The sequence below is a fragment of the Leisingera sp. CC-HEC096 genome (genome assembly GCF_059429235.1).
The window spans coordinates 172,535-228,546 of the sequence record NZ_JCAIJS010000003.1 but is presented as its reverse complement, the minus strand read 5'-3'; the positions used below and the strand labels follow the sequence as shown (position 1 = coordinate 228,546).

52 protein-coding genes (2 of these 52 running past the window's edge) are annotated in these 56,012 nt (G+C 65.4%); 35 read left to right on the top strand and 17 right to left on the bottom strand.

Features of this window, described 5'->3' with window-relative positions; all coding sequences use genetic code 11:
• Together AC5STI_RS19635 and AC5STI_RS19630 are read left to right on the top strand one after the other, a co-directional pair.
• On the top strand, positions 1–220 hold the 3' portion of the coding sequence (locus AC5STI_RS19635) for a universal stress protein (RefSeq protein ID WP_495447947.1). 611 nt of this gene lie to the left of the window's left edge; only the last 220 of its 831 coding nucleotides appear in the window; its start codon lies off the left edge, out of view; the stop codon is at positions 218–220.
• 24 nt (positions 221–244) lie between these two features.
• Positions 245–1,627: an MBL fold metallo-hydrolase RNA specificity domain-containing protein gene (locus tag AC5STI_RS19630; protein WP_495447946.1), complete on the top strand. Its 1,383-nt coding sequence runs from the start codon at positions 245–247 to the stop codon at positions 1,625–1,627.
• A gap of 97 nt (positions 1,628–1,724) precedes the next feature.
• Here AC5STI_RS19630 and AC5STI_RS19625 read toward each other — a convergent pair whose 3' ends face one another.
• The 4 genes from AC5STI_RS19625 to AC5STI_RS19610 all read right to left on the bottom strand — a co-directional run bounded on the left by AC5STI_RS19625 (position 1,725) and on the right by AC5STI_RS19610 (position 5,872).
• Positions 1,725–2,498 (bottom strand): IclR family transcriptional regulator, encoded by a 774-nt coding sequence (locus tag AC5STI_RS19625; RefSeq protein ID WP_495447945.1) that lies wholly within the window; start codon positions 2,496–2,498, stop codon positions 1,725–1,727.
• A gap of 13 nt (positions 2,499–2,511) precedes the next feature.
• Entirely contained in the window at positions 2,512–3,870 is a 1,359-nt protein-coding gene (locus AC5STI_RS19620) for a TRAP transporter large permease (RefSeq protein WP_475046265.1), read from the bottom strand.
• Entirely contained in the window at positions 3,870–4,538 is a 669-nt protein-coding gene (locus tag AC5STI_RS19615; protein ID WP_495447944.1) for a TRAP transporter small permease, read from the bottom strand. The genes AC5STI_RS19620 and AC5STI_RS19615 overlap by 1 nt, the downstream gene beginning before the upstream one ends.
• A 101-nt stretch (positions 4,539–4,639) precedes the next feature.
• Positions 4,640–5,872: a TRAP transporter substrate-binding protein gene (locus tag AC5STI_RS19610; RefSeq protein WP_475046268.1), complete on the bottom strand. Its 1,233-nt coding sequence runs from the start codon at positions 5,870–5,872 to the stop codon at positions 4,640–4,642.
• Positions 5,873–5,976: 104 nt separating this feature from the next.
• On the opposite strand from AC5STI_RS19610, the gene AC5STI_RS19605 reads away from it, so the two are divergent.
• The 5 genes from AC5STI_RS19605 (at position 5,977) to AC5STI_RS19585 (ending at position 10,800) form a co-directional block, all read left to right on the top strand.
• A complete protein-coding gene (locus AC5STI_RS19605; RefSeq protein ID WP_495447943.1) occupies positions 5,977–7,572 on the top strand; it encodes a GMC family oxidoreductase in 1,596 nt (531 codons plus the stop codon).
• Positions 7,573–7,861: 289 nt separating this feature from the next.
• Entirely contained in the window at positions 7,862–8,155 is a 294-nt protein-coding gene (locus AC5STI_RS19600) for a ribbon-helix-helix domain-containing protein (RefSeq protein WP_495447968.1), read from the top strand.
• Positions 8,156–8,263: 108 nt separating this feature from the next.
• A complete protein-coding gene (locus tag AC5STI_RS19595) occupies positions 8,264–8,659 on the top strand; it encodes a VOC family protein (protein ID WP_495447942.1) in 396 nt (131 codons plus the stop codon).
• A gap of 22 nt (positions 8,660–8,681) precedes the next feature.
• The gene (locus tag AC5STI_RS19590; protein WP_495447941.1) at positions 8,682–9,206 is read left to right on the top strand and encodes a twin-arginine translocation signal domain-containing protein; all 525 of its coding nucleotides are present in this window, start codon (positions 8,682–8,684) and stop codon (positions 9,204–9,206) included.
• 22 nt (positions 9,207–9,228) lie between these two features.
• A complete protein-coding gene (locus AC5STI_RS19585) occupies positions 9,229–10,800 on the top strand; it encodes a GMC family oxidoreductase (protein ID WP_495447940.1) in 1,572 nt (523 codons plus the stop codon).
• Between the two features lie 69 nt (positions 10,801–10,869).
• On the opposite strand, the gene AC5STI_RS19580 is transcribed toward AC5STI_RS19585, so the two are convergent.
• A complete protein-coding gene (locus tag AC5STI_RS19580) occupies positions 10,870–11,499 on the bottom strand; it encodes a hypothetical protein (RefSeq protein ID WP_495447939.1) in 630 nt (209 codons plus the stop codon).
• Positions 11,500–11,858: 359 nt separating this feature from the next.
• Here AC5STI_RS19580 and AC5STI_RS19575 point away from each other — a divergent pair, with 359 nt between their 5' ends.
• From AC5STI_RS19575 to AC5STI_RS19565, 3 genes are read left to right on the top strand one after another with little or no spacing between them, the layout of a single operon-like run.
• Positions 11,859–12,794 (top strand): HlyD family secretion protein, encoded by a 936-nt coding sequence (locus AC5STI_RS19575; protein ID WP_495447938.1) that lies wholly within the window; start codon positions 11,859–11,861, stop codon positions 12,792–12,794.
• Entirely contained in the window at positions 12,791–15,487 is a 2,697-nt protein-coding gene (gene rbbA, locus AC5STI_RS19570; protein ID WP_495447937.1) for a ribosome-associated ATPase/putative transporter RbbA, read from the top strand. The genes AC5STI_RS19575 and rbbA overlap by 4 nt, the downstream gene beginning before the upstream one ends.
• Complete coding sequence (locus AC5STI_RS19565) at positions 15,488–16,612, top strand: ABC transporter permease (RefSeq protein WP_495447936.1); 1,125 nt, start codon at positions 15,488–15,490, stop codon at positions 16,610–16,612.
• On the opposite strand, the gene AC5STI_RS19560 is transcribed toward AC5STI_RS19565, so the two are convergent.
• From AC5STI_RS19560 to AC5STI_RS19535, 6 genes are all read right to left on the bottom strand, one after another.
• On the bottom strand, positions 16,609–17,016 hold the full coding sequence (locus AC5STI_RS19560; protein ID WP_475046284.1) for a universal stress protein: 408 nt from the start codon (positions 17,014–17,016) through the stop codon (positions 16,609–16,611). The genes AC5STI_RS19565 and AC5STI_RS19560 overlap by 4 nt on opposite strands.
• 111 nt (positions 17,017–17,127) lie before the next feature.
• Positions 17,128–18,654: a bifunctional aminoglycoside phosphotransferase/ATP-binding protein gene (locus tag AC5STI_RS19555; protein ID WP_495447935.1), complete on the bottom strand. Its 1,527-nt coding sequence runs from the start codon at positions 18,652–18,654 to the stop codon at positions 17,128–17,130.
• Between the two features lie 99 nt (positions 18,655–18,753).
• Positions 18,754–19,599, bottom strand: coding sequence for a universal stress protein (locus tag AC5STI_RS19550; protein ID WP_495447934.1), 846 nt, complete (start codon positions 19,597–19,599; stop codon positions 18,754–18,756).
• A gap of 126 nt (positions 19,600–19,725) precedes the next feature.
• On the bottom strand, positions 19,726–22,347 hold the full coding sequence (locus tag AC5STI_RS19545) for a cation-translocating P-type ATPase (RefSeq protein WP_495447933.1): 2,622 nt from the start codon (positions 22,345–22,347) through the stop codon (positions 19,726–19,728).
• A gap of 142 nt (positions 22,348–22,489) precedes the next feature.
• Positions 22,490–23,800, bottom strand: coding sequence for a type II toxin-antitoxin system HipA family toxin (locus AC5STI_RS19540; RefSeq protein WP_495447932.1), 1,311 nt, complete (start codon positions 23,798–23,800; stop codon positions 22,490–22,492).
• Entirely contained in the window at positions 23,800–24,051 is a 252-nt protein-coding gene (locus AC5STI_RS19535) for a helix-turn-helix domain-containing protein (protein WP_475046291.1), read from the bottom strand. Before AC5STI_RS19535 ends, AC5STI_RS19540 begins: the two co-directional genes overlap by 1 nt.
• Positions 24,052–24,253: 202 nt before the next feature.
• On the opposite strand from AC5STI_RS19535, the gene AC5STI_RS19530 reads away from it, so the two are divergent.
• Positions 24,254–25,915 carry a mechanosensitive ion channel family protein gene (locus tag AC5STI_RS19530; RefSeq protein WP_495447931.1) on the top strand — a complete coding sequence of 554 codons (1,662 nt, stop codon included), beginning with the start codon at positions 24,254–24,256 and terminating at the stop codon, positions 25,913–25,915.
• Here AC5STI_RS19530 and AC5STI_RS19525 read toward each other — a convergent pair.
• A complete protein-coding gene (locus AC5STI_RS19525) occupies positions 25,912–27,363 on the bottom strand; it encodes a UdgX family uracil-DNA binding protein (protein ID WP_495447930.1) in 1,452 nt (483 codons plus the stop codon). The two genes, AC5STI_RS19530 and AC5STI_RS19525, sit on opposite strands and share 4 nt — an antisense overlap.
• Positions 27,363–28,598 carry a putative DNA modification/repair radical SAM protein gene (locus AC5STI_RS19520; RefSeq protein ID WP_495447929.1) on the bottom strand — a complete coding sequence of 412 codons (1,236 nt, stop codon included), beginning with the start codon at positions 28,596–28,598 and terminating at the stop codon, positions 27,363–27,365. The genes AC5STI_RS19525 and AC5STI_RS19520 overlap by 1 nt, the downstream gene beginning before the upstream one ends.
• Before the next feature lie 102 nt (positions 28,599–28,700).
• On the opposite strand from AC5STI_RS19520, the gene AC5STI_RS19515 reads away from it, so the two are divergent.
• The 15 genes from AC5STI_RS19515 to AC5STI_RS19445 all read left to right on the top strand — a co-directional run bounded on the left by AC5STI_RS19515 (position 28,701) and on the right by AC5STI_RS19445 (position 42,788).
• Complete coding sequence (locus AC5STI_RS19515) at positions 28,701–29,486, top strand: hypothetical protein (protein WP_495447928.1); 786 nt, start codon at positions 28,701–28,703, stop codon at positions 29,484–29,486.
• Positions 29,487–29,534: 48 nt separating this feature from the next.
• A complete protein-coding gene (locus tag AC5STI_RS19510) occupies positions 29,535–30,266 on the top strand; it encodes a ZIP family metal transporter (RefSeq protein ID WP_495447927.1) in 732 nt (243 codons plus the stop codon).
• 134 nt (positions 30,267–30,400) lie between these two features.
• Positions 30,401–30,562 (top strand): hypothetical protein, encoded by a 162-nt coding sequence (locus AC5STI_RS19505; RefSeq protein WP_495447926.1) that lies wholly within the window; start codon positions 30,401–30,403, stop codon positions 30,560–30,562.
• Between the two features lie 272 nt (positions 30,563–30,834).
• Entirely contained in the window at positions 30,835–32,046 is a 1,212-nt protein-coding gene (repA, locus tag AC5STI_RS19500; RefSeq protein WP_495447925.1) for a plasmid partitioning protein RepA, read from the top strand.
• Positions 32,043–33,059, top strand: coding sequence for a plasmid partitioning protein RepB (gene repB, locus AC5STI_RS19495; RefSeq protein ID WP_475046302.1), 1,017 nt, complete (start codon positions 32,043–32,045; stop codon positions 33,057–33,059). The genes repA and repB overlap by 4 nt, the downstream gene beginning before the upstream one ends.
• A gap of 181 nt (positions 33,060–33,240) precedes the next feature.
• Entirely contained in the window at positions 33,241–34,485 is a 1,245-nt protein-coding gene (gene repC, locus AC5STI_RS19490; RefSeq protein ID WP_495447924.1) for a plasmid replication protein RepC, read from the top strand.
• 122 nt (positions 34,486–34,607) lie between these two features.
• Entirely contained in the window at positions 34,608–35,528 is a 921-nt protein-coding gene (locus tag AC5STI_RS19485; protein WP_495447923.1) for a DnaJ C-terminal domain-containing protein, read from the top strand.
• Positions 35,529–35,532: 4 nt separating this feature from the next.
• Positions 35,533–35,832 (top strand): chaperone modulator CbpM, encoded by a 300-nt coding sequence (locus AC5STI_RS19480; RefSeq protein WP_475046308.1) that lies wholly within the window; start codon positions 35,533–35,535, stop codon positions 35,830–35,832.
• 3 nt (positions 35,833–35,835) lie between these two features.
• Positions 35,836–36,558: a DUF5765 domain-containing protein gene (locus AC5STI_RS19475; RefSeq protein ID WP_495447922.1), complete on the top strand. Its 723-nt coding sequence runs from the start codon at positions 35,836–35,838 to the stop codon at positions 36,556–36,558.
• Between the two features lie 70 nt (positions 36,559–36,628).
• Positions 36,629–37,609, top strand: a complete 981-nt coding sequence (locus tag AC5STI_RS19470; RefSeq protein WP_495447921.1) for a zinc-dependent alcohol dehydrogenase family protein — start codon at positions 36,629–36,631, stop codon at positions 37,607–37,609.
• A gap of 22 nt (positions 37,610–37,631) precedes the next feature.
• Positions 37,632–40,067 (top strand): Lon protease family protein, encoded by a 2,436-nt coding sequence (locus AC5STI_RS19465; RefSeq protein WP_495447920.1) that lies wholly within the window; start codon positions 37,632–37,634, stop codon positions 40,065–40,067.
• Entirely contained in the window at positions 40,057–40,797 is a 741-nt protein-coding gene (locus AC5STI_RS19460; RefSeq protein WP_495447919.1) for a hypothetical protein, read from the top strand. The genes AC5STI_RS19465 and AC5STI_RS19460 overlap by 11 nt, the downstream gene beginning before the upstream one ends.
• Before the next feature lie 98 nt (positions 40,798–40,895).
• Positions 40,896–41,405: a hydrolase gene (locus AC5STI_RS19455; protein ID WP_495447918.1), complete on the top strand. Its 510-nt coding sequence runs from the start codon at positions 40,896–40,898 to the stop codon at positions 41,403–41,405.
• Positions 41,406–41,429: 24 nt separating this feature from the next.
• Positions 41,430–41,801: a hypothetical protein gene (locus AC5STI_RS19450; RefSeq protein ID WP_495447917.1), complete on the top strand. Its 372-nt coding sequence runs from the start codon at positions 41,430–41,432 to the stop codon at positions 41,799–41,801.
• Between the two features lie 39 nt (positions 41,802–41,840).
• Positions 41,841–42,788, top strand: a complete 948-nt coding sequence (locus AC5STI_RS19445; RefSeq protein WP_495447916.1) for a 1-phosphofructokinase family hexose kinase — start codon at positions 41,841–41,843, stop codon at positions 42,786–42,788.
• Here AC5STI_RS19445 and ppsA read toward each other — a convergent pair.
• On the bottom strand, positions 42,785–45,166 hold the full coding sequence (gene ppsA, locus AC5STI_RS19440; protein WP_495447915.1) for a phosphoenolpyruvate synthase: 2,382 nt from the start codon (positions 45,164–45,166) through the stop codon (positions 42,785–42,787). The two genes, AC5STI_RS19445 and ppsA, sit on opposite strands and share 4 nt — an antisense overlap.
• A 138-nt stretch (positions 45,167–45,304) precedes the next feature.
• Between ppsA and AC5STI_RS19435 the strand changes: the two genes are divergently transcribed.
• From AC5STI_RS19435 to AC5STI_RS19425, 3 genes are read left to right on the top strand one after another with little or no spacing between them, the layout of a single operon-like run.
• Positions 45,305–45,670, top strand: coding sequence for a GerW family sporulation protein (locus AC5STI_RS19435; protein WP_259969855.1), 366 nt, complete (start codon positions 45,305–45,307; stop codon positions 45,668–45,670).
• A 2-nt stretch (positions 45,671–45,672) separates the two neighbouring features.
• A complete protein-coding gene (locus tag AC5STI_RS19430) occupies positions 45,673–46,212 on the top strand; it encodes a DUF2953 domain-containing protein (protein ID WP_495447914.1) in 540 nt (179 codons plus the stop codon).
• Positions 46,209–46,469, top strand: coding sequence for a hypothetical protein (locus tag AC5STI_RS19425; protein WP_495447913.1), 261 nt, complete (start codon positions 46,209–46,211; stop codon positions 46,467–46,469). The genes AC5STI_RS19430 and AC5STI_RS19425 overlap by 4 nt, the downstream gene beginning before the upstream one ends.
• A 15-nt stretch (positions 46,470–46,484) precedes the next feature.
• Here the strand turns inward: AC5STI_RS19425 and AC5STI_RS19420 are convergent, their stop codons facing one another.
• Complete coding sequence (locus tag AC5STI_RS19420) at positions 46,485–46,874, bottom strand: c-type cytochrome (RefSeq protein WP_495447912.1); 390 nt, start codon at positions 46,872–46,874, stop codon at positions 46,485–46,487.
• A gap of 143 nt (positions 46,875–47,017) precedes the next feature.
• Positions 47,018–48,637: a Na/Pi cotransporter family protein gene (locus AC5STI_RS19415; protein ID WP_495447911.1), complete on the bottom strand. Its 1,620-nt coding sequence runs from the start codon at positions 48,635–48,637 to the stop codon at positions 47,018–47,020.
• 115 nt (positions 48,638–48,752) lie between these two features.
• Here AC5STI_RS19415 and acsA point away from each other — a divergent pair, with 115 nt between their 5' ends.
• The 5 genes from acsA (at position 48,753) to AC5STI_RS19390 (ending at position 54,484) form a co-directional block, all read left to right on the top strand.
• Entirely contained in the window at positions 48,753–50,486 is a 1,734-nt protein-coding gene (acsA, locus tag AC5STI_RS19410; RefSeq protein WP_495447910.1) for an acetate--CoA ligase, read from the top strand.
• Entirely contained in the window at positions 50,483–52,480 is a 1,998-nt protein-coding gene (gene pdhA / locus AC5STI_RS19405) for a pyruvate dehydrogenase (acetyl-transferring) E1 component subunit alpha (RefSeq protein WP_495447909.1), read from the top strand. Before acsA ends, pdhA begins: the two co-directional genes overlap by 4 nt.
• Before the next feature lies 1 nt (position 52,481).
• Positions 52,482–53,642, top strand: coding sequence for a dihydrolipoamide acetyltransferase family protein (locus AC5STI_RS19400; RefSeq protein ID WP_495447908.1), 1,161 nt, complete (start codon positions 52,482–52,484; stop codon positions 53,640–53,642).
• Positions 53,639–53,890 (top strand): acyl carrier protein, encoded by a 252-nt coding sequence (locus AC5STI_RS19395; protein ID WP_495447907.1) that lies wholly within the window; start codon positions 53,639–53,641, stop codon positions 53,888–53,890. Before AC5STI_RS19400 ends, AC5STI_RS19395 begins: the two co-directional genes overlap by 4 nt.
• 147 nt (positions 53,891–54,037) lie before the next feature.
• Positions 54,038–54,484, top strand: coding sequence for a hypothetical protein (locus tag AC5STI_RS19390; RefSeq protein ID WP_475046339.1), 447 nt, complete (start codon positions 54,038–54,040; stop codon positions 54,482–54,484).
• Between the two features lie 51 nt (positions 54,485–54,535).
• On the opposite strand, the gene AC5STI_RS19385 is transcribed toward AC5STI_RS19390, so the two are convergent.
• Complete coding sequence (locus tag AC5STI_RS19385) at positions 54,536–55,378, bottom strand: universal stress protein (protein WP_495447906.1); 843 nt, start codon at positions 55,376–55,378, stop codon at positions 54,536–54,538.
• 377 nt (positions 55,379–55,755) lie between these two features.
• Here AC5STI_RS19385 and AC5STI_RS19380 point away from each other — a divergent pair, with 377 nt between their 5' ends.
• On the top strand, positions 55,756–56,012 hold the 5' portion of the coding sequence (locus AC5STI_RS19380; protein ID WP_490398921.1) for a CBS domain-containing protein. 160 nt of this gene lie beyond the right edge of the window; 257 of the gene's 417 nt are visible here — the first part of the coding sequence; its start codon is at positions 55,756–55,758; its stop codon lies beyond the right edge, outside the window.

The window sequence follows — 56,012 nt, the reverse complement described above, 5'->3', positions numbered from 1 at the left end:
GGCGGCCTTTGACCGGCACGGGCATCCGGTGACGCTGATTGACCGCGAGCGGACCACTCCGGACACCGGCTCCATGCTGCTCAAGGTGGCGGTGGAATGCGGCGCCGACATGCTGGCCGCCGGCGCCTTCGGGCATTCCTGGGCATATGACTTCGTGATCGGCGCCGCCACGCGCGAACTGCTGGCGCATGCCAAACTGCCGGTTCTGTATTCCAGATAAGCCCCGGCGAGACAGGAGAGTGCCATGCCGCCGCCAAGCAGTGCCAGGCTGCGTTTCCTAGGGGCCACCGGAACCGTCACCGGCTCCCGCTACCTGATCGAGGCCGGAAAGCACCGTGTGCTGGTCGATTGCGGGCTTTACCAAGGCTACAAGCAGCTCAGGCGGCGCAACCGCAAGCCGTTCCCGGTCCGCCCCGGATCCATCACCGCCATTCTGCTGACACATGCCCACCTGGATCATTCCGGCTACCTTCCGGCTCTGATCCGGTCGGGCTGCCGGGCACCGGTCTATTGCACCCCGCCGACCCGCGACCTTTGCGGCCTGCTGCTGCCGGACAGCGGCCGCCTGCAGCAGGAGGAGGCCCAGCACGCGCGGCGCAAGGGCTATTCCCGGCATAAGCGGCCCCGCCCGCTTTACACCGAACAGGATGCCCGCGCCGCCCTGCGCCGGTTCAAGACGCACCCCTTTGGTGTGCCTCTGGACCTTGGCGGCGGCCTGATCGCCGAATTCATCCGCGCGGGCCATCTGCTGGGGGCCGCGCAGATCCGCATCACCATCAACGGCAAAACTGTGCATTTCAGTGGCGACCTCGGCCAGGACCGGGACCCGCTGATGCCGCCGCCGGCCCCCTTTCCCGGCGCCGATGTGCTGGTCTGCGAGTCGACCTATGGCGACCGCCTGCACCCGCCCGTCTCTCCCGAAGATGAGCTGGCAGGCATTCTGGCCCCGTTCCTCAAGCAGAAAGGCATCGTGCTGATCCCCGCCTTCGCGGTCGGGCGCGCCCAAGGCATCACATATCACCTGTCGCGCCTGATGGCCTCCGGCCGCATCCCGCGGGTTCCGGTGTTCCTCGACAGCCCGATGGCGTCAGATGCCACCGATATTTATACCCGCCACTGCGCCGAGCACCGCATCCCCCAGAAGGACTGCGCCGCCGTCTTTCAGCTTCCGGTCCGGACCAATTCGGTGGCCGAGTCCAGAGAGCTGAACACCCTGGAGGGGCCGATGGTCATCCTGTCGGCCAGCGGCATGATCACCGGCGGACGAATCCTTCACCACGTGGTGAACTTCGGCGGCAGCCTGCGCACCATGATCGTGCTTTCGGGTTTTCAGGCAGGCGGCACCCGCGGCGCGTCACTGGCGGCGGGCGAGCGGCGCCTGCGCATCTTCGGGCAGGACCGCGTCATCCGGGCAAGAGTCGCCCAGCTTGAAACTTTATCGGGCCACGCGGACGCTGATGAGCTGGTCCGCTGGATGGCGTCCGGTCCCGCGCCTGCCATGACTTACCTCACGCACGGTGAACCGGAAGCCGCGGAAACACTCCGGCGGCGCATTTCCCACGAACTGGGCCGCCCGTCCCGGGTGCCCGAACACTTGGAAGCCATCCGCATCGACAACCCGTCGTAACCCAGGCGCAGGGGCCTGGCAGCCTCCCCCGGCAAGCGGAAATCAATGGCCATGCGCCTGGCACCGGCCGGGTAACCGGGCTCAGCGCCAACGTGATCTACGCCAAATTTCCCAGCTCACTTGCCCCCTTCTGCAAGCATGGGAGGAAATCCTTAAGTTCCTCCAGGCTGCGGCGCTGCACCGGAGCGTGGACCGAAAGCGTCGCAAGCAGCCGGTCGCGGGCGTCACGCACGGGGACCGCGACAGCAACCATGCCGTCAATGAACTCTTCGTTATCCGTAGAATAGCCACGTGCGGCAATAGCACCCAATTCGGTGCTGAGCGCGTCCGGATCGGTGCAGGTCTTGCCGGTCACTGCTTCCAATGGGCGGGCGCGCAGAACGGCCTGCAGCGTGCTCTGCTTCAAGGTCGAGAGGTACATCTTGCCGCTGGCGGTGCAATGGAAGGGCACCTGGGTGCCGATCGGCAGCTGAATACGCAACGGCCATTTGGTCTCCACCCGGTCCAGATAGGTCATCCCCTCGCGGTCGGGGGTGGCAAGGTTGCAGGTTTCGCCCAACTGCTCGGCAACGCTCTTGAGGATGCTCAGCCGGGCGGTACGGAGGTGTTCAGACGAAATGGTGTTGAGTGCGAGCTTCCGCAGGCGGGGGCCGGGCCCATAGGCCCGCCCGTCCAGATCGCGCTGCAAAAAGCCTTCCGCCTCCGCCGTCTGCATCAGCCTGTGAACGGTAGGCTTGGGCAGGCCCATGGCCTCGATCATCTCGGCTGGCTTGACCGCGACGCCCCGGCGGGAGACCTCCTCCAGCAGCACCAAAAGGCGCAGGTTGGTGGGGATCTGCCCCTCATTCTTGTCCAGCGTATCCGCTGCCATCGACGCCTCACCGCTACTTGTTGGGCAGCAGCATCAGGGCGAATTCAGGAACCAGCGAGACCAGTACCCAAACGCCGATCAGCGCTGCAAGGTAAGGGACCGTATAGCGAAGCAGGCGGAAATACGGAACACCGGTCACACCCGATGCGACATAGAGGTTCAGCCCGTAAGGCGGGGTGATAAAGCCGATGGAGGCGCCGACCAGGAAGATCACCGAGAAATGGATCGGGTCGACCCCGACCGAGGCTGCGATGGGGGCCAGGATCGGCGCCAGGATGATGGTCACCGGCAGGCTTTCCAGAACCATGCCCGAGAAGAACACGATCACCATCGAGGTGAACAGCACCGCGTGGTAGCCGCCCATGGAGGTAACGAAGCCGCCGATCACCTGCTGCGCGCCCAACAGAGACAGGATCTGCTGCATCACAACGGAGATCGCGATGAGCGGCGCCAGAATACCGGTGATCTGGGCCGAACGCACCACGATGCCCGGGATTTGCGGGATGGTGAAGCCTTCGACCACCAGCATCTCGGCATAGGATTTCTCCTCCCACGTCTTGCCGCTGCGGGCCCCTGTGATCCTGGTCACGGCCCAGGACAATACACCTGCGATAACACAGAAACCGACGGTAACGCCTGCCGCCTCGGTGGGTGAGAACTTACCGGTGTAGATGCCCCACAAAACCAGCCCGATAGCAAAGAAGCCGAGCCAGGCGCCAAAAGCGGTTTTCAGAACCCGGTTCAGCTGCAAGGGGATAAGGAAGCCCCAGCCATTGCGGCGGCAGATAATCCAGCAGGCCAGCTGCATCCCGATGACCATCATCGCGCCGGGCAGAATGCCCGCCACGAACAGGTCAGAGATCGGCAGGTTCATCAGGAAGCCGTAGACGATGAAGATGATCGACGGCGGGATGATGATGCCGACGGTGCCGCCCGCGGCGGCAGTGGCGGCCGAGAACCTCTCATCATAGCCGCCTTTGACCATCTCCGGATGCAGCATCGAGCCTATGGTGGCGGTGGTCGCGGAATTGGAGCCTGAAATGGCGGCGAACAGCCCGCAGGCGCCGAGCGAGGCCATCGCCAGCCCGCCGCGCATCCAGCCAAGACAGGCATAGGCAAAATCGCTGAGGCGCCGGGCAATGCCCGACTGGTTGATCAGGTCGCCGGTCAGGATGAACAGCGGCATGGCCAAAAGCGCAAAGCCCTTGTTGAACACGTTCAAAAGCTCGGCGCCCATGTTGTCGAGCGTCAGACCCAGCACGAAGGAGCAGCCGATCACCCAATACCCGATGACCAGCAGCACCGGCACGCCGAGCATGAACAAAAAAGTGACCCCAAGCGAGATCAGCGTGACCCAGGTCCCGTCCGTCATCACACGTCTCCTCCGATCACGGCCTGTTTGATCAGCGGCGCGCCGCTGCGGTAGTTGCGGATGTCGTCGGACAGGTTTTCAAACACCCGGGCGATCATCAGGACAAACGCCAGGGGCGCGGTGATCAGGAACCACCACTGAAGCACACTGTCCGTGCCCAGAACGATCTGGAAGTTAGAGGCCGACAGGGCGGTCAGACGTGTGGTTGTGACGAAAACGATCACCGCAAAACCGAACCACAGCACCGCATCCAGGGTAAGGCAGCCCATTTGCGCCCAACGGGGCATGATGGTGCGGAATTCGGAAAAGCTGAGATGCGTCCGCAGCCGCACGTTGAAGGCGGCGCCGAACCAGGCCATGATCATGAACAGCAGTGGCGGGATGGTCGTGGACCATGGCTGCTGGTTCTTGAACACGAAGCGGTCGATCACCCCCCAGAAGATGATGAAGGCAATCGCCAGGTAGCTCCACACCATGATGGAGCGCTCCAAGTGACGGTCCAGCAGCGGTACCAGCCGATAGAGCAGCATCACCAAGAGGCCGCCAAGCGCGGCGGCTGCGGTGCCCAGCACCCAGGCGGCATTGCTTTCCAAAGCATTGCGGATTTCCCAGCTGTCCTGGGACGCGAAGGCGCTGAAAATGGCGCCGATGTCCGACCAAAGCTGCATCTGTTCCTCCCCTCATTCCCCCTTTGATCCTGCCGGATCATTCCGGGCAAACAAGGCCGGCGCGGTTTGGCGCCGGCCCGCTGCTCGAAATCCGGGCCTGTTCAGCCCTTCCACCAGCGGCGCGGTTCCACGTTCTCGGGCTTCATGTCTTTGTCGACTTCGCGCGCGATGTTGTAGATTTCCTGATAGGTGTCGATGCCGCCGGCCCATTTGTTCAGGCGGTCGCGCCACTGTTCCCACAGCTGCGGCTGGAACTCCGGTGAACACATTTCCTCTGCCATGCGGATTTCGCTGTCCGGCAGGAAGGCAGGGCGCACGCCGTGTTCTGCAAAAACCGTTCCCGGCAGCTGCGGATCGCTGAACCCGACGGTCTTGACCAGCGCAGCCTCGTTTGCGGCCTGCACATGGGCCTGCGCCCAATACGCACTCTCCATCACCGCGTCCTGCAGGTAGCCTTCAAGCCCGTCAAAGACCTTGGCCGACATCGAGGTATGCTCGGTGCCGCAGAAGAACTTGAGGTCAACCGACTGCGAGACCACCGGCGCCATGTTGGCATAGGCCACGGCGGAGGCCCATGTCTCTGCACCGTCGATCAAGCCCTGCTTCAGCCCGTCGAGGGTTTCCTCCCAGGCCACAGGCACCGGGTTCAGGTTCAGGGCGTTCATGGCGATCCGGCCCAGCTGGGTGCCGGTGACGCGGTTCTTGGTGCCGAACAGCTGTTCCAGCTTAGTCACTGTCGGCTGGTCCTTGTATTTCAGGCCCAGCTGGATGCCCCGCAGCTCGCAATGGCTGAACAGGAATTTCAGCCCGTGCCGCTTTTCCAGCGGATCTCGCAGGATTTCCTGGCTTTTGGGGTGATAGAGGAAATGATACTGCGACGCGCGCCCCGGGAACATGAAAGCATAGTCCAGCACGTTCAGGTAAGGGGCGCCACCAGCCGAGTTCTGGGTCGAAGCCGCGTAGATATCGACAATGCCCTGCTGGGTTTTCTCCACACAGCTCAGCTGGCCGCAAATCTGGTTGTCGCCGATAAACTCGATGCGGATCTCGCCGTCAGTGCGGGCTTCAAGATCTCGGGCAAACTCCAGCGCCCCTGCCCGTTCGATCAGCAGGTTGCGCGCGTTAAAGCCCGAGGCACCGAACTTCAGCGTGTGCTTGGCGGGCTTGGCATAGCGCTTTTCATAAGTCGATTCCGCCGCCGAAGCGAGATTCGCCAGGCTCATCGCACCGCCAAAGCCCCCCGCAGCCAGCAGGGTCGAACTCATCCCGTAAGTCCCTGCAACACGGAACAGATCCCGCCGCGAAATCCGGCTCAATTTGTTGGTCAGCCCCATAATTTTCCTCCCTAAGATCAATTATTGAGACGTTTCGTATCAAAAAAAGCTAGACCAATTTACGCATCCTGTATAGAAGTTTTTTCATCGAGGGATCGGGAGGGATGGATTTGGACGCGGATTTCATCGTCATCGGCGCAGGGTCGTCCGGCTGTGTTGTTGCAAACCGGCTGAGTGCGGATCCGCGCAACAAAGTGGTGCTGCTGGAGGCCGGCGGACGGGACATAAACCCCTGGATTCACATACCGGTCGGCTACTTCAAGACCATGCACAACCCATCGGTGGACTGGTGCTACAAGACGGAGCCGGATCCGGGTCTCAATGGCCGTTCGATCGACTGGCCGCGGGGCAAAGTTCTGGGCGGGTCATCCTCGCTGAACGGGCTTCTCTATGTGCGCGGCCAAAAGGAGGACTACGACCGCTGGCGCCAGATGGGCAATGAAGGCTGGGGCTGGGAGGATGTGCTGCCGCTGTTCAAGCGCTCCGAGGATCAGGAGCGCGGCGCCGATGAGTTTCACGGCACCGGCGGACCGCTGGCAGTCTCCAACATGCGTATCCAGCGCCCCATTTGCGATGCCTGGGTCGCCGCGGCGCAGGAGGCGGGTTATCCCTTCAACCCGGACTACAATGGCGCCAGGCAGGAGGGCGTCGGCTACTTCCAGCTGACCACCCGCAACGGGCGCCGCTGCAGCGCCGCTGTGGCATTTCTAAAGCCGGCCCGGAGCCGGGCCAACTTGCAGATCATCACCCATGCCCTGGTGGAAAAGATCAATCTCGACCGACGCCAGGTGACGGGCGTCACTTATCTGGACAAGGCAGGCCAGCGGCAGACCATCACCGCGCGCAAGGAAGTCATTCTGTCTGCTGGTGCGATCAACTCGCCGCAAACTCTGATGCTGTCGGGGATCGGCCCGGCAGAACAACTGAAGGCCAATGGAATTGAACCTCTGGTCGATTTGCCAGGCGTGGGCCAGGGCTTGCAGGACCATCTGCAGGCGCGGCTGGTTTACAAATGCAACGAGCCGACGCTGAACGATGAGGTGCGCAGCCTGTTCAATCAGATGCGGATTGCATTGAAATACGCCCTGTTCCGGGCCGGGCCGATGACAATGGCCGCGAGCCTGGCCACCGGCTTCATGAAAACCCGGCCTGATGTGGCCACGCCTGATATTCAGTTCCACGTTCAGCCTTGGTCAGCGGACAGCCCTGGCGAGGGTGTCCACCCTTTCTCAGCCTTCACAATGTCGGTTTGCCAGCTGCGCCCCGAAAGCCGCGGTGAAATCCAGCTGAACGGACCGGACCCGAAAAGCTATCCTAAGATCATACCCAACTACCTATCGGCTGAAACCGATTGCCGGACCATAGTGGACGGTGTGAAAATCGCCCGGCGGATTGCCCGTCACAGCCCCTTGTCCTCCAAAATAGCCGAAGAGTTCCGGCCTCAATCCAGCCTGGAGATGGACGACTATGACGGCACGCTGGACTGGGCGCGCAGCAATTCCGTTTCGATCTACCATCCGACAGGAACCTGCAAAATGGGCCAGGGCGCGGATGCGGTGGTGGACGCCGGTTTGCAGGTGCACGGCGTGCGGGGGCTGCGGGTAGCCGATTGCTCAATCATGCCGGAAATCGTTTCGGGCAATACCAACGCGCCTGCCATCATGATCGGGGAAAAAGCCAGTGATTTGATAACCCGGTAGGCTTCCGGCCAGCCTGGAGACCGTGAGGTGCAGACCCGTTTCACCTTGGTTGCGCCGATGTTCCGAAAAGAACGCACAGGCACCGGCCGCGTTGTGCCAGTTCCCGCGCGCAATCGAAAACACGGTCATTCAATCACTCGGATTTACCCACGGGATTCGGGCTTGCCGCCTGGTGCCGGCCGCGAGGATCGACAAAAAACCGCCATTCTTATACGAATTACGGGTGAGCGGTGCCACGGCCCCTGTTTTTCCCGTCAGGTTTCGCACAGCTCGCAAGGGAGGAATGACCATGTGCCAAGTCTTCGCCGGACAAGATCCTGAGCGCTACGCAACCCGCACACGCCGCTTGCGGCTGAACGGCCAAAGCACCAGCATCAGGCTGGAAAATGCGTTCTGGGATATTCTCGACGAGATCGCCGCGAGAGATGGCGTTTCGACCCCGGTGTTCATCTCCACCCTGCATGCCGAGGTGCTGGAACAGCGCGGAGAACCGAAAAACTTCACGTCGCTGCTGCGCTGCGCGTGTCTGAAGTTCATTGAAATGTCCACGGACCGGCACACCCTGCCGATGGCCGCAGAATGACGCGCTGATTTCGACACAGGAATAAATGCGCTGGTAGTATGCGTATACTACCCTGGATGAATGCCTGGCTCCTAGTCTTTTCCCAGAACTTAGAAATGGGGAAAGAAATTGGCGAAGGCAATTCACTCGATGATCCGTGTCCTTGATGAGGCGCGGTCGCTTGCGTTCTACGAAACCGCATTTGGCCTGACGGTTGCAGACAGGCTCGACTTTCCGGGCTTCACCCTGGTTTATCTCAGCAACGCAGAAAGCAGTTTCGAACTGGAGCTGACGATAAACAAGGACCAGACCGAGCCCTATGAACTAGGCAACGGATACGGCCACTTGGCGGTTTCAGTCAGCGATCTTGAAGCTGAACATGCACGCTTCGAGGCGGAAGGCCTCAATCCAAGAAAACTCGTTGAATTCGCGCCCGGCGGGGAGGTCGTGGCGCGCTTTTTCTTCGTTGCCGATCCTGACGGGTACCAAATCGAAGTGCTCCAGCGCGGCGGCAGATACCAGTAATTCAAGAAAGGGAGGAACGTTCATGTCCGAAACTGCTAGCCCGAGAGAGCTGTCCCGGCGGCAGCTGCTCAAGCGAGCCACGGCCGCCAGCGCCACGCTGGTTGTGGGGTCAGGGTTTCTGGCCGCCAGCGATGCTGCCTGGGCGGTGGAAACCGTGTCACTGAAACCGGAAAGCATGGCAGCCTTGGTGCAGATGGCGCGGGATATCTATCCGCACGACAAAGTGGGCGACCAATTCTATGCAACAGCGGTCAAAGGCTATGACAACGCTGAAATGGCAGCGGAAGTCGAGGCAGGGATTGCCAGGCTGAATGACGCCGCCCGGGCGGCAGGGCACGACAGCTATCTGGCCATCGGATGGGAGCGCGACCGCGCCGCCATTCTCCGCAGCATCGAAGAAGACAGCTTCTTCCAGAAGATCCGCGGCGGGCTGGTGACCGGGCTTTATAACCAGAAAGCGGTTTGGCCGATCTTCGGATACGAAGGGGCGTCCTTCGAACATGGCGGCTACATCGACCGCGGCTTCAACGACATCAACTGGCTGTGAGCCATAGAGGAGGACTGAAACTATGGCAGCACCTTTTGATCTGAATGACGATAACGTGGTCGTCATAATCGGCACCGGCGCAGGCGGCGGCGTTCTTGCAAATGAGCTGGCCCGGAAAGGCGTAAGCGTCGTAGCCCTGGAGGCCGGCGGCCGCCACCTGCCGGAAGATTTCATAAACGACGAATGGGAAAGCTTCGGCCAGCTGGCCTGGCTGGACCCGCGCACAACCAGCGGCGACTGGCGTGTTTCAAAGGACTTTTCCGGGCTGCCGGCCTGGATCGTGAAATCCGTCGGCGGCACCACCCAGCACTGGGCCGGGGCCAGCCTGCGGTTTCAGGAGCACGAGTGGAAAGCGCGCACGACCTATGGCGAAGTTGAAGGCGCGACACTGCTGGACTGGCCGATTGATGCGGCGGAAATGGACCCGTGGTACACCAAGGCGGAAGACAAGCTGGGCGTGACCCGCACCGGCGACAGGCCGGGTCTGCCTGGCAACAACAATTACCGCGTCTTCGAAAAGGGCGCCCAAGCGCTGGGGTACAAGAACGTTCACACCGGCCGCATGGCGATCACTTCCGATGAAAACCGCGACAAGACGATGTGCCAGCAAACCGGCTTCTGCTTTCAGGGCTGCAAGTGGGGCGCCAAATGGTCGGCGGGCTATGTGGACATTCCCGAAGGCGAGGCAACCGGCAATCTGGAGGTACGGCCGCAGTCGCACGTCGCCCGCGTTCTGCACAATGAGGCAGGCAAGGCCACCGGTGTCGAGTACTTTGACGCGGAAGGCAATCTGCATCTTCAGAAGGCAAGAATTGTCAGTGTAGCAGGCAACTCCTTCGAGAGCCCGCGGCTTCTGCTGAACTCGGCGTCCAGCATGTTCCCCGATGGGCTTGCCAACTCCTCCGGCCAGGTGGGGCGCAACTATATGCGGCACATGACCGGATCGGTTTACGGGGTGTTCGACAAGCCTGTCAAAATGTGGCGCGGCACCACCATGGCCGGCATCATCCAGGACGAAGCGCGGCACGACCCTTCCCGCGGGTTTGTTGGCGGGTATGAACTGGAAACACTGAGCCTCGGCCTGCCTTTTATGGCTGCATTCCTCAATCCCGGCGCCTGGGGGCGGGAATTCACCTCAGCACTGGACATGTACGAAAACATGGCCGGCATGTGGATCGTGGGCGAAGACATGCCCCAGGCTACTAACCGCGTGACGTTGAACACTGATGTCAAGGACCAGTGGGGACTGCCGGTTGCGAACGTCCACTTCGACGACCATCCCAACGATGTCGCTATGCGCAACCATGCCTATAAGCAGGGCCAGGCAGTTTATGAGGCGGTCGGTGCCACACGCACGTTCCCGACACCGCCCTATCCTTCGACCCACAACCTCGGCACCAACCGTATGTCGGAAAAGCCGGAAGACGGCGTTGTGAACAAGTGGGGGCAAACCCACGACATCGCAAACCTCTTCATCTCGGACGGATCGCAATTCACCACCGGAGCGGCAGAGAACCCGACCCTGACAATTGTCGCTCTGGCCATCCGGCAAGCGGACCATATTGCCCGCGAAATGAGCGCTGGCAGCATCTAAATCATGCGGGGCGCTTCTGCGGCAGGGGCGCCCCGCAAGCAAAGCTCAAAAGGCGGCCGCCAAGGCCGTTCAGGTTGATACGGAAACCGGAACGAGTTCCGCGGCAAGCTCCAGCACAAGGCCGCTGACCGCCTCCCGGGCTTGATCCTGCGATTTCTTCCCGCGCAGTTTGCGGGCCAGCGCGGACCCGCGGGCGGAAGCGTCCTGCGCCAGCAGCAGCAATGCAATTTCCCTAAGCTGATGCATGGCCAGATCTGCCGCATCCTGCCCAAACCGGCTTTCAAGCTCTGCCGGTGCTGGGCATTCCGCCAGCAGGTGCTTCAGGGCTGGCCCGTGCTTTGACGCCTCTGCCCGGCCAATGCAGACGTCAGCCATTCCCGCCATTTCGGAGTGAAACGCCTCAATCGGCATGCGCGCCGTCTGCCTGGAATAACCCGCCTGCCGCTCGACATGGATGTCCTGCTGCGATGGATCATAGGCCATCACCAGCCCATCAATTGACACATCCGAAGCAACCGGATGCCCGAAGCGCATACGCAGGCTGAGGGCTTCCGCGAAAAGCACCAGCTGCAATAGGCCCGCCTGCGGCAGATCACAGGAAATGCGCTGGATGCCGCTGCGCCCGGCGTGCTTGTAGTTGAGCGCGAGCCGGGCACCGCCATCCTCCCGCGCCTCCATCGAAAAAATCTTTGCAGGCATGGCGCGCGTTATATGGCAGGCCGCAGGACCTGCAAGCAGCCTCCGGCATGGCCTGACGTGCTGAGCGGGCACGCGCCGAACCGAATGCGGCGTAAAGAAGGGGCGCTCCAGCAAAGCGACCGCCTTTGGCCAGTCCGGCATGTTTCAGATCGCACGGAGTTGCAGTGTTCAGCACAGGCTAAGACAGAAGGCTCCTGCGACCGCCGCTGCCAAATGGCACCATGTTGATTCAGAGCAAGGCATACCGCCGCTGATCCGAATACGCTTGTCAAATGTTGTAAATGACCGGGTGCTTGGCCATGCAAAGGAAGACAGGCGCGGTATTTGCCGCAGCAGCCGTCCTGCTAGTGGCCGCCGCAATGTACTTGTTCGTTTCAGATGGCAGCGGGGACTTGCCGGACGGCTTCGTGCAGGGAAATGGCCGGATCGAGGCCGAGCAGGTGGAGATTGCACCCGCCAGGGCCGGCAGGGTCGCGCAGGTTCTTGCCGCCGAAGGCAGCCTGGCCGCATCAGGCGACGTGCTGGTGGTAATGGACACCGACGAGCTTTCCGCCGCGTATGACCGTGCAAAAGCCGAAGCCGCCTTGGCGCGCCAGACCAAGGCCGAAGCGGAGGCGCTGGTGGTCCAGCGCCAGAGCGAACACCTCCGCGCCGAGCATGAGCTGGAGCGTGCGACCGCCTTGCTGGCCGGGCATAACATCTCCGAGACGGTCTTTGAGGAACGCGATACCGCGCATCAGGTCGCCGAGGCGGTGCTGGGGGCTGCCCGGGCGCGGGTCGCAACGGCAGAGGCCGGGATTGCAGCGGCTGAGGCGGAGGTCCGCCGCATAGCGGCGCAGATCGAAGACAGCACTCTCACCGCACCGATGCCGGGCCGCGTGCTCTACCGGCTGGCGGAGCCGGGCGAAGTCGTCGGCGCAGGCGGGCCGATCCTGACGCTGCTCAGCCTCGAAAACATCTATATGGATGTGTTCCTGCCCGCACGCGAGGCAGGCCTCCTGCCGATCGGCGCCGACGCCCGCATCGTGCTCGACGCCTTGCCGGACTATGCCATCCCCGCAACCGTCACATTTGTTTCTCCCGAGGCCCAGTTCACCCCCAAGCAGGTGGAGACGCTGAGCGAACGGGAGCAGCTGGTCTTCCGTGTCCGCGTCCGCATCCCGCAGGATCTGGTCGAGGCGCGGATCGAACATGTGAAGACCGGCCTGCGCGGTATCGCCGTTATCCGGCTGGACCCGGATAACCCATGGCCCGAAGCACTGGAACGCCGCATCCCGCCTGAGCTGTTCGAATGACGGCCGGGGCTGGCATCCCCGCAATCCGCGTCGCGGAGGTCACGCACCGCTACCGCAAGCATACCGCGCTGGACGCGCTTTCGCTGGATCTGCCTCCGGGCCGGCTCGCCGGATTCATCGGGCCGGACGGGGTCGGCAAGTCGACCCTTCTGGGCCTGATCACCGGTGCCAAGAAGCTGCAGGAAGGCTCGATAGATGTGCTTGGCGGGCCTATCAGCGACCCAGCGCACCGGCGCCGCATATGCTCTGCGATCGCCTTCATGCCGCAGGGCCTCGGCCGCAACCTCTATCCGGAACTGTCCGTGCGCGAAAACCTGGAATTCTTCTCACGGCTCTTCGGGCAGGGGCCGGAGGAACGCGAATCCCGGATCGCGGCGCTGTTGTCCGCAACCGGACTCGCCCCTTTTGAAGACCGGCTGATGGGCAGGCTGTCGGGCGGCATGAAACAGAAGCTGGGACTTTGCTGCGCCCTGATCCATGACCCCAAGCTGCTGGTTCTGGACGAGCCGACCACAGGCGTCGATCCGCTGTCGCGCCGCCAGTTCTGGGCACTGATCAACGCCATCCGCGCGCAAAGCCCTGGCCTCTCCGTGCTGGTCTCCACAGCCTATATGGAAGAGGCCCAGAGCTTTGACTGGATCGTCGCCATGGACGCCGGGCGCGCTCTGTTCCAAGGCCCCCCGGACGAATTGAAAGGCGCGGCCCCTGATCTGGAAACCGCCTACCGGCAGCTGCGGGCAGGCGGCCGTCCGCACCCCGTTCAGGACGAAACACCCGCTCACCGGACCAGCACGGACCCGGTCATCACCGCCCGCGGGCTGACACGCCGCTTTGGCGATTTCGTTGCCGTCGACCGCGTCGACTTCACGATCGGCCGGGGCGAGATCTTCGGCTTTCTGGGCTCCAACGGCTGCGGCAAATCCACAACCATGAAGATGCTGACCGGCCTCTTGCCCATCAGTTCCGGCGCGGCGCAGCTGTTCGGCAAACCGGTGGATGCCCGCAACCGCGCGATGCGCCGCGAGATCGGGTACATGAGCCAGGCGTTCTCGCTCTATGGCGAACTGACCGTTGATCAGAACCTGCAGCTCCATGCCCGCATCTTCGGGATCGCGGACCGGGAAGCCCGGGTCGGCGAACTGATCCAGCGGTTCGGCCTGACGGAGCACAGCAGCACCCTGGCCGCCGCCCTGCCGCTTGGCATCAAGCAGCGGCTGTCGCTGGCGGTTGCCGTGATCCACCGCCCGCGCGTGCTGATCCTGGACGAGCCGACCTCCGGCGTGGACCCGGAGGCGCGCGACATGTTCTGGGCACTGCTGCTCGAACTTTCCCGCGACGAGGGGGTGACGATCTTTGTCTCCACCCACTTCATGGGCGAAGCAGAACGCTGCGACCGGGTCTCCTTCATGCACGCAGGCAAGGTTCTGGCGGAGGGGACGCCAGGGCAATTGATGGCCTCGGAGGCGGCAGGCAGCCTGGAGGAGGCGTTCATTTCCATCCTCAAGGCCGCAGACCCCCCTGCCCCGGTGGCCGCACCGGAAACCGTCACCGGAGCCGGAAGCCGCAGTGCGGGCGGCGGCCTCTCCCGCGCGCTGGCCTATGCGCGGCGTGAAACGGTCGAAGTGCTGCGCGACCGCGTGCGCCTCGCCTTTGCCTTTCTCGGCTCGATCATCCTGATGCTGGTGTTCTGCTTCGGGATCACGCTCGATATTGAGGAACTGGACTTTGCGGCCCTGGATCTGTCGCAGACCCCCGAAAGCCGCGCTTATCTTTCTGAAATTTCCGGATCGAGGTATTTCAGGCCAACCCCGCCGCTGGCCAGCGCAGCCGAAGGCCGCAGCCGGCTGGTCTCGGGCGAGGTCTCGCTGGTCGTAGAACTGCCGCCCGATTTCGGCCGCAAGCTGCGCGCTGGCGAACCGGCCGAGGTTCTGGCGGTTGTGGACGGCGCCATTCCCTTCAAGGGCGAGACGGTTGAGAGCTATGCCGCCGGGCTGCATCAAACCTTTCTAAACGCCCAGGCCGCCGCCAGCGGTGCCCGCGAGGCCGAAACCGCCCGGATAGAGCCCCGGTTCCGCTACAATCAAAGCTTTGAGAGCATCGCCGCCATGGCTCCGGCCATGCCCGCGATCCTGCTGATCATGCTGCCCGCGGTGCTGATGGCGGTCAGCGTCGCGCGGGAAAAGGAGCTGGGATCGGTCACGAATTTCTACGTGACCCCGACGACCCGGCTCGAATTCCTGATCGGTAAGCAAATCCCTTATATCGCTGTCGCCTATGCGAACTTCCTGCTTCTCACCGCGATGATCATCGCGGTCTTCGGGGTCCCGCTCAAGGGCGACCCCGTGCCCTTGGCAATCGGCGCGCTTCTTTATGTGTGGGCCACCACCTCCTACGGTATGCTGATTGCAACGATGACCTCCAGCCAGGTGGCCGCGACCTTTGCAACTACCATTGCGTCGGTGGTGCCGACGATCCAGTTCTCAGGCCTGTTGCAGCCGGTCTCGACGCTGGAAGGCGGCGCTCAGACCATCGGCTCGCTCTGGCCCTCGTCCTATTTTCTGCACCTGAACGTCGGCGCCTTCACCAAGGGCCTGGGCTGGGAGGCGCTGCTGCCGGACATCCTGGCGCTGGCCTGCTTCGGGCCGGTCTTCACGCTGCTGGCCGCGCTCTCGCTCCGGGCGCAGGAGAAGTAAATGCAACGGCTCTCCTGCATATTCTGGCTGGGCCTCAAGGAGATGATGAGCCTGCGCCGCGACTGGGTGATGATGGCGCTCCTGGTCTGGTCCTTCACCCTGTCGCCGGTGATGGAGGCCACTGGCGTTGCAACCTCGGTCAACAATGCCTCCATCGCCTTTGCCGACGAGGACGACTCACCGCTGTCCCGGACGCTGGCCCAAGCCTTCTTTCCTCCGGAATTCCAGCCTGTTGTCCAAATCGAACCGGGAACCGGCGCGGCCCAGATGGATGCCGGGAGGTTCCTGTTCGTGGTCGCCGTTCCGCCCGGGTTCGAAAAGGACGTCCGCGCCGGGCGTGCGCCGGAAATCCAGGTGCTGATCGACGCGACTGCGATGGAACAGGCCGGCATCGGTGTCCATTACATCACCAGCATCCTCAGCACCGAGATCCGCCGCTTTGCCATCGGCGCGGATCTGGCTGAGCCTCAGACCCTCGGCATCATCATCCGCAGCGCCTTCAACCCGAACCGCGACACCGTGCGCTTCGCCGGCATCAACGCGCTGATCGGCCAAATCATGTGGCTGACCACGATCCTCACCGGCGCCGCGATGATCCGCGAACGCGAGCACGGCACGATCGAGCACCTGCTCGCGATGCCGCTGTCACCCTTTGACATTGCGGTGGCTAAGATCTGGGCAAACGCCGCAGTGGTGCTTTTTGCAGCGGCGCTCTCGCTGGCCTTTGTCATGCAGGGCTTCCTCGAGATCAGCATCGCTGGGTCCAAAACACTGTTCCTCGGCGGCACGGCGCTGTTTCTGTTCACCGCAACAGCGCTGGGGGTGTTTCTGGCGACGGTGGCGCGTTCAATGGCCCAGTTTGCGCTGCTGGTAATGCTGACTGTCCTGCCGATGCTGATGCTGTCCGGCGGCGAAACCCCGGTGGAAAGCCAGCCCGGATGGCTGCAGGCCGCCACCGTCATCCTGCCGTCGCGCCATTACATGTCCGCAAGCCAAGCCATCGTCTTCAAGGGCGCAGGCTTTGAAACCGTGTGGCCGGAGTTCCTGTGGATGGCGCTGCTGGGCGCGGTGCTTCTGGCTACCAGCCTCCTGCTGTTCCGGCGGTCAGTGGCGCACGACAGCTAGCGGATCACAACCACGGTGCACTGTGCGTGACGCACCACCCGCGCTGCCGTCGAGCCTAGGAAATAATCCTGCAGCCCGGGCCGGTGCGATGCGATGACGATGCAATCCGCTCCGCGCGCATCGGCATAATCGACAATCGTGCGCCCGGCATGGCCAGTCACCACTTCCGCCTTGACGTTTTTCACCCCGCCAAGGTCCGCCTTGAGCGATGCCAGCATCTCGTCATGGGTATGTTCCAGCAGGCCCTCCGGCAATTGCTGCACCACATAGCCGGGAATGGCTTCTGCGACGGTCAGCGCGGTAATCTTGCCGTCGCTGCCTGCCAGCAGCCGGGCCGCCTCCATTGCAGCGGCAGTGTTGGCGCCGTGGTCCGGTGCGATGGGCACAAGGACATTCTTGTACATCGTGTTCCTCCTCAGTCGTTGCTCAAGGTTACGCGCGCGGCCTTTGGGCTGCATTGATTGAAGTTATCCGCCCCCGCGGCGCGCCTCCCGCCGCACAGCCGCCTGCCCGGTTCAGTCCGGGTTAAGGGCAGCCTGCACCAGCCCGGCAACCTCATCCGCGGTGCCGCTGCAGGCGATCCGTGTCCAATCCGCGGGCGAGACGGTGCGTTTCAGCTGCGCGTGCAGAACATCCGCGTCCGCATCAGAGGCATCATTGGTGCGGGCGGCGATACGCCGTTCCAGCGTGGCTGCATCGCCATGCAGCCAGATCCCGTCGAACGGAACCCCCAGCCGGACAGCCAGCGCCCGGACCTGCTCCCGGTAATCTGCCTCCAGAAAGGTCGCATCGGCGATGACGCTGTGCCCTGCCCGCATGGCCTGCTCCGCCAGGTCCAGCAACCGGGCGTAAACCTTCGCAGTGACTTCCGGGCGATAGCCTTCGGCCGGCAGCCGCTCCAGCGGGCCGGCACCGAACAGCGCCTTGCGCTCGACATCGCTGCGCAGATGAACCGCACCGGGGACCGGTGGCAGCAACGGTGCAATACGCGCCGCAATCGTGGTTTTGCCGGTGCCCGACGGACCGCCGACAGCCACCAGCCGCGGCTGCACCGGTGCCAGGCAGGCCAGCGCCAGATCAAGATAACTCCGGGCCTCCTCAGCGGCAGCATCAGACTCGCGCCCCGCCATGCCCTGCACCGTGACCATCGCCCGGATGGCCGCACGGATGCTCATGAACAGCGGCAGCGCCGCCAGCCCGCCAAAATCCCCGGCTCCCTGCACATAGCTGTTCAAGGCCGCGTTCGCCTGCCTGTCCGCGCCCCGGTGCAGCAGATCCATGAGCAGAAAGCCAAAGTCATAGAAAACGTCGCACGTGCCCAGCCGCTCATCGAATTCAAGCGCGTCGAAGGGCACCGGCCTGCCGTCAAGCAGCACAAGGTTCCTCAGATGCAGATCGCCGTGGCACCTGCGCACGTACCCCGCGGCTGAGCGCTCCGTAAGGCGCGGGGCAATCTGCGCATAGACCTGCTCGGCCTTGTCCAGGAACGCTGCCACCCTGCCGCGGCCGAGCACCGGCTCCATGCCGTCAAACGCCTCCCGCAGCTCGTCAATGATCTCCCTGATCAGGACCGCCCCATCCTCAGCGCGCCGCTCCGCATCCGCGTGATAGGCGGCAACTGCGCTGCCAAGCCGCCCGGCCAGATCATTGGTCAGCCCGCCCGCGGCGGCAATGGCGCTCAATTCCGCCTCCCGCGGGAATCGGCGCATCCGCAAGGCGTATTCGACCGGAACCCCGGCCCCGTCCAGCGCCAGCTCTCCGGACGCTTCGCGGGTCACCGCGATTACCCGGTCATAGATGCCGGGGGCTGCCGGGGCATTCAGGGCGAACTCGCGTTCCAGCACAGCCTTGCGCGAGTCCAGCGACGAGAAATCCAGATAGCTGTAGCGCACCGCCCGCTTGATTTTGAAAGCCAGGCTGCCCGTCAGAAACACATGCGCGGAATGCGTTGTGACGACTTCAACGGGCGCGTCATAACCATAAGCTGACGGGCCGCTCAGAAAGGCCACAACTTCTGCCTGCTGGGATTCATCCGGATGCATCGCCTTACCCCCGTGGCAGATTACCAGCGCAGCCGCCCTGCCGCTTTGAGCAAGGTCAAGCGGCGGCTTTCCAAGCCTGGCAAAGGCGGCGCAGCCGGATCAGTGGGCAAACAGAACCGGCAGCTCCGTCTGTTCGATCATCGTCCGGGTGGTGCCGCCAAACACCGCCTCGCGCAGGCGGGAATGGCCATACGCACCCATCACTACCAAATCCGCCCCGGCCTCGCGGGCGCGGTCCTGGATGGCGGGGCCGACATCCCGCCCGCCGCTGGCGAATTGCGACACCGTCACAGTGCAGCCGTGGTGGCTGAGCCATGCCGCGGCGTCCGTCCCAGGGTCTTCCCCGTCCCGCTCATCGGTCAGATCCGGGTCGAAGCACCCGATCACGACCTCCTGCGCGTGGCGCATCCAGGGCAGCGCCGCATGCGCCGCGCGGGAGGCGGCCAGGCTGCTGTTCCACGCCAGAAAGATGCGGTTGTACTTGGCAAAGGGAGAACTGTTCACGATCACCGGAACCGGCGACTGGAACAACAGACCGTGCAGCGCCTCCCGGAAGACGTCGTCCTTCTCCCGTACAGCCTCGGCGAACTGGGCAATGTCGCACGACATTGCGCGCCGCGCGCACAGCAGCCGGATTTCCGCTCCCGCAGATACCGCATAGTGAACATCGCCGGCACACCCGCTCTGGGCCAGCAGCCCGTTAACTCCGGCGGCCCGGGCTTCTATGGCCGATTTCGACTCCGCGAACCGGTCGACCCAGTCCGCCGGCATCGCCGCCGAGCCAAAGGCGGTTGCGCCGGACATGAAGTAGGGCCGGGCAGGCAAAGTCTCCAGCAGCAGGCAGGCCAGGTAGGCACCCTGATCCCGGGCTGCCTCAGCCGCGGCGGTGACCGCCGCATCGCTGGTGTCTCTGCTGAGCACGAAAAGAGAGGTTCTGCGTTGCATGGCGGGCCTCCGGCAAATGGATCGCGGCAGGCGGGCATGCATACCGCGCCAATGAGTAGATCAGGTCTGCGGGCGGACGCCATGATCCCGATCAATCAGGCGCCCGGTCATTCAGGCCCCAATCATTCACGCCTGAGCGACGGCCCTCCCCCCTAGTCGGCGGCTGGCGAAATAGCGCAGCGTCTTCAGGATCTCGGGCACCAGCAGGATGGGCAGCACCAGCAGGCCGATCAGCATCCAGTGCTCACCGCTCAGCGGAACCGTGTGCAGCAGCACCTGCAGCGGCGGCCAGTACACTGCCGCCACCTGCGCCCCGATGGTCACCGCAAGCGCGGCCAGCAGGAACGGGTTGGTGAAAAAGCCGATCCGCCAGCACGGCAGATGCAGCGAGCGGAAGGCAAAGACGCTGGCCTTCTCGAAAATCACCATCGCGGTAAAGGCCGCGGTGCGGGCCAGATCCTCGTTGCCATCCAGAAGATGCAGAAACAGCCACAGGCTCGCCAGCCCGGTATAAAGCCCCAGCGCCAGAATGGTCAGCAAACCGGCTTTCCCGAGGATCGGCGTGTCCTTCTTGCGCGGCGGGTGCTCCATCTCGTCCGGCTCGCCCTTCTCCAGCCCCAGCGCCACCGCCGTCACCCCGTCGGTGACCAGATTCATCCACAAAATCTGGGTCGCCAGGAAAATCAGCGGCCCGCCGATCAGGATGTTGATCAGCAGGGCGATGACTTCACCGGCATTCGAAGACAGCAGGTAACGCACGAACTTGCGCACATTGCCGAATTGCCGCCGCCCCTCGCCGATGGCCCGCACAATGGTGGCGAAATTGTCGTCCAGCAGCACCAGGTCAGAGGCATCCTTGGCCACATCGGTCCCCCGCACCCCCATCGAGACGCCGATATCCGCCTTCTTGAGCGCCGGCGCGTCATTCACGCCGTCGCCGGTCATCGCCACGATCTGATGCTGCGCCTGCAGCGCCGACACGATCCGCATCTTGTGGGCAGGCCGGGTACGGGCAAACAGCACCTCCCCCTGCAGAAGCTGGCTCAGTTCTTCGTCTTCCAGCGCTTCCAGCTCATCGCCGGTGACCGTCCTGGCGGGCGGCAGGCCCAGCTGGCCGGCGATGGCCTGTGCGGTCAGCGGGCTGTCGCCGGTGATCATGATGACCCGGATTCCGGCAGACCGGGCCGCATCAATCGCAGGCCGCACCTCGGGCCGCGGAGGATCAATCAGCCCGGCCAGGCCCAGGAAGGTCATGTTCTCTTCGGCAATTGTTCCGCCGTCCGCCGCGCCGGCGGCAAGGCCGATCACCCGCAGCCCCTCCCCCGCCATCGCTTCATAAGCTTCGGTGATGCTCGCAGCCTCCCCGGCGCTCAGGCTGCGCGGTCCGTCCTGGGTCATCACCTGGCTGCAAATCCGCAGCACCTGCTCCGGCGCGCCCTTGGTAAAGACCTTTGCCCCGCTGCTGGTCTTCACCAGCACGCTCATCCGCTTGCGCTCGCTGCTGAAGGGGATTTCCGCCGCCACAGCGTCCGGCAGCGGCGGATTCGCCCATCCCTTGTAGCCAAGGGTGACCAGCGCGCCCTCGGTCGGGGCGCCGGTCATCTCCCAGTGATCGCCCTCGCGGTGCAGGCTGGCGTGGGTGCAGGTCAGCCCCGCCGCCAGAACCTCCGCCAAAACAGCATCGTCCCGGGCACCGATGACAGCCCCCTCAAAGGCGATATGCCCGGCCGGGTCATAGCCGGTGCCCGTGACCTGATAGATCCGGTCCAGCGTCCAGACCCGCGTCACCGTCATCTTGTTTTCCGTCAGCGTGCCGGTCTTGTCGGTGCAGATCACCGATGCCGCCCCCAGCGTCTCCACCGCCTGCAAACGGCGGGCCAGCGCCTGCTGGCGCACCATCGCCGCCGCCCCCAGCGCCAGGGTGATGGTGACCACCGCGGGCAGCCCTTCCGGCACCATCGCCACAGACAGCGACAGGCCGGTCATGAACATCTCCGCCGTATCGCGCCCCATGTACAGCCCAAGCGCCAGAATGGCGCTGGCAATGGCCAGCGCGGCAAACCCCAGCTGCCGGGCCAGGCGGCCCAACTGCACCTGGAGGTTGGTTTTCTTCAGGCCAACCGATCCCGTCAGCGAGGCGATTTTGCCGAACGAGGTATGCGCGCCGGTGGCCGTCACCTCCGCCAGCGCCCGCCCCGCGGCTACCACGGTTCCGGCAAAAACCTCCGCGGACTCCTCGCCGGGGGCCTTGTCGATGGGCACGGACTCGCCGGTCAGGGCGCTTTCATCCACCCGCAGCCCGGCAGCTTCCTGCAGGGTCGCATCTGCCGGGATCCGGGCGCCGGCCTCCAGAATGACAAGATCGCCGGGCACCAGTTCCCGCGCCGCGATCATCCGCTCGCGCCCGTCCCGCAGCACCAGCGCCTGCGGCGACAGCATGCTGCGCAGGCTCTCCAGCGCCGTCTCCGCCCGCCATTCCTGCACGAACCCCAGCACGCCATTGAGCGCGATCACCAGCCCGATCGCCAGCGTGTCGGCGTATTCGCCCAAGGTGAAGGCGATGATCCCGGCCACGATCAGGATCACCACCAGGAAATTGCTGAACTGGCGCAGGAACACCCGCAGCGGCCCGGCCCGCTTGGCCCTCGGCAGCTCGTTCCAGCCGTATTCACTGCGGGCGGCCTCTGCCTCCTGCTGTGTCAGCCCGGTCAGTGCCAGACCGCTGCGATGCTGTTCGGTGTCTGCCATGCGTTCCGCCCTCTGGCCCCCGTCAACGGCAGCCGATTTCAGGCCCCGCTGTCAACTGTCCGCGTCAACCGCCGGTTTCACGCTACAGAACCTGCCGCGCCTTTGGCCATGCGGCGTTTGATGCCCGCCCGCCGACGGCCCGTCACAGCGCGCTCAGCAGCCGGGGCAGCCGCTGATCAAATCCGCGTTTCACCGACGCCGCCAAGGCGTCGGGGAACCCCTCCGGCATCTCCGCCAGCGCCGCGGCAAACGCCGCCTCCCCCTGCGCACTGATCTCGTGAAAGGCCTCCGCGATCTGCGCGCGGGAAAATCCGGCCGCCAGCCCGGTTTCGGCAAAATGCCGCCCCATGATGTCGGAAACCCGGTAATGCCGGTTCCTGCCCGCCCGCATCGCCAGCTTCATGTCCTTGGCCTGCAGCTGCCCGGCCTCCAGCGAGGGCTGCACGGTCAGCACGTCATACAGCGGCGTCATCGAGAACCGCCCGCCCGGCATCAGCGCAATGCTGAAGTTCTTGGCATGGCCGTCGGTCGCACCAATCAGCCAGAACAGCACCGCCGCCTTGAAGAAATGCGCCCGGTCGCGCAGCGGCTCGTCGCTGCCCTGCAACAGGCCGCAGATCTCGACGATGCCCGGGCCGCCCTCGTTCTGGTACTTGCGTGCCGGCGGCACCGACAGCGCCTGGCAGCAATCCTCCTGCGGCAGCCGCAGCAGCCGCCCGTCGCGCGCCCGCAGCCGGTCGAAGCGTTCGATCACCAGCGCCCTGGTGCCCGCAAACTCCGCAATCTCCGTCCGCGCCACCGGCAGGCCGAACCCCGCCATCAGCCGCAGGCAGAAATGCTCGTTCTCGATGCTGTCGGTCAGGTCCATGCCATTGGGCAAGGTGCCGATTGCAGGTTTCAGAATATGCGTCGTTGGCGTCGTGCCTGAGGGCTCGACCCATTCACCGCCATCAAACAGCAGCGCGGTCTTCTCCTGCGCGCCCGCCACCGAAATCCTGAAATCCCGCTCCCGCCGGATCCCCAGCGGCGTCCGCCCCAGATCGCTCAGCAGCGCGGCAATCTCCCCGTCGCTCAGCGGCGTGCCCGTCAGAGTGCCTGTGTCCTGCGGCAGCTCGCCTTCAGGCAGGAACTGCAGCGCCCCCACGCAGTCGCGCCCGATCCGCGCCAGCAGGCTGTAGGCATCCAGTCCGTCCGCCCCGACCCGTTCGGCCACCCGGCGGCGGATGGCGTCATCGTCGGGCAGCAGGTTGTCGAACACCGCAATCACCGGCGGCCCCGCATAGCGGTCCGGGCGCAGCGGCAAGGAGCGCGACACCGGCAGCGTGTTCTCCCACGCCAGCCACTCCGGCGCATAGACAAAGGCAAACGCCCCGTCCGGATCGCGAAAGAACTGCCCCGCCTTGCGGCCGTTCATGTAAACATCCAGCGGCGTATAGGTGCGCTTGCGCCCCATCAGAAGATATCCTCCAAGTCGCCCGGTTTCATCTTGCTGCGCGGCACGATGTGGAGTTCCAGGTCAAGCGCCGCCAGCAGGTCAAACACCGTCTCCAGCTTGGCACCGCTGCTGCTGGTCTCGATATTCGACACCGTGCGCTGCCAGACGCCTGCGCGGGCGGCCAGCTCGCCTTGTGTCAGCCCCTGCGCCTTGCGCGCATTGCGCAGCACGGTGCCGATGTCCTGGGTGGTGCGGGCAATCTGATCCATGATGCGGCTCCTTTTCCGGCAAGTATGATCATTGGATCATATTTCGTCAATATACCCTGCGGATCATAAATCAAGAATATGCTGCCAAGATCATAAATAAAACCTATGATCCTTAGATCATAGAACGCGGCAGAGCGCCCCCCTTGCATTCATCCCTCTGCGCCAGCCGGAACAAAACACCGTCCCGCTGCGTTGACGTGCCATGATAAAAACGCTGCTGCGGTTCCTGGTTCCCCTGCTTCTGCTCGCTGCGCCGCTGGCGGCGCAGGACAAGACCGGTTGTGACAGCAGCCGCTGGTATTGCACCTCCGGCCTTAACACCGGCCTGCCGCAGCCCTCCACGCTGATCAGCCGTGAAACGCCCCGCGCCACCATCGAAAGCCTGATTGCCGCCGCCCGCGAAGATGCCTGGGCCGAGGCGGCGCATCTGCTGGACCTGTCCGGCATCCCCGAACCGCAACAGCTGGCCGCCGGAACCGGGCTGGCGCGGCAGCTGGAAACCGTGATCAGCCGCAAGACGGTGATCGACTGGGATATCATCCTCGACCGGCCCGATGCGCTGGACGCGCGCGCCTCCTCCGATCGGGCCATGGCCGGGGAGCCGCGCAAGTCGTTGCTGCTGTGGACGCTGGAGCTGGATCACCGCCCCGTGGCGATACGGCTGAACCGTATCAAACCAGAGGACGGCGCCGCTGTCTGGGTGTTCTCCCGCCAGACCGTCGGCAACATCCCGGACCTGTTCGCCCGCTTCGGGCCAGGCCGGTTTGAAAAGATGCTGCCGGACGCGCTCAAGGAAAACGCCGCCTTCGGCTTCAAGTGGTGGGAGGTTCTCGGCCTGCCGCTGCTGCTTGCGCTTTCGGCTGGCGCCGGCTGGCTGGTGTGGAAGGGCACGGGTTGGGCCGCCCGCAAGGTCTCGCACCAGGTTGTCACTGACACCCTTCTGTCGATCCGCGGTCCCGCCAGTATCGGCAGCGCAACACTGGTGGCCCTGGCGATCGGCTCTTATGCCTTTGTGTTTTCCGGCCAGATCAGCACCATCCTGCCGCCGCTGGCCTGGCTCGGGCTGGCAGGCTCCGGCCTGTGGCTCGCCATCAACAGCGTCGAGGCGGTTCTGGACCGGCTCACCTCCTTTGACGAAACCGACCTGACCCAGCGCCAGGAGGATCACAAGCGAACCATGGCCACCCGGCTGGCAGCGGCCCGCCGCGCATTTGTGGTGGCCGCGGTGCTGATCGGCGGCGGTATTTTCCTGAGCCAAAGCAACATCTTCCAGAACCTCGGCTTTACCATTCTGGGCACTGCCGGGGCGCTGACCCTGATCCTGGGCTTCGCCGCGCGGCGGGTGCTGGGCAACATCATCGCCTCGCTGCAGATCGCGCTGAACCAGTCCGCCAAAATCGGCGACCGGATCGTCTATAACGACTACCTCTGCCACGTGGAGCGGATCAACTTCACCTATGTGCAGCTGCGCGACTGGGACGGCACCCGCCTCATCGTACCGGTGGAGGAATTCATCTCCACCCCGTTTGAGAACTGGACGATGAAAGAGCCGAAGATGCTGCGCATCATCAAGCTCAAATGCGCCCACAACGCCGATGTGGACGCGCTGCGCGAGGCGTTCGACGAGATCGTCAGCAAGCTGGACAAGGAAGAGCTGGGCGATCCCGATGATGCCAAGGTGCGGGTGGCCGGGCAGGATGTGTTCGGCAAGGATGTCTGGTTCGCCCTGCCCTGCGCCGATCCGAACACCTCCTGGGACATCGCCTGTAAAGCGCGCGAGATGATCATTGCGGCTGGCAACCGGATTGCCGAGGAGCGCGATATCGACATCTTCCCCGAGGTCCGCCCGGCCGAGGCCGCCTAAGCCGCCCCCTGCCCCGCCAGCCCGGCCCGTTCCCGCGCCGCCGCCAGGTCGCCGCGCAGCAGCCCGCGCAGGCGGGTCTTGGCCTCAGGATCCGGCGTGCGCAGAATATGCGCCGGGTGCAGCGTCAGCAGCACCGGCACCCCCTGACGGCCACTCTCCACCGTGCCGCGCCGCGCCATCAGCCTGTCGCCACTGCCGGTCAACGCCAGCGCCGCCGTCGCCCCCATCGCCACGATCAGCCGCGGCTGCACCAGTTTAACTTCGGCATCCAGCCACCACTGGCACCGCTGCACCTCACCCGCATCGGGGCGCTGATGCAGGCGGCGGCGGCCCTGGGGGCGGAACTTGAAGTGCTTCACCGCATTAGTGAGATAGACCGCCTCGCGATCCACCCCGGCTTCGGCGGTGACTTCATCCAGCAGCTGCCCGGCAGGGCCAACGAAGGGCCGCCCGGTCAAATCCTCGCGGTCGCCCGGCTGCTCCCCCACCAGCATCAGCGGCGCATCCTGCGGACCCTCGCCCGGCACCGCCTGGGTCGCCGCGCAATGCAGCGGGCAGCGGGTGCAGCCCGCCAGCGCCGCCGCCAGCCCGTCCTGCGGCCCGGCCCAATGTTCGGTGGCGGTCTGCTCTGCCGCGGCTTGGACCCGCGCGGTGCGGGCAGGCGGCAGCGTCGGCGCCGCCTCCGCCATCGCCCGCGCCCGGGCGGGCGCGGTGGCAATCAGCTCCGGTATCGCCGCCGCCTCCGGCATGTTGCGCCAGTATTTCTTCGGCATCTCCGACTGCATCGCCTTCACCTTCAGCCGCGCCGGGTTGAAGATGTTTCGGAAATAGGTGAGCCACAGCCCCTCGCTCGCATCCTCCGGCAGGCCGGGCTTGGGCGCGCCCGGCTCAAAACGCAGCACGCCGCCTTCGAAGATGGCACAGACATCCGGCGTCAGGATGCGCCAGTCCATGTCCCCGAACCGGCGGGCAAAGAACGGCGCCGTGGGTTCGACCGTGCGGTGCTCCGGCTCGAACCAGGCGGCAAAGCTGCGCCGCGCCGCCTCCGGGCTGCCGGTCTCGCGGAACCGGACAAAGGCCTTCATCTTGTGCTGGCAGCGGTGCACCGCTTTCTCCATCCGCCGCAGCTGCGCCAGCTGCGCATCGCCCCGGTCGCTCATCAGCTGCGGCGCGTCCTTCAGCCGCCACAAGAACGCATAAAGCCGGTCAAACCGCGCCGGATCCGAATGCCAGGCGACACTCTCGGCCAGGCTCACGAAACTCCGCGGCACCGCCACAAGACGCGCCGGCGCAGGCGGCGCAGCAGCCGTATCAAACAGCCCCGCCTCCGCTTGCAAACCGCAATGCCAGCGCAGATCCTCCGGCGGCACCCCGGCGCTCAGGTAACCGCGCGCGGCCTCCCGCCAGGCGGCCGCGGTGCCGATGGAGGGCAGGCTCACCACCTGCATCAGAACAGGCTCAGCTGCTCGGGCGGCGGCGCAAAGCGCGCCCGCAGATCCGCGGTGTCCGCCAGCGCCCCCGGCGTCCAGCCAACAGCCGTGATAAAGGGCCGCGCCTTCTTCAGCAGCGCCCCCATCCGCTGCAGGTCTTCATAGCGCAGGGCGCGGTGCCGCCGGGTGCTGAGGATCCGGTTCACCGTCCTCACCCCGAACCCCGGCACCCGCAGCAGCTCCTCGCGGCTGGCCCGGTTCACATCCAGCGGAAACAGCCCCCGGTGCGCCAGCGCCCAGGCCAGCTTCGGGTCGATCTCCAGATCCAGATTGCCGTCCGGCGCCGCACTGGTGATCTCCTCCACACCGAAGCCGTAAAACCGCAGCAGCCAATCCGCCTGATACAGCCGGTGCTCCCGCACCAGCGGCGGGCTGACCAGCGGCAGCCGGGCCGAGGCATCGGGAATCGGCGAAAACGCCGAGTAATAGACCCTGCGCAGCCCGTAACTGCCGTAAAGCCGGGTCGACTGCCCCAGGATCACCGCATCGCTGGAGCCATCGGCCCCCACGATCACCTGCGTCGACTGTCCGGCAGGCGCAAACCGCGGCGGCCGCCTGCCGGTGTGGCTGCGGTCCTTGGCCGCCTCGCCGCGCAGCCGCACATCGGCCATCGCCTTGCGGATCTGCTCCGGCTTCTTCTCCGGCGCGTGCTGCCGCACCGAGGCATCGGTAGGCAGCTCCACATTGATCGACAGCCGGTCCGCCAGCCGCCCGGCCTCGGCAATCAGCTCCCGCGCGGCGTCGGGAATCGTCTTCAGATGGATGTAGCCGCGGAAATTCTCCTCCTCCCGCAGCTTGCGCGCGATCTGCACCATGTCCGACATGGTGGCATCGGGCGAGCGGATGATGCCCGACGACAGAAACAGCCCCTCGATATAGTTGCGCCGGTAGAACTCCACCGTCAGCTTGACCACCTCATCCGGGGTGAACCGCGCCCGCGGCACATTCGACGACACCCGGTTGATGCAATAGGCGCAGTCGTAGATGCAGAAATTGGTCATCAGGATCTTCAGCAGGCTGATGCAGCGCCCGTCCGGCGCATAGGCATGGCAGATCCCCGCGCCGGTGTTCGACCCCAGCCCCTTGCCATCGCGCGAGTCGCGCTTGCTGGACCCGGAGGAGGCGCAGGAGGCGTCGTATTTCGCCGCGTCGCTCAGAATCGCGAGCTTGTCTTGAACACTCATCTTGGACATATGTTCTTATTATGTTCTCATCCCCGGATTGGCAAGACCGCCCCCCCTGCCCTGACCGGAAATCCGCCGGGAACCGGCACGGGGGCAGCCGCGTTATCCTGTATGGGTTTTGCCGTTCTGGGCATATGCGCGCTGCTGGCCGTCTTTGCCGATTTCCTGCTGACGACCGTGGCAATCACCGACCGCAAGCTGCCGTCCCGGCGGGTGTCCCGGGCCGCGTGGCAGGTCTTGCGGCGCATTCTGCCGCACAGTGCCGGCGGGCGCACCGTGATCGGGCCGCTTGTGCTGTCGTCCATTGCCGCATTCTGGATATCCGGCACCGCTTTTGCCTGGCTGCTCATCTTTCAGGGGTCAGAGACGTCGGTCGTGCTCAGCGGCAGCCGCCAGCCGGCCGGGTGGCTGATGGACCTGGGCTTTGTCGGGGAGTCCCTCTCAACGCTTGGCGGCGGCAACAGCAAGCCGGGGTCCCCGGGCTGGGAGCTGGCGACCGTTCTGGTCGGCGTCAATGGCATGATCGTGTTGACCCTGTCGGTCAGCTTTGTTCTCAACACCACCCAGACCGTCACCGCCGGGCGCGCCTTTCTCGCCCATGCCGCAGCCAGCCAGGAATTGGGCAACAGCCCCGCCGATGAGCTGAAACCGCTGGCGGATCTGGTGTCCGCCTTGAACAGCGTCCCCCACGCCCTCTATTTTTCCGCGCCCGATCCGGCCTTCCGCCTCCCCGAAGGGCTTGTCCGGTTCGCCGCCAACTGGCAGGAGAAGCGCGGCGATCTCAACGGCTTGCGCACCATCCTCAGCGGCCTGCCGAATTTCGAGGTGCCCGCCGAAGGGGATGACACTGAATTTCTCGCCCGCCTGCGGGACTGGTCGGCGGGCTTCAAGTTCTAAACCCCTGCCCTGCGGGAACATTTTCCCTGCGGTGCGCATTACCCCTATATGATCGCTGCCAGCTTTGCCTTCGCCGCCCTGTTTGCCGCCATTCACCTGTCCATCGGATGGCTGACTTTTCTCGACCGCACCCCGCGCAGCAGGTGGCTGTCCGCCGCCGGCGGGGTGTCCGTCGCCTATGTGTTCCTCCACATCCTGCCGGAGCTTGCCGCCCACCAGAGTATCTTCTCAGAAGAGCTGGAGCTGTCCCCCTCCAAGGCCGAGGAGGCAGTCTACCTCTCGGCACTCGGCGGGCTGGTTCTGTTCTACGGTCTTGAAAAACTGGTGAAAAGCGCCCGCCGCAGGGATGCCGCTAGCGGCCAGGGGACTGCGCCCGGCAGCGGCGATTTCTGGCTCCATACCGGCTCCTTCGCGCTTTACAACGCGATCACCGGCTATCTGCTCACCAACCGGGAAACCGCGGGCGCCTGGTCCCTTCTGGCCTTCGGCGTGGCCATGTCGCTGCATTTCGTCACCACCGATTTCGGCCTGCGCCAGGACCACAGCCACAAATACGACCGCACCGCCAGATGGATCATCGCCGGCGCGGTGCTGGGCGGCTGGGCGATCGGCGTCAGCGTGCACCTGCCGGAACTGTGGCTCGGCTTCCTGTTTGCCTTCCTGTCCGGCGGGATCATCCTCAACGTCCTCAAGGAGGAGCTGCCGGAGGAGCGCGAAAGCCGCTTCTGGCCCTTCGCCGCCTCGGCACTGGCCTATGCCGCGATCCTGCTGGCCGCATAACCCCGCCGCCGCACGCTCCGCAGGCCGCCGCGGAGGAACCAATCCGGCCGCACGGCGTTGACTCCCCATAGCCCGGATGCCCTGCCAGACCGCCCCGCGGCGGCACGGCGCCCGGCCCGCAACAGGAGAACCCCATGACCAAGCAACAGCCGAAACATGATGTCATCGAAGGTCTGAAGGGCTCGGAGCAGCACCACCCGCTGAAAAACCGCCCCGGCGAAAAGGGCGACCCCGACCACACCGACCCGAAGTCCGGAAAAGCGGACTCCGAAGAAAAGTCCAAAGACGACTCGTGACGCCGCGCCCGCACGCGGCACCTTCTGCCAGGCCACGGGGCACCGTCCTGACCCCGGTTTAAGGCCTGGCGCCCTGCCCCTTCCGCCTGCCAACTATAGAAAACGCTTGCACGAATCCCGTTCTTTGGCCAATAGTCACGGAAAAGAGGCGGCAAACGCCAAATTCCGTGAACACGGCCCGGGCAGAAAACACGGTCACAGACACGACCGGCCCAACGGGTCAGACCGCGGAACACGAGGCAGAGCGGCGCAAACGGCAGGCAAAAGGGCAGATGGATCATACATACACTCCGGAGGATCTCAACGCGGTCATCCGCCAGCACTCCGAATGGATTGCGGCCCAGCTGCACGCACAGCGCGAGAGCCTGTTCCCCCCGAACGCTTCCAAGACCATGCGCAAATTCACCTCGGGCGAGGCCGCGGCCCTGCTCGGGGTCAATGATTCCTACCTGCGCAAGCTGCATCTGGACGGCAAAGGCCCTTCGCCCGAACTGACCGCCGGCAACCGCCGCCAATATTCCGCCGAGGACATCCAGGAGCTGCGCGTGCTGCTGGAGAAAACCGCCCGCAAGCCCGGCGACTACCTGCCCGGCCGCCGCCCCAGCCCGGAGGACGGCGAAGGCTATGCCGATCACATGCAGATCATCGGCGTGATGAACTTCAAGGGCGGCTCCGGCAAGACCACCACCTCCGCCCACCTGGCACAGCGCCTGGCGCTCAAGGGCTACCGGGTGCTGGCCATCGACCTCGACCCGCAGGCGTCGCTGACCGCCCTGCACGGCGTCCAGCCGGAGTTCGACCTCAAGGACGGCGGCACCCTCTATGACGCCATCCGTTACGAGGACCCGGCCCCGATCCAGTCGGTGATCCGCAAGACCTATATCCCGAACCTCGACCTGATCCCCGGCAACCTCGAACTGATGGAGTTCGAGCATGACACCCCCCGCGCCCTGGCCCAGGGCAGCGCCGGGCTGTTTTTCTTCCGGGTCAAAGAGGCTCTGACACAGGTCGATTCCGACTATGACGTGGTGGTCATCGACTGCCCGCCGCAGCTCGGCTTCCTCACCATGTCGGCGCTCTCCGCCGCCACCGGCGTGCTGGTGACGATCCACCCGGAGATGCTCGACGTGATGTCGATGTCGCAATTCCTGCGCATGACCGCCGATCTGATGGACGTGATTGCCCAGTCCGGCGCCGACATGAGCCACGACTGGATGCGCTACCTGCTCACCCGGTACGAGCCGTCGGATGCGCCGCAAAACCGCATCGTTGCCTTCCTGCGCACGATGTACGGCGACAAGGTGCTGAATGCGCCGATGCTGAAATCCACCGCGATTTCGGACGCGGGCCTCACGAAACAGACCCTGTACGAGGTCGAACGCAGCGCCTTCACCCGCTCCACCTATGACCGCGCGGTCGAAAGCCTGAACGCGGTCAACGACGAAATCAGCCAGCTCATTCAGGAAACCTGGGGGCGTTCATGACCAGCAGCAAGAAATCCCGTCTCTCGATGCTCGACAGCCTGGCCGCGGCCGGCGCGCCGGTGGCCTCCCCTGCCCCGGCCTCTTCGATGATGTCCAGCAACCGTGCCCTGCGCTCGGCCCGCGACGCGGTGGATTCCCACCGTGTCTGGGACCTGGAACCGCATCAGATCGAAGACACGCGGATCCATGACCGGCTCGACCCGGAAGACGTCATCGACCTGCGCGACGCAATTGAGGCCAACGGCCAGACCGTGCCGATCCTGGTGCGCCGCCACCCGTCGGAGCCCGACCGCTACCTGCTTGTCTACGGCCGCCGCCGCCTGGAGGCGATCCGCGCCTCCGAGAAGGTCACCAAGGTCCGGGCCCTGGTCGCCAATCTGGATGAAGACGCCGCTGTGCGCGCCCAGATCTCCGAAAACATGGCGCGCCGCGACCTCTCCTTCATCGAAAAGGCGCTGTTTGCGCAGGAGCTGGTCGAGAACGGCTTTGGCAACCAGTCGCAGGTGGCCGAGGTGCTGACAGTCACCAAATCCTCAGTCTCGATGGCCATCGCCATTGCCGAGGCGGTCGGCCCCGATCTGATCCGTGCCATCGGCCCGGCCCAGGGCATCGGCCGCCCCCGCTGGGACGCTCTGGCCAAGGCAATTGCCGACACGGGTGCCGACCGCGAGGCGCTGATCCGCATCGCCGAGCAGGAATACACCAATTTCGCCGTAGAAGCCGCAACCGAAGGCGCAGAGGCCGCGCCCGCCGACCCCTCGCTGCTGGCTTTTGAGGCGGTGTTCAAGGCCGCAGTCCCCTCCCCTGCCCCGCAAGCCAAGCCGGAACGCAAGGCGCGGACGCTCGCGCAGCCGCTCACCGTAGATGGCCGCCGCAGCGCCACCCTGCGCCGCACCGCCAAGGGCGTAAGTCTGGAGCTGCCGGGCGGCGGCTTTGCCGACTGGCTGGAGGCTGAGGCCCAGACACTGATTGAAGAGCTTCACGCGCGCTGGCAGTCGCGCGGCGAAGGTTAAATGATAACAATAACTTAGGAGGCACAGAGCAGGCAAAAAAGAAGGCCCCGCAAAACCGAAGCTCCACGAGACCAACTTGTTTCTAGCACTCTCAAGTTAGTGGCCGGAGCCTATAACCGCAAGTCCAAAGCGATTCGCGGGCCGGTATTTTTTTGTCTTTCGTGATGATGACATGGGATATATGCCCCTCACGCCTTTTGGGCGAACGGTGGATGCTGTCCTGCTGAAACACCAGCAGGCCGCCGCCGAACACTCCCCTATGCAGTCTGACGTCAGCAAATGGGACGCCCTGCGCGAACTGGCAGCCGCCCGCAAGGCGTACGGTCTCAGCGACCGCGACCTCTCGGTGCTGCAGGCGCTGATGTCCTTTCTCCCCGGCAAGACGGTTGCCCCCCGGCCCGGCGTGACGGTTGTGCATCCCTCCAATCGGGCGATCTGCGAGCGGCTGAACGGCATGCCCTGCTCCACCATGCGCCGCCACATGGCCAAGCTGGTCTCCGCCGGCATGCTGATCCGCCGCGACAGCCCCAACGGCAAGCGTTATGTGCGCCGCTACCAGGGTGAGCGGGTGGCCTATGGTTTCGACCTCTCCCCCCTCGCCTTCCGCTTTGCCGAGTTCTCGGATATGGCGGAGGCCGAACGCGCTCAGGAGACCCGCATCAAGCAGCTGCGCGAAACCGTCAGCCTGATGCGCCGCGACCTCCTGAACCTCGCTCTCTGCGGCGCTGCCGATCATCCTGAGCTGACCCTCTGGGACCAGTTCCACGACCTCGCCCAGCTCACCGCGCGCGACCTCCGCCGCAAGCTGGGAGCCGACGATCTGGAAGACCTCAGGACCCGTCTTGCAGCCGCCCTGACCGACACCAAACGCCTTTTAGAGCCTGTCTGCGCAGAAGATTTGGGCACCAGTGACGCCCAAATTGAGCACCACTGTCAGAATTCAAAGAAAGACTCTTTTGAATCTGAACAGACCGCTAACGCAGCGCACGCCCCGGAAACAGAATCAAAAGACGAAACCGGTTATGCTGAGAAACCCGCAGCAGACAGGCCAGTGACTCGTGACATTCCACCCCAAACGCCTGAGGCCACTGCCCCCAGTGGACCAAGCCTCCCTCTCCGCCTGATCCTCGCCGCCTGCGGTGAGATCCGCGGTTACGCCGATGGCACAATCCGGCACTGGAGCGACCTGATGCGTGCTGCTGACACCGTGCGCCCGATGATGGGGATCTCCGCAGCCGTCTGGGAAGAGGCCAAGACTGCAATGGGCGCAGCGGAAGCCGCCACCGTGGTCGCCGCCATGTTGGAAAGGTTCTCCGAAATCCGCTCGCCCAGCGGTTACCTCCGGCATCTCAGCGCCAAAGCCGCGTCGGGTGGCTTCACCAGCACGCCCATGGTCATGGCCCTCACCCGCCAGGCCGCAGCGTAGGAGTTCACAGCTGTGAACTCCCTGCTCTCCCCTGCCCGGTCCGGATGGTATGATCCGGATCAACCCGAGATCCGCTCCGCCGTGGCAAACTGCGGCGGCAAAGATGCGGGGAGAGTGGCAGCATGGAATACCGGGACTACTACGAAATCCTTGGGGTCACTCCGGATGCAAGTTCGGAACAGATCAAGCGAGCCTACCGCCAGCTTGCCAGGAAATACCACCCGGACATCAATGCCACGGCAGAAGCCGAAGAGAATTTCAAAGATGTCAACGAAGCCTACGAAGTGCTGAAAGACCCGGAAGCCCGATCAGCTTACGATCATCTGGGTAAACCCGGGCCCGAAGCTCGAGACGGTTTCCAGCCCCCGCCCGGATGGGAAAGCGGCTTTGAATTCACCGGGGGCAGGCCGCAGGGTGCGGAAGCCTTCAGCGACTTCTTCGAGTCCCTCTTCCGGCGCCAGGGGCAGCCGTTCGACCGGGCCGGTCAAGATCAGCACGCCCGCCTTCAGCTGGACATCGAAGACGCCTACCGCGGGGCAACCCGGGTTCTGACGCTCCGGGTACCGCAGGCGGCGGCGGATGGCACGGTGCATCTGCAGGACCGCAGCATCACCGTTCATGTCCCCAAAGGGATCCTGGAAGGCCAGCACATCCGGCTGCCTGGCCAAGGATCGGTACCCCCGGGCGGAGGCGCCGCGGGCGATCTGTTTCTGGAGGTGAGCTTTGCCCCTCATCCGGTTTACCGGGCTGACGGCAGGGACCTGTATCTGGAACTGCCCGTGACCCCATGGGAAGCGGCATTGGGTGGCAAGGTTATGATGCCTACGCCGGACGGCAAGGTCGCGCTGACCATCCCGGCAAATGCCCGCGGCGGCCAGAAGCTGCGGCTGAAGGGCAAAGGTCTTCCCGGCACGCCGCCCGGGGACATCTATGCCACGCTCAGGATCGTGAACCCCGAGGTGACAACGGAGGAGGCGCGCGCGTTCTTTGAACAGATGGCCCGCGAGGTGCCGTTCAACCCGCGTGCTGGTATCGGAGGATAGACGCATGAAACCCGCAACCGCCAAAACTGCAGTCGTCGTCAGCCTGTCGCTGGATGAGCTGTGCCGGTTTTGCCATGCTGACAGGAACTGGGTCATTGAACTGGTCGAACATGGGGTGCTGGAACCCGAGGGGGCCACGATCCAGAGCTGGCAGTTCCACAGTGTAAGCATTGCCCGCGCCAAGAAGGCGCGGCGGTTGAACCAGGACCTGGGGGTCAATGCCGCCGGGGTGGCGCTGGTGCTGGATCTGCTGGCCGAGCGGGAAGAGATGCTGCGGCGGCTGGCCGCCTTTGACGACCGCTAGCGGATGTGCTGGAGCCTGGAAGCCTCGGCCGCGATGGCGGTCGCCGGGACTGCCGCGGCGGTGGTGTGCTGGCGGCAAGGCCAGCCTTTGGCGGTTTGGGCAGCGCTTGGTTACTTCACGGTTATGGAAGTGTTGCAGCTCGCGGGGTACCTGACCGTCAACGACTGCAGTTCCGCCGCGAACAAGGGCACGACGCTGTTGTCGTATTTGCACATTGCTTTTCAACCCATTGTAATCAATGCGTTTGTGCTGGAACTCGTGCCTGCCGCCGTCAAGCGGCGCTGCCGGTCCTGGGTTTTGGCCCTGAGCTGCGCTGCCACAGGTGTCATGCTGCTGCAGCTGGTGCCGTTGCCTGCCTTGGGCACCTGCGCTGCTGGGGCCCCGATGTGCGCAGAGGTTCTTTGCACCGTGTCCGGGAATTGGCACATCGCTTGGAATGTGCCATATAACGGGCTGCTGGTGCCGCTGGACAACGCGCTGGGGGTACAGTCCGGCTTTCCGGTTTACATGGCGGCCGTGTTCCTGATGCCGCTGGTATATGGGGCCTGGCGCTTTGTGCTGATGCACGCCGCAACCGGGCCGGTGCTGGCCTGGGTGCTGACCAGCAACCCGGATGAAATGCCCGCCGTCTGGTGCCTGTTTTCAATCGTGATCCTGTGCATCGGGCTGAGCCCATGGGTGCGCGGGGCCGTCTCGGCCAGCAGTTGGTGGGGCGTGCGCGTGTGACCGGCGGGTTGATCCTGATCACTGCGCCGGGAACTGGCTTGCGGTATTCTGAAATGCGGGGAGACGCAGAATGCGTGCAATGGTTTTCCATAAGGCAAGTGAGCCGCTGCGGCTGGAGGAGATTGCCCAGCCGGAACCCGGGCCGGGGGAGGTGCTGATCCGGGTAGAAGCCTGCGGTGTGTGCCGGACCGATCTGCATATCTTTGACGGTGATTTAACCGAACCGAAGGTGCCGCTAATCCTGGGGCACGAGATTGTTGGCCGGATCGCGGCCCTGGGTCCGCAGGCCGAGGGGCTGGAGACCGGCCAGCGGGTCGGCGTGCCCTGGCTGGGCGCGACTTGCTGCCACTGCCGCTATTGCCGGGAGGGGCAGGAGAACCTTTGCGATGCGCCGGAGTTCACCGGTTACACCCGCAACGGCGGCTTTGCCGAGGCCTGTGTGGCAGACGCGCGGTATGTGTTTCCGCTGGGCGGCGGCGATCCGGTTGCACAGGCGCCGCTGCTGTGCGCCGGGCTGATCGGCTACCGCAGCTATCGCATGGCGGGCGAGGGCCGTAACATCGGTTTGTACGGATTTGGCGCTGCGGCGCATATTCTGACCCAGCTGGCGGTCTGGCAGGGCCGCAAGGTGTTTGCGCTAACGAAGCCGGGTGATACCGAAGCGCAGGCGTTTGCCCGCAGCTTGGGCGCGGCCTGGGCGGGCGGGTCTGATGAACTGCCTCCGGAACCGCTGGATGCGGCAATACTCTTTGCGCCGGTGGGCAGCCTGGTGCCTGCGGCCCTGAAGGCCGTGCGCAAGGGGGGCAGGGTGGTCTGCGGCGGCATCCACATGAGCGATATCCCCGCCTTTCCCTATGCCGATCTGTGGGGCGAGCGGCACATTCTGTCGGTTGCCAATCTGACCCGGCAGGACGGCGAAGAATTCCTGCCGCTGGCCGCCGAGGCGGGCATCGCCACCGAACACCGCGCCTATGCGCTGGAAGACGCCAACCAGGCGCTGGAAGACATGCGGCAGGGCCGATTGCAGGGCGCCGCGGTTCTGGTGCCCTGATCCCGGAAACAAGGAGAGCGCTATGGCTGTAAATCACGGACCGGACCCATTGACGGCAGCCAGTCTGCGGCCTGTGCTGCCGGACACCGGGCTGCGTTTCAAGCTGACGGATGAGCTGGACGGCGCGGAGGAGTGGCTGGGGCAGGACCGGGCGGTGGATGCGATCCGGATGAGTGCCACGGTCCCCCATGAGGATTTCCATGTCTTTGTTCTGGGCCAGCCCGGCAGCGGCCGCCATGCGATTGCCCAGTCGATCCTGGCCGGGATCGCGAAGGACAGGCCGGTGGCTTGCGACTGGGTCTATGTCAACAACTTCGAACTGCCGCACAAACCGGTGGCGATCCGGCTGCCGGCGGGATCGGCCAGCCGCCTGCGCAGGATGATGGAAACGCTGGTTGATGACCTGGCCAACCAGATCCCGGCGCTGTTTGAGTCGGAGGATTACCAGACCCGGCGGCGGACCATCGAGGAGGATTTCTCGGCGGAGCATGAACGCGAGATGGCGGAGATCTTTGACGATGCCCGCGCCCGGAATGTTGCCATTCTGCGCACGCCGGTGGGGTTCAGTTTTGCCGGGGAGCGTGACGGGAATGTGCTGACGCAGGAGGAGTTCGAGGCGCTCACGGATGAGGAGCGGGAGGAGCTGGAGGCCGCGATCGAGAGCGTCCAGCAGCGGATCTCGGATGTGCTGAAATCCGTGCCCAAGCGCGAGAAGGAGCACCGGCGGCAAGTGGAGCAGCTGAACTATCAGCTGGCCTCGCGCGGGGTGGATGAGGCGATCCGCGATGTGCAGAAGGCGTTTGCCGATGACGCGGCGGTTCAGCGGTATCTGGAGGCGGTGCGCAGCGATCTTGTTGAGAACGCAGAGCTGTTCCTGATGGGCGAAAGCGAGGACTCCGCCGGCCCGTTCCCGGTGGCGACCAGCAAGCGGTTCGAGGAGCCGCAGTTCCAGCGCTACCGGGTCAATGTGATGGTGTCGAACGGCAGCAGCGGCCAAGGCGCGCCGGTGGTCAAGGAAGAGCTGCCGACGATGGCCAATCTGATCGGGCGCATCGAATACGCCTCGGAGATGGGGGCGCTGGTCACCAATTTCACGATGATCAAGCCGGGTGCGCTGCACCGGGCCAACGGCGGCTATCTGGTGCTGGACGTGCGCCAGGTGCTGAGCGAGCCGCTGGCCTGGGATGCGCTGAAGCGCTGTTTGAGGACCGGGGAAATTTCCATCTATTCGCCCGGCGAGCGGCTGAGCATGGTGTCGACGGTCTCGCTGGAGCCGGACCCGGTGCCCTTGAGCGTGCGGGTGGTGCTGATCGGGGAGCGGATGCATTACTATTTGCTGTCCGCCTTGGATCCGGATTTCCTGCAGCTGTTCAAGCTGGAGGCCGATTTCGACGATCACCTGCGGCTGGAGGGCGGCGGATCGGTGGAGGGGTACGCGCATCTGATCGCCCGGCTGGCCAGGCATGCTGGGACCCGGCCGCTGGATCAGCCTGCGGTTGATTCTGTGCTGCGGGAAAGCATGCGCATGACCGGGGATGCAGAGCGGCTGACGCTGAATTTCAGCCGCTTGTCGGACCTGCTGCGGGAGGCGGAGTTCTGGGCCGGCAGCGGCGGCAGCGCGCATATCGGGCCGGAGCATATCGAACGCGCGGTGGCGGAGAAGGAGCGCCGGGCCGGGCGGGTGCGCGAGCTGGGGCTGGAGACGATCCAGCAGGGCACGGTGATGATCGACACGGACGGCGCGCGCGTCGGCCAGATCAACGCGCTGTCGGTGCTGCAGATCGGCGATTACAGTTTCGGCAAGCCGTCGCGGCTGACGGCGCGGACCCGGCCGGGCACCGGCAAGCTGGTGGATATCGAACGCGAGATCGAGCTGGGCGGGCCGATCCATTCCAAGGGGATGCTGATCCTGCAGGGCTATCTGGCGGCCGCGTATGCCACCCGCGCGCCGCTGTCGCTGTGGGCCAGCCTGGTGTTCGAGCAGAGCTATGGCGGGGTGGAGGGCGACAGCGCCTCGGCGGCGGAGCTGATTGCGCTGCTGTCGTCGCTAGCGGAGGTGCCGCTGGATCAGTCCTTTGCGATCACCGGGTCGGTCAACCAGTTCGGTGATATCCAGGCGATTGGCGGGGTGAACCAGAAAATCGAAGGGTTCTTTGACGTGTGTGATGCCCGCGGCCTGACCGGCAGGCAGGGGGTTCTGATCCCGGCCGCCAATGTGCGCAACCTGACGTTGCGTCAGCGCGTCGTTGATGCGGTGGAGGCGGGCCGGTTCCGCATCTTCCCGATGACCTCCGTCACCGACGGGATCGCGGTGCTGACCGGCCTGGAGGCCGGGGAGCGGGGCGCCGACGGGGTGTTTCCGGAAGGCAGCCTGAACCGGCGGGTGGAGGAGCGGCTGCAAGGATTTGCCGACATCCGCAAGTCCTTTGCAAAGGAGGCCAGCGGCAATGCGACATGATGCGGAAAGGGCAGGGGAGGGGGGCCGCGCCAGGGTGATCCTGGGCGCCAGCTGCTATCCGGATGCGGAGGCGGCGCTGGCGCTGGCGCTGGAGCTGGCCCGTCAGATGGGGGCGGAGCTGCATGGGGTCTTTGTCCGCGAGACGGCGGTTCTGGCCGCGGGATATGCGCATTCCCGGGTGGTGACCTATTCGGGGCAGCGGGAAAGCGGGCTGACCGCCGCCGCAATCTCCAAGGCGTTCCGGGCGGATGCCCGGCGGTTTGAGGGCCTCCTGGCGCGCCGGGCCAAGGCTGCGGCGCTGGTCAGTTCGTTCCGGGAGGCTGAGGGCCATGTGCAGGAGGAGCTGCGCCGGTCGGCAGAGGCGGGCGATATCATCATTTCCGGGTTCAAGCCGATCCTGCGCGCCGCCGGCTGCATTGCCGTGATCCTGGCGGAAGGGCAGGGGGTGCCGGGATTTGCACTGCGGCTGGCGCGCAAGACCCGCAAGCCGCTGGTGGCACTGATCGCCTGCACTCCCGGTACTGAGCAGGACCTCGGAGCCGGATCCGCAGGGCCGCCGGGCGATGTGGCAGAAACCCGGCTCTGCGCGCTGCCCGGTGTGCTGCTGCGGCAGCTGGAGCACATGAGCCCGGCTGCGGTGATTGTCGCGGCGCCGCTGGCGGACCTGCCGCCGGCGGCCCGCATCCAGGAGGCGGCGCGCTGTCCGCTGGTCATCCAGAGCGGCGGTTAGGGCGGCTGCCGGGGCAGCGGCGGATTGATGCAAATCATTTCGGCGCGCGGTTACGGGCATAGACTGACGGCATCCTGGGAAAACGGGAGGGGAGAGGCATGGAGACCAACTGCCTGCCGAAGATGGACATGACGGACAACACGACCGGCTGCTGCCCCAGGTTCAAGCCGCAAGGGTGGGACGGCCGCAATCTGCATTTTGACAAGAAGCCGTTCGCGCGGGCCAAGACGCGCAGTCTGCTGCATATCCCTTTGAATATGGGGCAGGTCTTTGCACGGGTGCAGAAGCATATCGAAGACGCCGGCGCGCAGGACCCCGAGGGGTACTTGGTCCTGAGCCGGGATTTGTCCCACGCGGAAGCGGAGCATTTCTTTGCGGTGACCGGCAAGGTGCCCGGGGAAGAAATGAAAGAGATCAGCGGCGATTTCATCACCCGGGTGTTCGAAGGCCCTTACCGCAGGGCCAAGGACTGGGTGCATGACATGGAGGTTGCCGCCGAAGCGGGCGGCAAAACCGCGGGGCGCATATTCATGTTCTATACAACCTGCCCCAAATGCGCCCGGGCCTATGGAAAGAACTATGTCATCGGCGTTGCCGAAGTCAGTTGACGAGTCACTCAGCGGGAGGTGGTTATGCAAGATCCGGAACTGGAAATCCTGATTGAACGGCTGGAAAGCCGATCGGACCTGACCCTGGCGGATTTTGACGGCGTGCTGCATGCGCTGGCGTTTCTGCTGCCGGATGCGGTGCCGCGGGATGAACACGCCGCGCAGCGGATCGGCACCGCGGATGGGGCGATGCATGTGGCAGATGATGCCTTTCCGGACTGGGACGTGCATATCCGCGGCCGCGCCTATGGCAAGCATGGCCGCTGGCACTGCACCTTGCGGGAAAACGATGCCCGGGACAGCGATGCGGCCATTGGCCTGGGCCAGTCGCCGGTTCTGGGTCAGGCCATCCTGGCGGCGGTGCTGCGGCTGGCGATGATCCTGAAAAAGGACTGAAGTGATGCGGCCCGGTGTGTTGCCAGGGAAAGGAAGCGGATGTCCCGGATTTTGACAATCACTCTCAACCCGGCGGTCGACTTGGCAACGTCGATCAAGCGGGTGGTGGCTGGCCCCAAGCTGTATTGCAAAGCGCCGCGGGTGGACCCCGGCGGCGGCGGGGTGAATGCGGCCCGGGCAATCCGCAAGCTGGGCGGCGAGGTGACGGCGCTGGTGGCGGTTGGCGGCGCCATGGGCGAGCAATTGCTGCAGCTGCTGGTGGCGGAGGACGTGCTGGCGGTCGCGGTCCATGTGCCTGGCGAAACCCGGCAAAGCTTTGCCGTGACGGATGAAACCACCGGCGAGCAGTTCCGCTTCAGCGTTCCGGGCGAGACGATGACGGCGGACGATGGTGCCCGGCTGCTGAGCGCGATTGCGCAGGCGGCGCCGCGGGACGGCTATGTGGTGCTGAGCGGCGGCGTGACGCCGGGGCTGGCCGATGATTTCCCGCAGCAGGTGCTGGCGGCGATCGCGCCGCGCACGGGCAAGCTGGTGGTCGATACCTCCAAGGCGGCGCTGGCGCATCTGCTGGCGGCGCCGGGCAAGCCCGTGCATGTGCTGCGGCTGGACCAGCGGGAGGCGGAACAGGCAGCGGGGCACGCGCTGCCCGCGGTTGCGGATAGCCTGGCGTTTGCCCAGGACCTGATTGCACGCGGGGGGGCGGAGATCGTCGTGGGCGGGCGCGGTGCCGAAGGGTCGGTTCTGGCCACCGGGGACCAGCGGTTTTTCTGCCGCGCGCCTTATGTGGAGGTGCAAAGCAAGATCGGGGCAGGGGATGCCTTTACCGGTGCGCTGACGCTGGCGCTGTCGCGCGGCGAGGCGCTGGAACAGGCGCTGCGCTGGGGTGTTGCCGCGGCCAGCGCCACGGTCGGCACCGAGGGCACCGCGCTGTTTGAACGCGGCCAGGTGGAGGCGCTGCTGCCGCAGTGCGGGGTTGAGGCGGTCTAGCCCGCGTCTTCGGCCTTGGCGGCGTTGCGCAGGACCTGCACGAAGCTGTCGGGGGTGACTGAGATGCTGTCGATGCCGAACTCCACCAGGCGGCGGGCATAATCCGGGTTGTTGCTGGGCGCCTGGCCGCAGAAGCCGACCTTGGATCCCGCCTTATGCGCCTCGCGGATCACCGTTTCAATCATCCACAGCACCGCAGGGTCGTCCTCGCGGAACAGGCCGGCCAGCGCCTCGGAGTCGCGGTCGATGCCGAGCGTCAGCTGGGTCAGGTCGTTGGAGCCGATGGAGAAGCCGTCGAACCGTTCGGCAAATTCCGCCGCGCGCAGGACATTGGAGGGGATTTCGCACATGACGTAGACCTCCAGCCCGTCCTGGCCGCGTTTCAGGCCGTGCTCTGCCATCACCGCCAGTACCTTGTCGGCTTCCTCCGGGGTGCGGCAGAAGGGGATCATCACGATCACGTTTTTGAAACCCATCCGGCCGCGCAGGCGGGCAATCGCCTGGCACTCCAGCGCAAAGCCGTCGCGGTATTCGTCCGAGTAGTAGCGGGAGGCGCCGCGGAAGCCGATCATCGGGTTTTCCTCGGCGGGTTCAAAGGCTTGCCCGCCCAAGAGGTCAGCGTATTCGTTGGTCTTGAAATCGCTCATCCGGATGATCACCGGCTTGGGGTGGCAGAAGGCGGCGATCCGCGACAGGCCGCGGGCGAGGCGGTCAGTGAAGTATTCGGTCCTGGGGCCGTAGCCTGCGGTCAGCGCCTCGATCGCGGAGCGGGTTTCGGGGTCCTGGACTTGATCGAAGCGGGCCAGCGCCATCGGATGGACGCGCACCGCGTTGCTGATCACGAATTCCATCCGCGCCAGCCCGACGCCGTCCACCGGCAGCCGCCACCAGCGCAGCGCGGCGCCGGGGTTGGCGAGGTTGAGCATGATTTTGGTCTTGGGCCGGGGCAGGTCCGCCAGCGACTCCTCGGTGACGGCGATCTTCGACAGGCCCTCGGTCACGACGCCCTGTTCGCCGCCGGCGCAGGAGACCGTGACGTCCTGCTGATCGTGCAGAACCTCGGTAGCGTTGCCGCAGCCGACGATGGCGGGCAGGCCGAGCTCGCGGCTGATGATGGCGGCGTGCGAGGTGCGGCCGCCGCGGTCGGTCACGATGGCGGCGGCGCGTTTCATGATCGGCACCCAGTCCGGGTCGGTGGTGCCGGTCACCAGCACCGAGCCGTCCTTGAACCGGGTGATGTCAGCCGCGCTTTCGATGATCGACACCCGGCCTGCGACCGCGCCGCTGCCGACGCTGAGCCCGGTCAGCAGAACCGGCCCCGGATCCACGACCGAATAGGACCGGAGGGTGCCGATGGCGGCGCGCGACTGGACGGTTTCGGGCCGGGCCTGCACGATGTAGATCCGGCCGCCGGCCCCGTCGCGGGCCCATTCCATGTCCATCGGGCAGCCGTAGTGATCCTCGATCACCTTGGCCTGGCGGGCCAGCAGCAGGATATCCTCGTCGCTGAGGACATATTGCGCCCGCTCGGCCTTGGAGGCGGGCACGTTGCGCGGGGTGCCGTCGCGGTCCTGGATCATCTTGATGGCCTTAGCCCCCAGCCGCTTTTCCAGGATCGGCGTCAGGCCGGGAGTATCCAGAAACGGTTTGAAGACCTGGTATTCGTCCGGGTCGACGGCGCCCTTTACCACGTTTTCGCCCAGCCCCCAGGCGGCGTTGATCAGGACCGCATCGGGAAAGCCGGATTCGGTGTCGATCGAGAACATCACCCCGGCGCCGCCGGTGTCGGCGCGCACCATCTGCTGCACCCCGACCGACAGTGCAACCTTCATGTGATCGAAGCCGTGGATCTGGCGGTAGGAGATGGCCCGGTCGGTGAACAGTGAGGCATAGCATTTGCGGCAAGCCTCCAGCAGCGCCTGCTCGCCGCTGACGTTCAGGTAGGTCTCCTGCTGGCCCGCGAAACTGGCCTCCGGCAGGTCCTCGGCGGTGGCGCTGGAGCGCACCGCCACGGGCACATCCGGCTGTCCTGCCGCGGCGCTGAGGCTGCGGTACTGGGCGAGGATCGCCTGCGCGGTCTTTGCGGGCCAGTCGCCGGCCAGGATCAGGGCACGGATCGCCTTGCCCGCCTTTTGCAGCGTCGTCCGTCCTGCATCCAGCGCGTCCAGTTCCTGGTAAATCCGGGCTTCCAGTTTGTTGGCGGCCAGGTAACCGCGGTAGGCGTCGGCGGTGGTGGCAAACCCCGGCGGCACGTGGATGCCCTTGGCGCCAAGCGCTTGGATCATCTCTCCCAGAGAGGCGTTCTTACCGCCGACCAAGCCGGTATCGGTGCGTTTCACCTTGTCGAAGCTGATCACGAGCGCGGGGGATTGGGCCATGTCCGGTCTCCGGTCCTGTGCGGGTTGGCTCATAATGCCATGAATCCCCGAAGGCCGATTGATGCCGCTCAATCCGCGCGGGCTGACCGGCTGATAGGGTCGCCGCGTTGACTGTTATTTTGGTGAAAGGTGAGCGGGATGGAAAATGTCGAACGGCTGCTGAAGGGCACGGTGGAGGAACTGGACCGCCTGCTGAATGCCAAGAATGTTCTGGGAGACCCGATCGAGAAGGGCGAGGCGACGGTCATTCCCATTGTCAGCTACGGGTTCGGCTTTGGAGCCGGCGGCGGTACGGACACCAAGACCGGCGAAGGCGCGGGCACCGGGGCGGGCGGCGGTATCAAGCCGCTGGGCGCTATCATCATCGACCAGCGCGGTGCGCGGGTTGAATCGGTGCAAGGCGCGATGACGACGCTGGCGGCAGTGCTGGGCGATGCCGCCGGAAAGGCCATCGAGACGGCGGCGCAGACGGCCGGGGCCAAAGGCGGGAAGGGGCAGGGCTGACCGTGGCGGGGCTGGGCGCAGCGTTGGGCGTGCTGCTGGCGGCGCTGCTCCTCGGGATCGTTCTGGTGCTGGTGTCGCCGCTCAGGATTGAGCTGGTGCTGCGCAAGGACACGGCGCTGGTGTTTTCGGCGGCGCTGCGGCCGCTGGGCGGGTTCGGCCCGCGGATCGGGCTCTCCGGCAGGCGGAAACCGCCCGCCGAGGCCAAAAAGCCGGGCCGCAAGCGGCCGTTCGATGCCCGCAGGCTTGTCCCTGCGGCGTTGCGGCTGGCGGCGGCGGTGCTGCGCCGCATCCGCGTCCGCTCGCTGATCTTGGACGCGAAATTCGGGTCGGGCGATCCGGCGGAGACTGGGCAGCTTTATGGGATGCTGGCGCCGCTGGTGTACGGGAGCCTGCCTGCCCGGCGGCTGCAGGTGAGCCTGAAGCCGGTCTTTGACCGGGCGGTCCTGTCCGGACGGGCCGAACTGGACGTTTCCGTGGTGCCGGCAGCGCTGATCGGGCCGGCGGTGCGGTTCGGCTGGGACGCCTTCGGGCCGGTCCGGTGAGCTGGGTGGTCGACCCGCCGGTCCGGGCCGGGGCGCTGGCCTTTGCGGCGGTGTGCCGGGTTGTTCGGTTCAGCCGCAACAGGGCGGCGGCGGCCGTTTACAGCGCGGAAAAGCGGCCCGTGCTGATCCTGGCTTTTCACCGAGGCGCGGTGACGGGAGCCGGGATTGACGGCAAAAGCTATTCTGCCGCGGAAATCGAGGAGAGCTTTCCGCAGGCCATTGCCAGAACGCAGGCCCGGCTGAAGCAGGGTCAGTGAAGCCCCGCTGAGGGGTTATTCGGCCTGGACTGACTGCAGGTAGGCGATGACATTTGCCAGCGGCAGGCCGGTCATCATCGGCTGGCCGCTGGGCAAGGCCAGCGCGACCTGCTGGTCGGAGTCCAGAACCGGGCCGAACAGCGGCATCTCGCCGCCGTGGGCGAGCACCGGCGCGCGGCCATCCACCTGGCGGGCGACGGCCTCCAGCGGGAAGGTGCCGCCGTTGCGGGCTGTGAGCCGGGTGAGGTCCGGCGTTTCGATCGCCAGCATTTCCGCCATCGGGCCGTTCCCCGTGGCCTCGCGGCCATGGCACTGCCAGCAATAGGTCCGGTAGAGATCCCGCCCGTCCTGCGGGTCCGGTTCCTGCGCGCCGGCGGCGCCAGCGGCTGCAAATATCAAAAGCATCGTGCGAAAGAACACCGGTATCATTCTCCTCTGCCGTGGTCCCCGTTGCGGCGAGTATAGGGGACGCCGCCGGGCTGCGGCTTTAACCTGCCTCAAGTCCCAGTCTTCAGGCCGTGCTAACCCGCCCGCCCATGCGGCGGGTCTCAGTCCAGACCGGTATCTGTGTCCTCGCCCGCCTCCGCCTTGAGGCGGGGGCCGGGACCACTGTTTTCCAGCAGGTTCAAATGCACCCGTATGCGCCAGAGGTGGTATGCCACCCTGTGCAGCCAGCGGACCGCATCCAGCCGGGTCCAGGCGGTTTCGTCCGGCAGGGTGCCGTCTGCGGCCTCGGAGATCAGCCGGTCCCTTTGCGATCTGCGCTGCGCACGCATGATGCGGCGGACACGGTCCAGCAGCCTTTCGCATTTGTCAGGGCTGCCGGCGTCTCCGGCATCGGCGGTTGCCAGGTCCAGCAGCCCGGTGAGACGCCGCAGCCGCGCGTCGTTCGGCAATTCGCTGATCCGGTCGGTTTGCGTGCAGCGGTACAGCAGCCGGTCCAGGTGATCCAGGGTGTGGTACATCCCCTTGATATCGGCAAACTCCGCGCTGGCATTGCCGGAGAGTTCGATCTTGTCGAGGTAGGTGCTGGTTTCGGTGACGGCGGAGGAAAGGTGGCCCCACTCGTAACTGCTGCTGGCCGGGAGGGGAGCGCCGGTGAGGGTTCTGAGGTAAAGAATGGCTGCTGCCGTGACCCGGTTCACGGCCACTTTTGCGGCGGCGGTCGCGGCGGCCGGATCGCTCAGGATCAGGTGGTCCAGCGATTGCGTCAGCGCCGCGCCGCGGTCGGGGATCAGAAACTCGATCAGCCGCGCAAAGGGGCGCGCGAAGGGCAGGATCAGGATCACGCCAAGGAGGTTGAAGAGGCTGTGAAAGGCGACCAGGGCCGTCAGGGAGTCCCCGGCGCCGGCCCAGTAGGATACCGCGGCGGCAAACGGCCCGAGCAGGAAGAACGCCATGGCACCGGTCATCAGGTTGTAGACCACATGGGCAAAACCGGTGCGCCGGGCCATGGTGCCGCCGCCCAGGGTGGCGAGAACCGCCGTGAAGGTGGTGCCGACGTCCATCCCGATGACCAGCGCCGCGGCCTGCGGGAAATTCACCGCTCCGGCGCTGAGAGCCGCCAGGGCGGTGGCGACGCCCGCGCTCGACGACTGGGTGACCAGGGTGATCAGGACGCCTATCGCCACCAGTTTCAGCCGACCTGCCCAGCTGTCAGAGGGAAAATCGGCCGGGGTGACGATGCCTTGGAAGGCCTCAAGCCCGGATTTCATCTGCTCGATGCCGATGAAGATCAGGCTGAAACCCGCCAGCGCCTGGCCGAGATAGGAGACTTTGCGCTTGCCGGACAGCGCCAGCAGGGCGCCCACCAGGATCACCGGGAGCATGGCCTGGCCGAGGTCGAGCTTGAAGCCCAGGATGGCGACCAGCCAGCCGGTCATCGTGGTGCCGATGTTGGCGCCGAAGATGATCCCGAGCGCCTGCGGAAATGTGAGCAGGCCGGAGGCGACAAAGCCGACGGCGGCGACGGTGGTGGCGCTGGAGGACTGGATCGCCGCGGTGGTCACAGCGCCGGTGGCCGCGCCGGTGGCGGGGGTGGAGGTGAACCGGCCCAGAATGCTGCGCAGGCGGGCCCCGGCAAGTGTCTTGAGGCCGCCGGTCAGCAGCAGCATTCCGATCAGAAAGAGGCCGATGCCGCCAAGCGCCGGCAACACATTCCAGTACATTTGAAACAGAGTGCCAGAATAGCTGCGGCTCAGCAAATCCGGCGCCTGCCGCCCGATTGATGCGGGTTATAGCGGCGCACCCGGTCCCGGGGGAACATGGGGCCGGGAGGATGCCATGCAGGATGACCGCAAGACAGGGGATAAGGGCCCGCGCGCCGGGCAAGTGCCCGCAGCGGGCGGCGAGGGCAGCCGGTGGGCCGGGACCGAGAAACTGGTCAGCGGGCTGAATGGCGGGCTGAACATTGCGCATGAAGCCGTGGACCGGCACGTGGCTGCGGGCTATGGCGCGCAGACGGCGATCCGCTGGCTGGGCAAGGACGGCAGCCGCCGCGAGCTGAGCTATGCTGACTTGGCCGCGCTGTCCTCGAAATTTGCAAATCTGTTGCGGGACCACGGGCTGAAGCGGGGGGACAGTGTGTTTTCCCTGATGGGCCGGGTGCCGGAGCTGTATGCTTGTGCCGTCGGAACGCTGAAGGCCGGGATGGTCTATACGCCGCTGTTTGCGGCCTTCGGGCCTGAACCCATCCGCACCCGGCTTGAGATCGGGGAGGCGCGGGTGCTGGTCACAACGGCAGCGCTGTTCCGGCGCAAGATTGCGCCTTTGCGGCATCAGCTGCCCTTCCTGAAGCTGGTGCTGGTCGCCGATGACGACGCGCCCGAGGGCTGCGTGGCGCTGGGGCCGGCTCTGGAGCGGGCAGGGGAGAAATTCGAAACGGTGCGCACCGGCGGTGAGGATCCGGCGCTGGTGCATTTCACCTCCGGCACCACCGGCAAGCCCAAGGGCGTGGTGCATGTGCATGGCGCGGTGGTCTATCACGCCTATTCGGGGCGCATCGCGCTGGGGCTGGAGCCCGGCGCGGTCTATTGGTGCACTGCCGACCCCGGCTGGGTCACCGGCACCTCCTATGGCATCATCGCGCCGCTGGTGAACCGGGTGACGATGATCGTGGACGAGGCCGAGTTCGACCTGGAACGCTGGTACAGCATCATAGGGCGCGAGCAGGTCGAGATCTGGTATTCGGCCCCCACCGCCATCCGCCTGATGATGCGGGCGGGCGCGGACGCGGCGGCTAAGTTCGATTTCTCGTCGCTGACATTCCTCGCCAGCGTCGGCGAGCCGCTGAACCCGGAGGCGGTGGAGTGGAGCGGCAAGGTGTTTCCGCACCCCTTCCACGACAACTGGTGGCAGACCGAAACCGGCGGCATCATGATTGCCAACCTGCCGGGCATGGAGGTGAAGCCCGGCTCGATGGGCCAGCCGCTGCCGGGCATCGTGGCGGCCATCCTCAGAGAGGACGGCGGCGGGCTGGCCGAATGCGGGGCAGGGGAGACCGGCGAGCTGGCGCTGCGGCCGGACTGGCCCTCGGTCATGCGGGGGTATCTGCATGAGGAGGAACGGTTCAAGAAATGCTTTGCCGATGGCTGGTACCTGTCGGGCGATTTGGCCACCCGGGATGAGGACGGGTATTACTGGTTCGTCGGGCGCAAGGATGATCTGATCAAGACCTCCGGCCATCTGATCGGCCCGTTTGAGGTGGAAAGCGCGCTGATCGAGCATCCGGGCGTGGCGGAGGCGGCGGTGATCGGCGTGCCGGATGCTGCGGCGGGCGAGATCGTGAAGGCCTATGTCACGCTGAACCCCGGCTATGAGCCCACTGAGGAGCTGGAGCGCGAGGTGCGGGGCCATGCGCGCAAGCGGCTAGGGGCGGCGGTGGCCCCGCGCAGCGTGCTGTTCCGCAACACCCTGCCCAAGACCCGCTCCGGCAAGATCATGCGGCGGCTGCTGAAGGCGCGCGAGCTGGGGCTGCCGGAGGGCGATATTTCCACATTGGAGAGCGATGAGACATGAGCACCCAGGGAAAAACCCGCCTTGACCGCGGCCATGTGCGCGACCTGCTGACGGCGATGATGCGGGTCCGCATGTTCGAGGACGCCTGCGCCGAGCTGTACACCCAGGAAAAGATCCGCGGCTTTCTGCATCTCTATGACGGCGAGGAGGCGGTTGCCGCGGGCGTGATCCCGCTGCTGGCGGAGGGCGACCGGGTTGTGGCCACCTACCGCGAGCACGGCCACGCGCTGGTGCGCGGGGTTCCGATGGATGAGGTGATGGCAGAGATGTTCGGCAAGGCCGAGGGCTGCTCCGGCGGGCGCGGCGGCTCGATGCATCTGTATGATGCGGGGGCGAATTTCTATGGCGGCAACGCGATTGTCGGCGGCGGGCTGCCCCTGGCGGCGGGGCTGGCGCTGGCCGATCATACGCGCGGCGATCCGCATGTCACTGCCTGTTTCTTTGGCGAGGGGGCGGTGGCCGAAGGCGAGTTCCACGAGGCGATGAACCTGGCGGCCCTGTGGGGGCTGCCAGTGCTGTTTGTCTGTGAAAACAACGGCTATGCCATGGGCACGGCGCTGGGGCGCAGCGAGTCCGAGACCGATATCAGCGCCAAGGCCGCAGCCTATGGTGTGGCCGCCGAGGTGGTGGACGGGATGGATGTGGTAGCGGTCGAGACGGCGGCCCGGCGCGCGCTTGCGGACATCCGCGAGACCGGCAAGCCGGTGTTCCTGGAATGCCGCACCTACCGGTTCCGGGCCCATTCTATGTTCGACGCCCAGCTGTACCGGGACAAGGCCGAGGTCGAGGACTGGCGCAAGCGCGGCCCGATCGTGCGCTTCCGCGGCTGGCTGCTGGAGACCGGCTTGATCCATGAGGAGGAAATCGCCGCGATCGAGGCGGAGATCAGGGCGGAGATTGCAGAAGCGGTGCAGTTTGCTGAAGACGGATCGTGGGAGCCGGTGGAAGACCTGACGCGCCATGTTCTGGGGCCGCAGCCCGGCCCGGTTGCGCCGGCGGCGCCCGGCGGGGACACCAAGGCGGTCAGCTACCGGGAGGCGGTGCGCGAGGCGCTGCGTGATGCGATGACGCGCGACGAGCGGGTTTTCCTGATGGGCGAGGATGTGGGCGCCTATGGCGGCTGCTATGCGGTGTCGATGGGGCTGATGGAGGAATTCGGCGAGGCCCGAATCCGGGACACGCCGCTGTCGGAGTCGGGTTTCACCGGCGCCGGGATCGGCGCGGCGATGGCGGGGATGCGCCCGGTTGTCGAGCTGATGACGGTCAATTTCTCGCTGCTGGCCTTGGATCAGATCCTGAACACCGCGGCCACCGTGCGGCACATGTCCGGCGGGCAGTTCGGGGTGCCGCTGGTGATCCGCATGGCCACCGGCGCGGGCAAGCAGCTGGCCGCGCAGCACTCGCACAGTCTGGAGGGGTGGTATGCCCATATCCCGGGGCTGAAGGTGCTGGCCCCGGCCACGGTGGAGGACGCGCGCGGGATGCTGTGGACGGCGCTGTGCGATCCGGATCCGGTGCTGATCTTTGAAAATGTGATGCTCTATAACCATGAGGAAGCGCTGAGCAGCACCGCGGGGCCGGTGGATATCTCAAAGGCCGCAGTCCGCCGCGAGGGGAGCGATGTCAGCCTGATCACCTATGGCGGTTCGCTGTTCAAGACGCTGGAGGCGGCGGAGGAACTGGCGGACTCGGGCATCTCGGCGGAGGTGATCGACCTGCGCAGCCTGCGGCCGCTGGATGACGCTTTGATCCTGGCCTCGGTGGCCAAGACCCGGCGCGCTGTCATTGTCGACGAGGGCTGGCGCTCCGGCTCGCTGGCGGCCGAGATTTCGGCGCGGATCATGGAGCAGGGGTTCTGGACGCTGGACGCGCCGGTCGGTCGGGTCTGTTCGGCGGAGGTGCCGATCCCCTATCCGAAGCATCTGGAAGACGCGGCGATCCCGCAGGTGCCGGCCATCGTGGCGGCGGCGCAGGCGGTCATGGGGGCAGAGTAGGATGGGTCTGTTCACAATGCCCTCGCTCGGCTCCGACATGGAGAGCGGCACGCTGGCCGAATGGCTGGTCGCGCCGGGCGATACCGTGGCCCGCGGCGATGTGGTGGCGGTGGTGGAAACTCAGAAGGGCGCGATTGAGATCGAGTGTTTCGAGGCGGGCACGGTGCAGGAGCTGAGGGCGCAGCCCGGCCAAGTGCTGCCGGTGGGGGCGCCGATGGCGGTGATCCTGGCCGAGGGGGAAACGGCGGCGGAGCCGGAACAGGCGCCGGCGTTGCAACCCGCACCGGAACCGGTCGTGGAGGCCGAACCCGCGCCTGTCCGGCAAACTGTCCCTGCAGCTGCGGCTCCGCCGGGCGCGGTCAGGGCGTCGCCTGCGGCGCGGGTGCGGGCCGCGGAGCTGGGGCTGGATCTGGGCACCGTGACAGGCAGCGGCCCGGGCGGCGCGATCGTGCTGGCGGATGTGGAGGCGGGGGACGGCACCGGCAAGCCGGCCTCGCCCCTGGATGAGATGCGCAAGGCGATTGCCGCGGCGATGACACGCTCCAAGCAGACGATCCCGCATTTCTACTTGTCGCAGACCATGGACGTGCAGGGTGCCATCGACCTGCTGGCCGTGCGCAACGCCGAGGCGCCGCCTGAGGAGCGCATCCTGCTGGGCGCGGTGCTGCTGCGGGCGGCCGCCCTGGCGGCGCAGAAGGCAGAAACGCTGAACGGGCATTACACCGATGGGGCCTTCCAGCCCGCCGCGCAGGTTAATCCCGGTCTTGCGGTGGCGCTGCGCGGCGGCGGGCTGGTGGCACCGGCGCTGGCCGATGTCCCGTCGATGACGCTGGCTGAGACCATGGCGGCGATGCGGGATACCGTCTCACGCGCGCGGGCGGGGCGGCTGACGAGTTCCGAGATGACCCGCGGCACCCTTACCGTGTCCAGCCTGGGTGAGACCTGCGGCGAGGTGATGGCCGGGGTGATCTTCCCGCCGCAGGTGGCGCTGGTTGGGATCGGGGCACCGCAGCTGCGGCCCTGGGTGGCCGGAGGGCAGGTCGTCCCGCGCACTGTCATCACTGTTACACTCGCCGCGGATCACCGGGTCACTGGCGGGCGGCAGGCGGCCAGGTTCCTGGCCGGATTCGAAACTCTGATTTCCAAACCGGAGGCGTTATGACCCAGACCGAATTGCGTGCCGTTTTTCTGGAAGAGCTGACACGGGTTGCCCCTGACATCGACCCCGCAGGGGTGTTGGACGGGGATCACCTGCAGGATGATCTGGAGCTGGATTCGATGGATGTTCTGAATCTTGTTGCGGCGCTGCACCAGCGGCTTGGTGTCGATATTCCGGAGGCGGATTATCCGCAGATCGCCACGGCAGGGGCAGCCGTTCGCTACCTGTCCGCTGCTGTGCAAAAAATTTGAGCGCCCAGGTCCCGGCTGAGCGCCTATCCGCCGGGCACCTGCTTGTTTCGGTGATTCCGGGCGGGAGTTTGACTTTAATTAAAGCGGCCTCCCCGGACAGGTGGCACAATGTCAACAAGGTGAAATCCGCTGCGAGGAGATGCACAGATGCCAGAAAAATCGACATACCAAAGTGCCGGGATTTTCGCGGAAGCGCTGAAGCCGTGGCAAAGCGCGATGCAGTTCAACCCGATGTACAAGCCGCAGGTAGAGCAATTCTGGAACGTTCAGGAGAAGCTCCTGGATGAAGCGGAAGTGTTCGCGCGCCATTGGTTCGAGCGCCGGCACGAGGCGGCGCGGACTGCCCTGGACGCGGCCCGGACCATTGCCTCAGACGGCCCCGGCGCGCCGGTTTCGGTGGCTGAAGCCTTTGCGGAATGGCAGCGCCACTCGGCAGAACGCATTGCCGAGGACGGCCAGGAGTGGCTTGGTATGATGTCCCGCTGCGCCCGCTACATGAGCGATACCGAAGCGGATGCGGTGGAAGAGACCATCGGCGAAGCAGTCAAGATGACCAAGAAGGCCACCAAGCCCGCGCAGTCCGATCCGGTCTGAGCCGGATCCGGCACCGCGGGGCGGTTGGAGCTGTGACGGCGCTGGAAGCGGTCAGCCGGACATCAGCACCGGTATCCGAGCCTCCTTCAGCACGTGTTCGGAGGCATCGCCGAAGATCAGGCGGTGCAGCCGCGAATGGCCGTAGCCGCCCATGATTACAAGGTCGCAGTCCTGGCTTGCGGCCTCCATCAGGATGCGGATGCCGGCTTCGTGTTCTCCGTCCTTGATCTGGCGGACGTCCACCGTCACGCCGTGACGCGACAGGAGACGGGCGATCTCGTGGCCTTCGGTGTCGAACTCCGCTGACCGGTGATGCGGTTCTTGAATGGTGACAAGTTCGGCAAAGGCGGCGCGTTTCAGGAAGGGCAACCCGTCATGCAGAGCGCGGGCCGACTCCCTGCTGCCATTCCAGGCTGCCAGTACACGGGTGCCGGCCGGTTTGCCGCCCCAGTCATCCGGGAGCAGCAGCACCGGGCGGCCGCTGTTCACCACCAGTTCCTTCTGAAACCCTGTCTGATCAAACCGCTCCTGCTGGCGGTCGGGCAGCAGTGCCAAGATCAGGTCCGACCGGGTGGCCGATTCCAGCAGCTCGTCCGCGGCTTCGGGCGACCGGGCCGCCCGCGAGCGCCATTCCGCCGCACAGCCGGCCTGGTCCGCCGCCGCCTTGAACAGCTGTTCGATCTTCCGGTCTTCTTCGGCCACCCGTCTGCTGAATTCGCCCAGCATGACGTCGCCGGCAGCGATTGCGATCCCGGAATAGGGCACCAGCGCCTCCAGCGTGTGGAGGCCTATAAGATGGGCGTCGAATTTCCGGGCCAGTCCGCAGGCCGCCGGCAGCAGGTGCGTGGCGGAAAACTCCGAGGTCAGGCAGGCAAGAATTGTTTTGTAGCTCATGGATCGGTTTCCCTCCCTGAATGCCGGTGCTTGCGGCGGTTTGCGCGCGCAGGATCTGCCTATGAGATATAGCAGATTCCCTGCCTGTCAGGGTTTGCCTCCGGTCAAGGGGGAACCGCCGCGTACGGCGCCGGGCCTCCCGGCGCTTTAACGCTGGTTAATGCGCGGGCGGTCGGACTGGCCGAGTCTGTTCAGTAGAGCGACTCATGACACCTGTCTGAACAAACGGCGCTTCGGCTCGTTTGACGGCAGCATCCGGATCCCGGATCGCAAGCAGGAAGCCGGTAGTAACACCGGCCTCCTGATGCCGCTGGCGCGCGTTACTGGCAGACAGCACGCCACGGTCAGGCCGGCGGCGGCCGAGAAAGGGTTTGCCCATGCTTGTACAAGATATCATGTCCGTGCCCGCACGGTTTGCCCGGCTTCAAGACAGCGGGGCCAATGCAGCCAAGCAAATGCGCAGCCTTGGGATCGGCGTGCTGCCGGTTGTTGAGGACGGCGAGGTTGTGGGCATTGTCACGGACCGTGATCTGGTCCTGGCATTGGCCGGGCAGGACAGCGCGCTGGAGGGTATGGCCCTTGCCGCCGTCATGAACCCTGGGGTGATCTGCTGCCGGGCAGAGGACACAATCGA

Bases quoted from the DNA above. Each gene is read 5' to 3' on its own strand.
- AC5STI_RS19630 (WP_495447946.1), top strand. From the start codon at position 245: ATGCCGCCGCCAAGCAGTGCCAGGCTGCGTTTCCTAGGGGCCACCGGA.
- AC5STI_RS19625 (WP_495447945.1), bottom strand. From the start codon at position 2,498: ATGGCAGCGGATACGCTGGACAAGAATGAGGGGCAGATCCCCACCAAC.
- AC5STI_RS19620 (WP_475046265.1), bottom strand. From the start codon at position 3,870: ATGACGGACGGGACCTGGGTCACGCTGATCTCGCTTGGGGTCACTTTT.
- AC5STI_RS19615 (WP_495447944.1), bottom strand. From the start codon at position 4,538: ATGCAGCTTTGGTCGGACATCGGCGCCATTTTCAGCGCCTTCGCGTCC.
- AC5STI_RS19610 (WP_475046268.1), bottom strand. From the start codon at position 5,872: ATGGGGCTGACCAACAAATTGAGCCGGATTTCGCGGCGGGATCTGTTC.
- AC5STI_RS19605 (WP_495447943.1), top strand. From the start codon at position 5,977: ATGGATTTGGACGCGGATTTCATCGTCATCGGCGCAGGGTCGTCCGGC.
- AC5STI_RS19600 (WP_495447968.1), top strand. From the start codon at position 7,862: ATGTGCCAAGTCTTCGCCGGACAAGATCCTGAGCGCTACGCAACCCGC.
- AC5STI_RS19590 (WP_495447941.1), top strand. From the start codon at position 8,682: ATGTCCGAAACTGCTAGCCCGAGAGAGCTGTCCCGGCGGCAGCTGCTC.
- AC5STI_RS19585 (WP_495447940.1), top strand. From the start codon at position 9,229: ATGGCAGCACCTTTTGATCTGAATGACGATAACGTGGTCGTCATAATC.
- AC5STI_RS19580 (WP_495447939.1), bottom strand. From the start codon at position 11,499: ATGCCTGCAAAGATTTTTTCGATGGAGGCGCGGGAGGATGGCGGTGCC.
- AC5STI_RS19575 (WP_495447938.1), top strand. From the start codon at position 11,859: ATGTACTTGTTCGTTTCAGATGGCAGCGGGGACTTGCCGGACGGCTTC.
- rbbA (WP_495447937.1), top strand. From the start codon at position 12,791: ATGACGGCCGGGGCTGGCATCCCCGCAATCCGCGTCGCGGAGGTCACG.
- AC5STI_RS19565 (WP_495447936.1), top strand. From the start codon at position 15,488: ATGCAACGGCTCTCCTGCATATTCTGGCTGGGCCTCAAGGAGATGATG.
- AC5STI_RS19560 (WP_475046284.1), bottom strand. From the start codon at position 17,016: ATGTACAAGAATGTCCTTGTGCCCATCGCACCGGACCACGGCGCCAAC.
- AC5STI_RS19555 (WP_495447935.1), bottom strand. From the start codon at position 18,654: ATGCATCCGGATGAATCCCAGCAGGCAGAAGTTGTGGCCTTTCTGAGC.
- AC5STI_RS19550 (WP_495447934.1), bottom strand. From the start codon at position 19,599: ATGCAACGCAGAACCTCTCTTTTCGTGCTCAGCAGAGACACCAGCGAT.
- AC5STI_RS19545 (WP_495447933.1), bottom strand. From the start codon at position 22,347: ATGGCAGACACCGAACAGCATCGCAGCGGTCTGGCACTGACCGGGCTG.
- AC5STI_RS19540 (WP_495447932.1), bottom strand. From the start codon at position 23,800: ATGGGGCGCAAGCGCACCTATACGCCGCTGGATGTTTACATGAACGGC.
- AC5STI_RS19535 (WP_475046291.1), bottom strand. From the start codon at position 24,051: ATGGATCAGATTGCCCGCACCACCCAGGACATCGGCACCGTGCTGCGC.
- AC5STI_RS19530 (WP_495447931.1), top strand. From the start codon at position 24,254: ATGATAAAAACGCTGCTGCGGTTCCTGGTTCCCCTGCTTCTGCTCGCT.
- AC5STI_RS19525 (WP_495447930.1), bottom strand. From the start codon at position 27,363: ATGCAGGTGGTGAGCCTGCCCTCCATCGGCACCGCGGCCGCCTGGCGG.
- AC5STI_RS19520 (WP_495447929.1), bottom strand. From the start codon at position 28,598: ATGTCCAAGATGAGTGTTCAAGACAAGCTCGCGATTCTGAGCGACGCG.
- AC5STI_RS19515 (WP_495447928.1), top strand. From the start codon at position 28,701: ATGGGTTTTGCCGTTCTGGGCATATGCGCGCTGCTGGCCGTCTTTGCC.
- AC5STI_RS19510 (WP_495447927.1), top strand. From the start codon at position 29,535: ATGATCGCTGCCAGCTTTGCCTTCGCCGCCCTGTTTGCCGCCATTCAC.
- AC5STI_RS19505 (WP_495447926.1), top strand. From the start codon at position 30,401: ATGACCAAGCAACAGCCGAAACATGATGTCATCGAAGGTCTGAAGGGC.
- repA (WP_495447925.1), top strand. From the start codon at position 30,835: ATGGATCATACATACACTCCGGAGGATCTCAACGCGGTCATCCGCCAG.
- repB (WP_475046302.1), top strand. From the start codon at position 32,043: ATGACCAGCAGCAAGAAATCCCGTCTCTCGATGCTCGACAGCCTGGCC.
- repC (WP_495447924.1), top strand. From the start codon at position 33,241: ATGCCCCTCACGCCTTTTGGGCGAACGGTGGATGCTGTCCTGCTGAAA.
- AC5STI_RS19485 (WP_495447923.1), top strand. From the start codon at position 34,608: ATGGAATACCGGGACTACTACGAAATCCTTGGGGTCACTCCGGATGCA.
- AC5STI_RS19480 (WP_475046308.1), top strand. From the start codon at position 35,533: ATGAAACCCGCAACCGCCAAAACTGCAGTCGTCGTCAGCCTGTCGCTG.
- AC5STI_RS19475 (WP_495447922.1), top strand. From the start codon at position 35,836: ATGTGCTGGAGCCTGGAAGCCTCGGCCGCGATGGCGGTCGCCGGGACT.
- AC5STI_RS19470 (WP_495447921.1), top strand. From the start codon at position 36,629: ATGCGTGCAATGGTTTTCCATAAGGCAAGTGAGCCGCTGCGGCTGGAG.
- AC5STI_RS19465 (WP_495447920.1), top strand. From the start codon at position 37,632: ATGGCTGTAAATCACGGACCGGACCCATTGACGGCAGCCAGTCTGCGG.
- AC5STI_RS19460 (WP_495447919.1), top strand. From the start codon at position 40,057: ATGCGACATGATGCGGAAAGGGCAGGGGAGGGGGGCCGCGCCAGGGTG.
- AC5STI_RS19455 (WP_495447918.1), top strand. From the start codon at position 40,896: ATGGAGACCAACTGCCTGCCGAAGATGGACATGACGGACAACACGACC.
- AC5STI_RS19450 (WP_495447917.1), top strand. From the start codon at position 41,430: ATGCAAGATCCGGAACTGGAAATCCTGATTGAACGGCTGGAAAGCCGA.
- AC5STI_RS19445 (WP_495447916.1), top strand. From the start codon at position 41,841: ATGTCCCGGATTTTGACAATCACTCTCAACCCGGCGGTCGACTTGGCA.
- ppsA (WP_495447915.1), bottom strand. From the start codon at position 45,166: ATGGCCCAATCCCCCGCGCTCGTGATCAGCTTCGACAAGGTGAAACGC.
- AC5STI_RS19435 (WP_259969855.1), top strand. From the start codon at position 45,305: ATGGAAAATGTCGAACGGCTGCTGAAGGGCACGGTGGAGGAACTGGAC.
- AC5STI_RS19420 (WP_495447912.1), bottom strand. From the start codon at position 46,874: ATGCTTTTGATATTTGCAGCCGCTGGCGCCGCCGGCGCGCAGGAACCG.
- AC5STI_RS19415 (WP_495447911.1), bottom strand. From the start codon at position 48,637: ATGTACTGGAATGTGTTGCCGGCGCTTGGCGGCATCGGCCTCTTTCTG.
- acsA (WP_495447910.1), top strand. From the start codon at position 48,753: ATGCAGGATGACCGCAAGACAGGGGATAAGGGCCCGCGCGCCGGGCAA.
- pdhA (WP_495447909.1), top strand. From the start codon at position 50,483: ATGAGCACCCAGGGAAAAACCCGCCTTGACCGCGGCCATGTGCGCGAC.
- AC5STI_RS19400 (WP_495447908.1), top strand. From the start codon at position 52,482: ATGGGTCTGTTCACAATGCCCTCGCTCGGCTCCGACATGGAGAGCGGC.
- AC5STI_RS19395 (WP_495447907.1), top strand. From the start codon at position 53,639: ATGACCCAGACCGAATTGCGTGCCGTTTTTCTGGAAGAGCTGACACGG.
- AC5STI_RS19390 (WP_475046339.1), top strand. From the start codon at position 54,038: ATGCCAGAAAAATCGACATACCAAAGTGCCGGGATTTTCGCGGAAGCG.
- AC5STI_RS19385 (WP_495447906.1), bottom strand. From the start codon at position 55,378: ATGAGCTACAAAACAATTCTTGCCTGCCTGACCTCGGAGTTTTCCGCC.